52 protein-coding genes and 3 pseudogenes (2 of these 55 only partly in view) are annotated in these 56,405 nt (G+C 70.6%); 24 read left to right on the top strand and 31 right to left on the bottom strand.

From position 1 onward, the window contains the following. On the top strand, positions 1-708 hold the 3' portion of the coding sequence (locus FNV62_RS49400; protein WP_144316251.1) for a phosphotransferase. The gene continues 291 nt to the left of window position 1, outside the view; only the last 708 of its 999 coding nucleotides appear in the window; its start codon lies off the left edge, out of view; the stop codon is at positions 706-708. A gap of 13 nt (positions 709-721) precedes the next feature. On the opposite strand, the gene FNV62_RS49395 is transcribed toward FNV62_RS49400, so the two are convergent. Next, positions 722-1,822, bottom strand: a complete 1,101-nt coding sequence (locus FNV62_RS49395) for a winged helix DNA-binding domain-containing protein (protein WP_143629911.1) — start codon at positions 1,820-1,822, stop codon at positions 722-724. A gap of 160 nt (positions 1,823-1,982) precedes the next feature. Further along, a complete protein-coding gene (locus FNV62_RS49390) occupies positions 1,983-2,576 on the bottom strand; it encodes a DinB family protein (RefSeq protein ID WP_097289488.1) in 594 nt (197 codons plus the stop codon). A gap of 122 nt (positions 2,577-2,698) precedes the next feature. Here FNV62_RS49390 and FNV62_RS49385 point away from each other — a divergent pair, with 122 nt between their 5' ends. Together FNV62_RS49385 and FNV62_RS49380 are read left to right on the top strand one after the other, a co-directional pair. Beyond that, on the top strand, positions 2,699-3,730 hold the full coding sequence (locus FNV62_RS49385) for a helix-turn-helix transcriptional regulator (RefSeq protein ID WP_097289487.1): 1,032 nt from the start codon (positions 2,699-2,701) through the stop codon (positions 3,728-3,730). Between the two features lie 362 nt (positions 3,731-4,092). Beyond that, entirely contained in the window at positions 4,093-5,955 is a 1,863-nt protein-coding gene (locus FNV62_RS49380; RefSeq protein WP_143604526.1) for an ABC transporter ATP-binding protein, read from the top strand. A gap of 338 nt (positions 5,956-6,293) precedes the next feature. Here the strand turns inward: FNV62_RS49380 and FNV62_RS49375 are convergent, their stop codons facing one another. From FNV62_RS49375 to FNV62_RS49360, 4 genes are all read right to left on the bottom strand, one after another. Beyond that, positions 6,294-7,049, bottom strand: a complete 756-nt coding sequence (locus FNV62_RS49375; RefSeq protein WP_143604525.1) for an anti-sigma factor family protein — start codon at positions 7,047-7,049, stop codon at positions 6,294-6,296. After that, complete coding sequence (locus FNV62_RS49370; RefSeq protein ID WP_143604524.1) at positions 7,039-7,626, bottom strand: RNA polymerase sigma factor; 588 nt, start codon at positions 7,624-7,626, stop codon at positions 7,039-7,041. The genes FNV62_RS49375 and FNV62_RS49370 overlap by 11 nt, the downstream gene beginning before the upstream one ends. 256 nt (positions 7,627-7,882) lie before the next feature. Beyond that, positions 7,883-8,314: a hypothetical protein gene (locus FNV62_RS49365; protein WP_225900671.1), complete on the bottom strand. Its 432-nt coding sequence runs from the start codon at positions 8,312-8,314 to the stop codon at positions 7,883-7,885. Positions 8,315-8,399: 85 nt separating this feature from the next. After that, positions 8,400-9,047, bottom strand: a complete 648-nt coding sequence (locus tag FNV62_RS49360; RefSeq protein ID WP_225900670.1) for a hypothetical protein — start codon at positions 9,045-9,047, stop codon at positions 8,400-8,402. Between the two features lie 237 nt (positions 9,048-9,284). Between FNV62_RS49360 and FNV62_RS49355 the strand changes: the two genes are divergently transcribed. Beyond that, the gene (locus FNV62_RS49355) at positions 9,285-10,082 is read left to right on the top strand and encodes an SAM-dependent methyltransferase (protein WP_143604523.1); all 798 of its coding nucleotides are present in this window, start codon (positions 9,285-9,287) and stop codon (positions 10,080-10,082) included. Positions 10,083-10,313: 231 nt separating this feature from the next. Here FNV62_RS49355 and FNV62_RS49350 read toward each other — a convergent pair whose 3' ends face one another. Next, the gene (locus tag FNV62_RS49350) at positions 10,314-11,045 is read right to left on the bottom strand and encodes a TioE family transcriptional regulator (protein WP_143629908.1); all 732 of its coding nucleotides are present in this window, start codon (positions 11,043-11,045) and stop codon (positions 10,314-10,316) included. A 58-nt stretch (positions 11,046-11,103) separates the two neighbouring features. Here FNV62_RS49350 and FNV62_RS49345 point away from each other — a divergent pair, with 58 nt between their 5' ends. Continuing rightward, complete coding sequence (locus tag FNV62_RS49345; RefSeq protein WP_143604521.1) at positions 11,104-12,318, top strand: erythromycin esterase family protein; 1,215 nt, start codon at positions 11,104-11,106, stop codon at positions 12,316-12,318. Here the strand turns inward: FNV62_RS49345 and FNV62_RS49340 are convergent. Together FNV62_RS49340 and FNV62_RS56405 are read right to left on the bottom strand one after the other, a co-directional pair. After that, entirely contained in the window at positions 12,231-13,040 is an 810-nt protein-coding gene (locus FNV62_RS49340) for an MFS transporter (RefSeq protein WP_240362463.1), read from the bottom strand. The genes FNV62_RS49345 and FNV62_RS49340 overlap by 88 nt on opposite strands. Positions 13,041-13,173: 133 nt before the next feature. Next, positions 13,174-13,416 (bottom strand): annotated as a pseudogene (locus tag FNV62_RS56405) (MFS transporter); the annotation flags it as partial. 760 nt (positions 13,417-14,176) lie between these two features. Between FNV62_RS56405 and snpA the strand changes: the two are divergent. Beyond that, complete coding sequence (gene snpA / locus FNV62_RS49335; RefSeq protein WP_143604520.1) at positions 14,177-14,863, top strand: snapalysin; 687 nt, start codon at positions 14,177-14,179, stop codon at positions 14,861-14,863. 397 nt (positions 14,864-15,260) lie between these two features. Then, a complete protein-coding gene (locus FNV62_RS49330) occupies positions 15,261-16,112 on the top strand; it encodes a methyltransferase domain-containing protein (RefSeq protein ID WP_181360968.1) in 852 nt (283 codons plus the stop codon). Between the two features lie 293 nt (positions 16,113-16,405). Here FNV62_RS49330 and FNV62_RS49325 read toward each other — a convergent pair whose 3' ends face one another. Beyond that, positions 16,406-19,780 (bottom strand): pyruvate carboxylase, encoded by a 3,375-nt coding sequence (locus tag FNV62_RS49325; RefSeq protein ID WP_060897094.1) that lies wholly within the window; start codon positions 19,778-19,780, stop codon positions 16,406-16,408. Between the two features lie 378 nt (positions 19,781-20,158). On the opposite strand from FNV62_RS49325, the gene FNV62_RS49320 reads away from it, so the two are divergent. From FNV62_RS49320 to FNV62_RS49305, 4 genes are all read left to right on the top strand, one after another. Beyond that, complete coding sequence (locus FNV62_RS49320) at positions 20,159-20,632, top strand: hypothetical protein (RefSeq protein ID WP_225900669.1); 474 nt, start codon at positions 20,159-20,161, stop codon at positions 20,630-20,632. A 175-nt stretch (positions 20,633-20,807) separates the two neighbouring features. After that, entirely contained in the window at positions 20,808-21,542 is a 735-nt protein-coding gene (locus FNV62_RS49315; RefSeq protein ID WP_179858430.1) for a carbonic anhydrase, read from the top strand. 83 nt (positions 21,543-21,625) lie between these two features. Then, on the top strand, positions 21,626-22,198 hold the full coding sequence (locus FNV62_RS49310) for a hypothetical protein (protein WP_097288184.1): 573 nt from the start codon (positions 21,626-21,628) through the stop codon (positions 22,196-22,198). Between the two features lie 191 nt (positions 22,199-22,389). Then, entirely contained in the window at positions 22,390-24,687 is a 2,298-nt protein-coding gene (locus FNV62_RS49305) for an FUSC family protein (RefSeq protein ID WP_144316250.1), read from the top strand. A gap of 19 nt (positions 24,688-24,706) precedes the next feature. Here the strand turns inward: FNV62_RS49305 and FNV62_RS49300 are convergent, their stop codons facing one another. Further along, entirely contained in the window at positions 24,707-25,246 is a 540-nt protein-coding gene (locus tag FNV62_RS49300; protein ID WP_060897904.1) for a hypothetical protein, read from the bottom strand. Between the two features lie 215 nt (positions 25,247-25,461). Next, positions 25,462-26,022 carry a MauE/DoxX family redox-associated membrane protein gene (locus tag FNV62_RS49295; RefSeq protein WP_164404976.1) on the bottom strand — a complete coding sequence of 187 codons (561 nt, stop codon included), beginning with the start codon at positions 26,020-26,022 and terminating at the stop codon, positions 25,462-25,464. Positions 26,023-26,239: 217 nt separating this feature from the next. On the opposite strand from FNV62_RS49295, the gene FNV62_RS54875 reads away from it, so the two are divergent. The 6 genes and pseudogenes from FNV62_RS54875 (at position 26,240) to FNV62_RS49275 (ending at position 32,212) form a co-directional block, all read left to right on the top strand. Beyond that, positions 26,240-26,407, top strand: a complete 168-nt coding sequence (locus FNV62_RS54875; RefSeq protein WP_165853921.1) for a hypothetical protein — start codon at positions 26,240-26,242, stop codon at positions 26,405-26,407. A gap of 51 nt (positions 26,408-26,458) precedes the next feature. Beyond that, positions 26,459-26,629: a hypothetical protein gene (locus tag FNV62_RS54870; protein ID WP_169080969.1), complete on the top strand. Its 171-nt coding sequence runs from the start codon at positions 26,459-26,461 to the stop codon at positions 26,627-26,629. Further along, the gene (locus tag FNV62_RS49290; protein WP_143604516.1) at positions 26,629-28,515 is read left to right on the top strand and encodes an ABC transporter ATP-binding protein; all 1,887 of its coding nucleotides are present in this window, start codon (positions 26,629-26,631) and stop codon (positions 28,513-28,515) included. The genes FNV62_RS54870 and FNV62_RS49290 overlap by 1 nt, the downstream gene beginning before the upstream one ends. A gap of 25 nt (positions 28,516-28,540) precedes the next feature. Then, entirely contained in the window at positions 28,541-28,996 is a 456-nt protein-coding gene (locus FNV62_RS49285) for a S26 family signal peptidase (protein ID WP_205522341.1), read from the top strand. A gap of 265 nt (positions 28,997-29,261) precedes the next feature. Next, a pseudogene (locus FNV62_RS49280) lies at positions 29,262-30,676 on the top strand (glycoside hydrolase family 16 protein). A gap of 15 nt (positions 30,677-30,691) precedes the next feature. Beyond that, on the top strand, positions 30,692-32,212 hold the full coding sequence (locus FNV62_RS49275) for a glycoside hydrolase family 64 protein (protein ID WP_144316249.1): 1,521 nt from the start codon (positions 30,692-30,694) through the stop codon (positions 32,210-32,212). Positions 32,213-32,322: 110 nt separating this feature from the next. Here the strand turns inward: FNV62_RS49275 and FNV62_RS49270 are convergent, their stop codons facing one another. Next, positions 32,323-32,826 carry a MarR family winged helix-turn-helix transcriptional regulator gene (locus tag FNV62_RS49270; protein WP_143604513.1) on the bottom strand — a complete coding sequence of 168 codons (504 nt, stop codon included), beginning with the start codon at positions 32,824-32,826 and terminating at the stop codon, positions 32,323-32,325. A gap of 128 nt (positions 32,827-32,954) precedes the next feature. Here FNV62_RS49270 and FNV62_RS49265 point away from each other — a divergent pair, with 128 nt between their 5' ends. Further along, entirely contained in the window at positions 32,955-34,763 is a 1,809-nt protein-coding gene (locus tag FNV62_RS49265; protein ID WP_144316248.1) for an FAD-dependent oxidoreductase, read from the top strand. 153 nt (positions 34,764-34,916) lie between these two features. Here the strand turns inward: FNV62_RS49265 and FNV62_RS49260 are convergent, their stop codons facing one another. Beyond that, the gene (locus FNV62_RS49260) at positions 34,917-35,261 is read right to left on the bottom strand and encodes a MerR family transcriptional regulator (protein WP_054235794.1); all 345 of its coding nucleotides are present in this window, start codon (positions 35,259-35,261) and stop codon (positions 34,917-34,919) included. Between the two features lie 542 nt (positions 35,262-35,803). Here FNV62_RS49260 and FNV62_RS49255 point away from each other — a divergent pair. Beyond that, positions 35,804-36,178: a hypothetical protein gene (locus FNV62_RS49255; RefSeq protein ID WP_054235795.1), complete on the top strand. Its 375-nt coding sequence runs from the start codon at positions 35,804-35,806 to the stop codon at positions 36,176-36,178. A gap of 125 nt (positions 36,179-36,303) precedes the next feature. Here the strand turns inward: FNV62_RS49255 and FNV62_RS49250 are convergent, their stop codons facing one another. From FNV62_RS49250 to FNV62_RS49230, 5 genes are all read right to left on the bottom strand, one after another. Then, positions 36,304-36,633, bottom strand: a complete 330-nt coding sequence (locus FNV62_RS49250; RefSeq protein WP_143604511.1) for an SCO5918 family protein — start codon at positions 36,631-36,633, stop codon at positions 36,304-36,306. Between the two features lie 66 nt (positions 36,634-36,699). Further along, positions 36,700-37,020, bottom strand: a complete 321-nt coding sequence (locus FNV62_RS49245) for a hypothetical protein (RefSeq protein ID WP_097288175.1) — start codon at positions 37,018-37,020, stop codon at positions 36,700-36,702. Positions 37,021-37,066: 46 nt separating this feature from the next. Further along, positions 37,067-38,611, bottom strand: coding sequence for a DEAD/DEAH box helicase (locus FNV62_RS49240; RefSeq protein ID WP_144316247.1), 1,545 nt, complete (start codon positions 38,609-38,611; stop codon positions 37,067-37,069). 441 nt (positions 38,612-39,052) lie between these two features. After that, positions 39,053-39,256 (bottom strand): cold-shock protein, encoded by a 204-nt coding sequence (locus tag FNV62_RS49235; protein ID WP_030872951.1) that lies wholly within the window; start codon positions 39,254-39,256, stop codon positions 39,053-39,055. Between the two features lie 293 nt (positions 39,257-39,549). Next, entirely contained in the window at positions 39,550-40,986 is a 1,437-nt protein-coding gene (locus tag FNV62_RS49230) for an MFS transporter (protein WP_225900668.1), read from the bottom strand. A 97-nt stretch (positions 40,987-41,083) separates the two neighbouring features. On the opposite strand from FNV62_RS49230, the gene FNV62_RS49225 reads away from it, so the two are divergent. Next, entirely contained in the window at positions 41,084-41,704 is a 621-nt protein-coding gene (locus tag FNV62_RS49225) for a helix-turn-helix domain-containing protein (protein WP_143604509.1), read from the top strand. A gap of 46 nt (positions 41,705-41,750) precedes the next feature. Here FNV62_RS49225 and FNV62_RS49220 read toward each other — a convergent pair whose 3' ends face one another. Next, entirely contained in the window at positions 41,751-42,590 is an 840-nt protein-coding gene (locus tag FNV62_RS49220) for an oxidoreductase (RefSeq protein ID WP_144316245.1), read from the bottom strand. A 227-nt stretch (positions 42,591-42,817) separates the two neighbouring features. Between FNV62_RS49220 and FNV62_RS49215 the strand changes: the two genes are divergently transcribed. From FNV62_RS49215 to FNV62_RS49205, 3 genes are all read left to right on the top strand, one after another. Then, a complete protein-coding gene (locus tag FNV62_RS49215; RefSeq protein ID WP_144316244.1) occupies positions 42,818-43,426 on the top strand; it encodes a TetR family transcriptional regulator in 609 nt (202 codons plus the stop codon). Positions 43,427-43,600: 174 nt separating this feature from the next. Beyond that, positions 43,601-43,894 carry an Ada metal-binding domain-containing protein gene (locus FNV62_RS49210; protein ID WP_097288169.1) on the top strand — a complete coding sequence of 98 codons (294 nt, stop codon included), beginning with the start codon at positions 43,601-43,603 and terminating at the stop codon, positions 43,892-43,894. Next, the gene (locus FNV62_RS49205) at positions 43,891-44,430 is read left to right on the top strand and encodes a hypothetical protein (protein ID WP_143604507.1); all 540 of its coding nucleotides are present in this window, start codon (positions 43,891-43,893) and stop codon (positions 44,428-44,430) included. The genes FNV62_RS49210 and FNV62_RS49205 overlap by 4 nt, the downstream gene beginning before the upstream one ends. A 31-nt stretch (positions 44,431-44,461) precedes the next feature. Here the strand turns inward: FNV62_RS49205 and FNV62_RS49200 are convergent, their stop codons facing one another. Further along, positions 44,462-45,388, bottom strand: a complete 927-nt coding sequence (locus tag FNV62_RS49200) for a GlxA family transcriptional regulator (RefSeq protein ID WP_143610584.1) — start codon at positions 45,386-45,388, stop codon at positions 44,462-44,464. Further along, entirely contained in the window at positions 45,385-45,936 is a 552-nt protein-coding gene (locus FNV62_RS49195; RefSeq protein ID WP_097288167.1) for a cysteine hydrolase family protein, read from the bottom strand. Before FNV62_RS49195 ends, FNV62_RS49200 begins: the two co-directional genes overlap by 4 nt. Before the next feature lie 160 nt (positions 45,937-46,096). On the opposite strand from FNV62_RS49195, the pseudogene FNV62_RS56400 reads away from it, so the two are divergent. Then, positions 46,097-46,300 (top strand): annotated as a pseudogene (locus FNV62_RS56400) (DinB family protein); the annotation flags it as partial. 31 nt (positions 46,301-46,331) lie between these two features. Here the strand turns inward: FNV62_RS56400 and pflA are convergent. From pflA to FNV62_RS49150, 9 genes are all read right to left on the bottom strand, one after another. After that, positions 46,332-47,069: a pyruvate formate-lyase-activating protein gene (pflA, locus tag FNV62_RS49190; protein WP_381993365.1), complete on the bottom strand. Its 738-nt coding sequence runs from the start codon at positions 47,067-47,069 to the stop codon at positions 46,332-46,334. After that, positions 47,066-49,324 carry a formate C-acetyltransferase gene (gene pflB, locus FNV62_RS49185; protein ID WP_143629871.1) on the bottom strand — a complete coding sequence of 753 codons (2,259 nt, stop codon included), beginning with the start codon at positions 49,322-49,324 and terminating at the stop codon, positions 47,066-47,068. Before pflB ends, pflA begins: the two co-directional genes overlap by 4 nt. 145 nt (positions 49,325-49,469) lie before the next feature. Then, positions 49,470-50,393: a carbamate kinase gene (locus tag FNV62_RS49180; RefSeq protein WP_143610583.1), complete on the bottom strand. Its 924-nt coding sequence runs from the start codon at positions 50,391-50,393 to the stop codon at positions 49,470-49,472. 3 nt (positions 50,394-50,396) lie between these two features. Continuing rightward, positions 50,397-51,398, bottom strand: coding sequence for an ornithine carbamoyltransferase (gene argF, locus FNV62_RS49175; protein WP_060897884.1), 1,002 nt, complete (start codon positions 51,396-51,398; stop codon positions 50,397-50,399). An 81-nt stretch (positions 51,399-51,479) separates the two neighbouring features. After that, on the bottom strand, positions 51,480-52,694 hold the full coding sequence (locus FNV62_RS49170) for an arginine deiminase (protein ID WP_143629869.1): 1,215 nt from the start codon (positions 52,692-52,694) through the stop codon (positions 51,480-51,482). Positions 52,695-52,745: 51 nt separating this feature from the next. Continuing rightward, positions 52,746-54,155 carry an APC family permease gene (locus FNV62_RS49165; protein WP_240361545.1) on the bottom strand — a complete coding sequence of 470 codons (1,410 nt, stop codon included), beginning with the start codon at positions 54,153-54,155 and terminating at the stop codon, positions 52,746-52,748. 286 nt (positions 54,156-54,441) lie between these two features. After that, entirely contained in the window at positions 54,442-54,882 is a 441-nt protein-coding gene (locus tag FNV62_RS49160) for a pyridoxamine 5'-phosphate oxidase family protein (protein WP_054231998.1), read from the bottom strand. A 181-nt stretch (positions 54,883-55,063) separates the two neighbouring features. Continuing rightward, the gene (locus FNV62_RS49155) at positions 55,064-55,750 is read right to left on the bottom strand and encodes a helix-turn-helix domain-containing protein (RefSeq protein WP_097288162.1); all 687 of its coding nucleotides are present in this window, start codon (positions 55,748-55,750) and stop codon (positions 55,064-55,066) included. Between the two features lie 36 nt (positions 55,751-55,786). Then, positions 55,787-56,405, bottom strand: the 3' portion of a protein-coding gene (locus FNV62_RS49150) for a zinc-dependent alcohol dehydrogenase family protein (RefSeq protein ID WP_097288161.1). It continues 452 nt past the right edge of the window; the window shows 619 of its 1,071 coding nt (coding positions 453-1,071); its start codon lies beyond the right edge, outside the window — the gene reads right to left on this strand; its stop codon occupies positions 55,787-55,789.

The raw sequence follows: 56,405 nt of genomic DNA, 5'->3' as shown, positions 1-56,405 counted from the left end.
TCGGGCGGGTCCTACGTCAAGCTGTACGACTGGATCGACGGCGCCGAGGCGGACGCGTCCGATCCGGGCATCCTGGACTGGTTCGGCCGGACCATGGCACTTCTCCACACGGCGGGCCAGGGCGCGAGCGAGACGCCGGATTCCTGGTACGAGCGGTCCCCTCAGGACGTCGAGTGGAAGGCCCTGCACAAGCAGGTCCGTCAGGCCGGCCTGCCCTGGGCGGAGGCGCTGGGGCGGTTCATCGACACCTCCGCGGCAGAGTTGGCGCACTGGGTGACGCCGGCCGACCCCGGCGATCTGGTGACATCCCATCTCGACCTGCAGCCCCAGAACGTTCTGGTCGGCCGGGACGGGCCGGTCCTCCTCGACTGGGACAACGCCGGGGTCACCTCGGCGGAACGCGAGTTCGCGCGCGCCGTGTACGTATGGTCGGGCGGCAATCATGTGGACATCGACTCCGCCCGGCGGCTGGCGCGGGCCTATCGGGGTGCCGGAGGCCGTGCCGCCATCACGGGTCCTCAGTCGTTCTCGATGCTTTTCGCGACGGCCCTGAACTTCGTCTACGTACAGGCCGAGTGCGCCATCGACCGGACCGTGACCGCCGCGCAGCGCGAGTTCGCGAGCCGGCAGGTCGTCGACTCCTTGCGCGGCATGCCGGAGCTGGAGGTCGTGTCCCGGCTGGCCGCCGCGCTCGATACCGTGCGGTAACCGGGCGTGCCCCTCAGCCGGGAGCCGCCGCAACCCGTACGCGACGGCTCTCGCTGTCGGAGAGGAACGACGCCAGTTCCCGCCCCTGTTCGGCGACGGCGGTGCGCTCGGCCGACGAGAAGCGGCGCAGTGGCGTGATGTTCACGGTGCCTGCCTCGACGTTCCAGGTCGCGGCGACCCGGCCGTCGACGAGGACTACGCGGGCGCCCGCGACCGACAGCCCGCGGTGGGCGTCGTCGACGATCCGGCCGCGGTCGTGGTAGCCGAGGAGCGCGTTGTCGAACGCCGGCAGGAACCGGACCGGGGCGGGCGTGTCGGGGTCGGGGCGCGGCATTCCGGGGAGGTCCAGCAGTTCCCGGCCTCGCTCGTCGCGGAAGGTGACCAGCTCCTCGCGTATCGCGGACACCGCGGCCGGCAGTCCGGCGAGGCCGCACCAGGCGCGCAGGTCGGCCGAGGCGGCGGGGCCGAACGCGGCCAGATAGCGCCGTACCAGCGCCTGGCCCACGGGATCGGAGCGGTCCTCGGTCGGCGGATCGACCTCCCGGCCCAGCCAGGACGAGAGCGGCACGTTGCGCACCCCCGCCTTCGTGCGCCACAGCCCGCGCGGCGGCAGCTGCGCCATCGGGACGAGGGCGGCGATCAGCATCTCCCCCAGCGCCCGCGGTCCCGGTGCCGGCCAGCGCTCGGCGAGCGCCCGCGCGAGCTCGGTCATCGAGCGGGGCTCGTCGTCGGCCATCAGCGCCCGGCCCGCCGCCGCGAGCTCGTCCAGGTCGATCCCGTCCAGCTCGCGGCGGTAGGTGCCGAGCACCCGTTGGCGCAGCATGGCGTCGTGGCGGGACCGCCAGGCCAGGGCGTCGTCGGCGGTGACGAGGTGGACGGTGCGGCGCATGAGATGGGTCCGCACCACACTCCGCCCGGTCAGCAGGTCCGAGAGACCCGCCGGGTCGAACGCCCGCAGCCGGGACCAGAGTCCGACGTACGGTTCCTGCGGTTCCTGTGCCTGGAGACCGCACAGGTGCGCGACGGCGTCGAGGACCGGTAGGTCGGCGTGATCGAGCAGCAGTTGTCGGGCGAGTGTCGCCCGGTTGAGGGCCCGGGTGGCGAGAACGGTCATCGCGTCACGCCGATGCCGGTCCGCCCCGGTTCACACATCTTCACGGTCTCGCCGTTCCCTTCGGTTCCGTACAGGTCTTGATCGATTCCGTGCGGGTCACGCGGTCGGGACCGGGCGGCGGCCGGTGGGCAGCCGCCGCCCGGTCGAGGTCCGTCACCGGTCAGGTCGACGTCTGCCCGTCGAGCGTCTCGCGCAGGATGTCCGCGTGCCCGGCGTGCTGGGCGGTCTCGGCGATAACGTGCATCAGCACCCGGCGCACGCTGCGCACCGATCCAGGCTCGTGCCAGGGCGCCTCCGGCAGCGGGTGCGTCGTGGACAGGTCGGGCAGGGAGGCGATGACCTTCTCGCTCCGGGCGGCGACCTGCTCGTAGCGCTCGACGATCCCGGTCAGCGTCTCGCCGGGGAGCATCCGGAAGTCGTTCTGGTGGTCGATCGCCCACTGCGGGAACTCGCGTGCGGTGCCGGCCGTGAGGTCGGCCCAGGTGACACCGTCGGGCAGGTCGTAGCGCATCGCCGACGGGCCGTCGACCGCGAAGCGCATCCATCCCTCCTCGATGGACGCGACGTGCTTGATCAGCCCGCCCAGGCACAGCGCGCTGACCGTCGGGTGCTCGCCGGCCTGTTCGTCGCTGAGCCCGCGCGTCGTGTTGGTCAGGGCGGCCCGCGCGGTCGCGAGCTGGGCGAGCAGGTCGGCCCGCTCGTCGTCGAGCGCGGGGGGCGTGGAGGGCGTGGAGGGCGTGGTGGTGGCGGTCACGGTGATCGGGGCCTTCTCTTCGTTGCTGTCGGCTGGCTGTTCGTTGCTGTTGTCCGGCACGGAAGAACAGTCGCAGGAGAAGCGGTCAGGTTGTGTCCGCTTCTCGGGGCACCATGGAAGTCATGCAGAAGACCTCAGCGCGGCTGCTCTCGCTGCTCTCGCTGCTCCAGGCGCGCCGGGACTGGCCGGGGGCGCTGCTGGCCGACCGCTTGGACGTCAGCCCGCGCACCGTGCGACGCGACGTCGACCGCCTGCGCGAGCTCGGCTATCCCATCGTGGCCACCAAGGGCCCGGACGGCGGGTACCGACTCGACGCAGGCACACAACTGCCCCCGTTGCTGTTCGACGACGACCAGGCCGTGGCCCTCGCCGTCGCGCTCCAGATCGCCACCACCACCGGTGCCGGTATCGAGGAGGCCGCGGCGCGCGCGCTGAACACCGTCCGCCAGGTCATGCCCGCGCGACTGCGCCGCCGTGTCGAAACCCTCCAGGTCACCGCCGTCGAGCAGCCCGTGGCCCGGCCGCACCCACAGGTCGACAGCAGCGTGCTCATGACGCTCGGCGACGCCGTCCACGCCCGCGAAGTCCTGCGCTTCGACTACACCTCCGCGTCCCCAGCGGGCACCGGCGACCGCGACCCCGCCGGGGCTCCGCCGCGCCGGGTGCAGCCCCACCACCTCGTCACCTGGGGCGGACGCTGGTACCTCGTCGCCTGGGACCTCGACCGCGAGGACTGGCGCACCTTCCGTGCCGACCGGATCAGACCGCGCACCCCCACGGGCCCCCGATTCACTCCGCGAGAACTGCCCGGCGGGAACGTGGCCGCCTTCGTGACCAGCAGGTTCCAGGGCTCGGACGGCTCCGGCGGCTCAGACGGCTCAGACGGCTGGCCCTGCCGAGGCGAGGTGATCCTCGACCTCCCCGCCGCCGTCGTCCTGCGCCACACCCGCGAGGGAATCGTCGAGGAACTCGGCCCGGACCGCTGCCGCCTCGTCCTCGGCTCGTGGTCGTGGCCCGGCCTGGCGGCCACCCTCGGCAGGTTCGACGCCGACATCGAGGTCGTCGGGCCGACCGAACTCAAGGACGCCTTCGCGCACTTGGCCCGCCGCTACGCCGACGCCGCGACCGACGTACTGACGCGGAAAACCCAATAGGGCAAAACCAACTATTTACGTCAAAACGCCATCTCAACGACACCCGGGACCGTATCTGATATAAGGCACACCCCAGTGGGAGGAATGCCATGGCCATCTTCAGTGATCTCTTTCCTGCCAGACACGGTGACCACGACCACGACCACGACCACGGGAGGAGCGACCACTCGGGTCACGACGAGCACTCGATGAACAGGCACGAAGGCCGTCACTCCGACTTCGAGGACCACCGGTCCGGTCACGACTAGTGAAAGCCGGAGCGGACCGGCGTCCGGAGGACCGACCGGAGCCGGTCCGCTCCGTCGTCCGAGCCACGGTCGACGAACGGATGACGGACGACAGACGGATGACGGACGCATGCGATGAAGCGTGTCCCGAGCCATGTTCTGAAGCGGCTGCTGTTGGTGGGCGAGGAGTCCGCGCCCCTGGTGACGGCCGCGCCGCCGGTGCCACCGCGCGAGGTGTTCCGCCGTTTCTGGCCCTACACCCGTGGCCGACGGCACTGGCTCGTGCCGCTCGTGCTGTTCAGTCTCGCCGGTCCCCTGGTCGACGCCGCCGAACTGTTGCTGTTCAAGGTCGTGGTCGACGACGTGCTCGTCCCGCGGGACCTACGACCGTTCCTCTGGATCGCACCGACCTACCTGGGGCTGGTCGTCGCCTCCGGCGTCCTGGGGTTCGCCGACGACATGACGGCCACGTGGGTCGGCGAACGCTTCCTGCTGACGCTGCGCGCCGACGTGTTCCGGCATGTCCAGCAGCTCTCGCTCGGGTTCTTCGAGCGGCGGCGGCTCGGGGACGTACTGTCGCGCGTCACGGGTGACGTCGACGCCGTCGAGACGTTCCTGCTCTCCGGAGTGGCGGACGGCATCTATCACGTGATCCGGCTGGGCGTCTTCCTCGGGCTGCTGTTCTACCTGCGCTGGGACCTGACGCTCCTCTCACTCGTCATCGTGCCGCTGTTCTGGCGCGCCGCCCGGCACTTCTCCCGGCTGGTCAGGGAGGCGTCCCGAGAGCGCAGGCGCCGCAGTGGCTCCCTGAGCGCCGTCGCCGAGGAGTCGCTGGGGAACGTGGCCCTGGTCCAGGCGTACAACCGGCAGGGCTGGGAGGAGCGCCGCTTCGAGCGCGAGAACGTCGGCAGGTTCCAGGCCTCGATGACCACGGCACGCATCCGTGCCGTCTACCGGCCGGTGGTCGAGCTCATCGAGGTGTCCGGTGGTCTCGCCGTCATGGGCCTGGGCACCTGGAAGCTGGCGCAGGGCCAGCTCACGCTGGGCGGGCTGTTGGTCTTCCTGGCCCTGATCGGCAAGCTCTACAGCCCGATCCGCGACCTGTCCCGCCTCGGGAACACCTTCTACGCCGCCTCGGCCTCCGCGGAACGGATCATCGAGTTGCTGGACCAGCGTCCCCAGGTCGTCGAATCCGCCGACGCCCGCCGGATCGGCCGGGCCCGCGGTGAGGTCGAGTTCGAGAGCGTGTCCTTCCGCTACCCCGGTACGCCGGCCCTGGCGCTGTCCGAGGTGTCGTTCCACGTCTCCCCCGGCGAGACCCTGGCGCTGGTGGGCGCGAGCGGCGCCGGCAAGTCCACCGCCGCCAAACTGCTGTTGCGGTTCTACGACCCCGACCGGGGCGCGGTCCGGCTCGACGGGACCGACCTGCCGGAACTGGCCCTGTCCGACGTGCGGGAGAGCCTCGCGGTGGTCCTGCAGGAGACGCTGGTCTTCCACGGCACGGTGCGGGAGAACATCGCCTACGGCCGGCCCGGCGCGACGGACGCGGAGATCGTCGCGGCGGCCCGCGCGGCCGACGCCCACGACTTCATCCGGCTGCTGCCCGACGGCTACGACACCATGGTCGGCCAGCGCGGCCGGACACTGTCCGGCGGACAGCGCCAGCGCCTCGCGATCGCCCGCGCGATGATCAGGGACGCGCCCGTGCTGCTGCTGGACGAACCGACCACCGGCCTGGACGCCCGATCGGGCCTGCGCGTCATGGACCCGCTGCGCCGCCTGATGGCCGGGCGGACCACCGTCGTCATCTCGCACAACCTCCTCACCGTCCGCGACGCCACGCGGATCGTCGTACTCGACCACGGGCGGGTCCTGGAAACCGGGACCCACGACGACCTGCTCGCGCGCGGCGGTGCGTACGCCGGTCTCCACCGGTTGCACGCCGTGCCCAGCCCCGTCCGGGCGGGCGGCCCGCTGCCGGGGGCGGTGCCGTCGTGACCGGGACGCGCACCCCGGTACGGGGGGCCCGCTGACGGCCGCCGCCAACGAGGTGGACGAGATGGGACACTGCACGCCGAGGAGGGCCACGTCGCCGGCCGCCGCTCGCCGCCGCAGGAAGCCGACCGGCGGTGCGCCCACCCCCGGCCGCGGACACCGCTGGTGATCTCCGTCGGCCGTACCCTCAGCGGTCCCGCGGGGGTCGAAAGGCACGTCGCCGCTCGCCACCTCGTACAACGTGATACCGATGCCCCAGACGGCCGCGTCGCTCGGCGCGATCCTCCCGGCGTACGGCCCTCGTAGGCCCTCCTCCGGAAACCCGGGAGCCGGGGACGTCGCTACGTTTCCCCGCCCGACGTGAGGTCGGTGGTGGCGAGCACGGTGCCGTCGGGCGACGTCAAGCGGGCGCCGGACACGGACGCGGGGTCGACGGGGGTCGGGCCGCCCCAGAACCCGCGGCCCTGGTGCAGAGTGAAGGTGCCCGTCCGGACCGTGCCGCCGTCGCGCCGCTCCAGCAGGCAGGAGACCATGCCGCTGTACGAGGCATGCGTGCCGGTGAGGTCGACCGTCATGTAGATCCAGCCCGGGGAGCCGGTGTGGGCGTACACCTCACCGGCCGACTGCCTGGGGGCCGCGACCGAGGTCAGATCGCCATGCAGCAGGTCGGCCGCGCCGCCCGCGGACCGGGGGGCACCGGCCACCACGTTCTCGATCGCCGTTCCGGCCACCCAGCCACCGAAGCCGACGGCGAGGACGAGTGCGGCCACCGCGGAGGCGAACCGGAGCCGAAGCCGGCCACCGAAGCCCCTGCGCCAGGCGCCCGCAACGCGGGCGCGCGCCCGGCCGTCCCGGGCCGGCGTCCCCTGGGTCAGCGCCTGCGCCACCCGGGTCTCGAAGCCGACCGGCGGCTCGCAGCCCGGCAGCAGTCCGATCAGCCCGTCGCCGACGAGGGTCAGCTGCTCGACGTACTCGCGGCAGTCCGCGCATCGGTCGAGGTGGGCGACCGCTGCGGCCCGCTCGCGGCCCGGCAGTATGCCGAGGGCGAGTTCGGCACCGATCTCCCGCAGCTTCTCGCAGGTCATGTCATTGGACATGGTCGCCTCGCTTCGGGGACGCGAGCGTGGTGCGCAGCTTCGCCATCGCGGTCCTGATGCGCGTCTTCGCGGTGCCCAGGGGGATGTTCTCCCAGTCGGCAACCTGCTGGGCCGTCATGCCGTAGATGCTCGCCATCACCAGCGCGCGACCCTGTTCGCGGGGCAGCTCCGCCATCGCCACCCGCAGCCGGGAGGACGCCTCGTCGGCCAGGACATGCTGTTCGGGGGTGTCACTGACGACTCCCAGGATCACGTCGAGGTCCTCGGGCGCCACCGGTTCCGGCCGCCGCGCGCGGACGGCGTCGATGGCGAGGTTGTGTGCGATGGTCGTCAGCCAGGTCTTCACCGAGCCGCGCCGCGAGTCGTAGATCTGGGCATGTCGCCAGGCACGTTCGAAGGTCTGCTGGGCGATGTCCTCGGCGAGTTGTGTGTCCCCGGTGACGGCGACGGCGACACCGAAGACCGTGTGCTGGAACCTCCGTACGAAGGTGACGGCCAGCTCCGGGTCGCCGGTGGCCAGCCCGGACAGCAGAGCCTCGTCCGGGAGACGGCCCACGGGGAACCGGAATCTCGACATACCCATATATACGGTCCGCCCTCGCCAGGAGATTGCCCGGCTGTCACGGAACCCCACCCTCCGATTCTCCCGCGCTTCCGCCCGCGCGGCACGGGCAGCGGCCCGACGTGCCGCTTTCCGGGCGTGTGGCGTTCCGAGCGTGTGCCGTTCCGAGCGTGTGCCGTTCCGGGGTGGCCGAGACGGTCACCGATGGGCACCGGGGCGAGGCACAGGTCGCGCTCCGCTCAGGGTGACGACGTGGGACCCCGTGGCCTGTTCAGTGGCCGGACGGCGGCTCGAAGCACCCGGTCTCCGGGTACGGGCCGTTGGTCGTCACCTCGTAGTTGGACTTCTGGACGAACGCCGTGACGCAGGCGTCGGTGTGGACGCGAAGGCCGACCAACGCTCCCTCGGGCGTGACCTCGCGACCGTCCGTGAAGCGCGAGTTCATGGCCCGGACCATCAGCGTCCCGCCGTGCGACTTCCCGTTCGACCCGGTCCGCCCTTCCTCGTAACCGAGGTGGAGCAGTGCCGCGCGCACCGTCGCGGGGTCCCACTTCTTCTGCTCCCACAGCCGCTTCAGGACCGGCCTGATGCGATCGGCTTCCCTCGCCACGTCCGTCGCACTGGCGGGCGACATGGCTCCCGGGCGGCGGTAGCCGTTGTTCTCGTTGTAGTGGGGAGCGCCGTCGCCGGCCCCCGGCTCCACGTACGGAGAGGCTCCCGATGCCGCCGCAGCGGTGCTCCGAGAGGTGCCCGTAGGAGCTCCGGCCGTCGAGTCCGAGGCGTGTTGCTCACCGCAGCCACCCAGACACAGGACGGCGGCAAGGGCCAGACCCGTCATCGTCGGGCTGCCGGGTCGGCCGGATATCGAAAGAGACATGGCATGACTCTGCCATGCCGGAGATGGCCATGTCCGCCGCGTACTCGACGCGGGCGCGGCGGTCCGCCTCGGTGATTTCGGGGTGCACAGGGGGCGTCCGGGGTGCGCGCCAGAGTTGGACCAGATGGCGCTCCCCGTGGTCCCCGATACCGGGTTCGGGGTCGTCGGTGTGACAGTACAGGCGCATCCGCACCCAGTCGGTGCCGTCCGGCGAGGGCGGGAGGTGGAGGGGAGGTTCCTCCTCCGGCCATGCGTCGAGGATGTCGCCCTGTTCGAGGGTCGCGAGGCAGAGAGTGGGGAGGTCGGCCCACAGGCTGATCTCCTCGGCGGGCTCCCACTCGGCGCCGGTTTCGGGTGCCGGCGGGGCGTTGTGCACCTGGACGGTCAGCTGGAGGGGGCCGGTGTCGGTGGTGGTGAGGACGACGGCGCCGGCGTCGGTGGCCGGACCGCAGCGCCAGCCGAAGGGCATCTCCCGCGGGTACTCGTAGTCGTCGGTGAAGCCGATCAGGTAGCCGTTCTCGCCGAGGTCGACCGTGAACGAGGACGCATGGACCAACATGAGGATGTCGCTCCCTTCACTGACACAGACTTCTACCGGACGGGCGGGCCGAGTCGACCGCCAGCCGTGCGCCACCGGGCCCGACGCCCTCGGTCTAGGTGGCCTCCTGTGCGCACCGACCGTGACGGTACCGCTCGCGCCGGTAACAGCGGTCATGGGCACGGCAGTTGATATGCGAAGCTGTCGTCAGCCGCTCGCGGGCAAGGTGGCCGGGGCAGTCGTCGAGAGGAGCGCAGCGTGAGTCAGGACGGCTTCCGCACCGGGGAGATAGACACGAGCAGGCCACACCCTGCGCGGATCTACGACTACCTGCTGGGCGGCAAGGACAACTACGAGGTCGACCAACAGGCCGCCGACCAACTCGCCTCCGCGGCACCCGAGGTGCGGATCGGCGTGAAGGCCAACCGCGCCTTCCTGCAACGCGCGGTCCGTTACGTCGTCAGCAGCGGCGTCCGTCAGATCCTCGACGTCGGCACCGGGCTGCCCACCGCCCCGAACGTGCACGAGACCGCCCACGAGGTGGCCCCGGACGTGCGCGTCGCGTACGTCGACAACGATCCGATCGTGAAGGCACACGCCGACGCGCTGCTCAGCCGCTCCGGTGCGACCAGCATCGTGCTCGCCGACCTGCGTGATCCACGGGCCGTCATCGACCACCCCGACGTCCGCCGAGTCATCGACTTCGACCAGCCGGTCGCCCTGCTCCTCGTCGCCATCCTCCACTTCATCACCGACGCGGAGAAGCCCGATCAGGCCGTCGCCGCCCTTCGCGACGCGCTGCCGGCCGGCAGCTTCCTCGTGCTCTCGCACGCCACGGGCGACTTCGCCGACCGCAGCGAGGCGCAGGCTGTCTACAACAACGCCACCGCCACGTTGAACCTGCGGACCCGCGCCGAGGTGGAGCGGTTCTTCGACGGCTTCGAACTGGTCGAGCCCGGACTGGCCCAGGTCCCGTTCTGGCGCCCGGACGCCACGCCGCCGGCACGGTCCGGCGAGATCGGCTTCTACGGGGGCGTGGCTCGCAAGCTCGGCTGAACCGGCCTCTCCGGCCGAGGAGGCGGCCAGGCGCCCGTCCGGGCAGGACAACGCCGGGGCGCCCACTGGAGGCCGGCTGACGACCAACTGGTCCTGCTGGATGGCGAGTTGGATGCCGACCTGGGCGCGCATGGCTGAGGTGAGGATCGGTGTCGGGCGCCGGCGCGGATCGCGGAGGTGATCCACCGCCGGTTCGGGGTGGACTGAGCGCCGACCGGGGTGGATCGAATCTCATCCACGCTCGCGGAGGTACGCCTCCAGCTCGGCGGCCCCGGCCAGCATCGCGCGCCCGCGGGCGGACAGCCGACCGTGCCAGTCGCGCAGGGTGGCCTCCAGCGGCTTCGGACCGCCGGCCGCCCGCACCTGGGCGATCAGCGGGGCGATCTGCTCCAACAGGTAGCCGCCCCGCCTGAGTTGATGTGCCAGCCGGGCGTCCCGCATGTCGGCCTCGTCGTAGACGCGGTAGCCGGTCCGCGGGTCCCGGCGCGGGTGTACCAGCCCGGCGCGCTCCCACTTGCGCAGCGTCGCGGGTCGGATGCCGAGCTCTCCTGCCAGCGGCCCGATGAACCTGCCGGCGGGCCCGGACACCGCGTTGGGCTCGGACGCCGCAGCGGGCTCCAGGCCGCGGAGGGCGCGCTCCACGGCCTGGAGGGTCCGCCGGTCGTCGAGGAGCTGGGCGTGGCTCTCGTCGACGAGGCTCAGCGCTTCGTCGACCGCGCCCTGGTTCACCGCCCGCATGATCGACGTCGCCGTCCGGTGGCCGTGGCCGGGCACCAGGGCGAGGAACGCGCGCAGGGCCCCCGCGTGCAGCGAGGTATAGGTGCGGTAGCCGTGGGGTGTGCGGCCGGCGGCCGGAAGGATGCCGGCCTCCTCGTAGTTCCTGACCGCCTGTGTGGACAGACGGTGCCCGCGCGCCAGATCAATCGGCCTGAGCCGCTCACCGTTTTGAAGGTTTCGCCCCATGAGACCGACGATATCGCGGAAAAGTTTCCACCGAAGGTTCAACGATACCGTTGAAGGCATGGCGACTGACATCAAGGACACCGCCCATGCCGTCGAGGCCGCCGCCGTGATGAGGCTGCTCCCGGCGCGGCCTCGGCTGCTCGCCCTGGGCGAGCCCACCCACGGCGAGGACACTCTGCTCGACCTGCGCAACGAGCTCTTCCGGCAGCTCGTCGAACAGGAGGGCTACCGGACGATCGCGATCGAGAGCGACTGCGTGATGGGCCTGGTCGTGGACGACTACGTCACTTCGGGCACAGGCACTCTCGAGGAGGTCATGGAGCACGGATTCAGCCACAACTGGGGCACCTTCGCGGCCAACCGCGAACTCGTGCGCTGGATGCGGGCCTACAACGACGGCCGGCCCGCGCCGGAACGGCTCCGCTTCGCCGGTTTCGACGGCCCGCTGGAGATCACCGGCGCCGCGAGCCCCCGGCAGGCCCTCACCGCACTCCACGGCTACCTCTCGGCCCGGGTGGACGCGGGCCTGCTCCCCTGCACCGAGGACACACTCGACCGCCTGCTCGGCACCGACGACCGATGGACCGACCCCGCCGCGATGATGGACCCGGCCCAGTCCGTGGGGCAGTCGGCCGAGGCCGGCCGGCTGCGGCTGCTCGCCGACGATCTGGTGGCGCTGCTCGACACGCAGACGCCACACCTGATGCGGGCGACCCCTAGGGACGACTGGGACCGGGCGCGCCTGTACGGGCGCACCGCCATCGGCCTGCTGCGCTACCACTACTGGATGGCCCACTCCTCACCGAGCCGTATGACCCGGCTGGTGGGCCTGCGGGACCAGATGATGGCCCACAACCTCCTAGCCCTCGCCGAACGGGGCCCGGCATTCATCCACGCCCACAACGGCCATCTCCAGCGGGCCAAGAGCACGACGCGGATGGGTGGGATGCCTCTGGAGTGGTGGAGCGCCGGTGCGCTGGTGAGCGCCCAACTCGGCGAGGAGTACGCCTTCGTGGCCACGGCCCTCGGCACGATCCGGCACCAGGGAGTGGACACCCCGCCGCCGGACACCGTCGAAGGACTCCTCTACGCGCTCCCGGAGGACCGCTGCGTCATCGACGCCCCGCGGCTGGCCACCGCCCTCGGCGACACGCCGCCCGCGCCCCGAGTGTCCCCCTGGTTCGGCTACTCCCCGCTGGATCCGGCCCACTTGGCGGACAGCGACGGGCTCGTCTTCGTCAAGGACGTCCCACAGATCCGTTCCGGCTCGTAGGTCCGCGGAAGGTCGCGCTCGCGGCGCATGGGGCTCATGGCGAGGATGAGCCGGCAGGGCGCGACGAGGCCCGTCATGATCCACATGGCGGGCCGGTACCCGACCACGTCGCCCAGCACGCCGCCGAGCAAGGATCCGACGGGGATGGCGCTGTGATTGATCATCATGGTCGTCGCCACGACCCGGCCGAGCAGGTGCGGTGGGCAGTAGGTCTGCCGGAAGCTGCCGACCACGATGTTGGCCACGGAGATGCCGATTCCGACGAAGAAGCCGCCTGTCGCGAACAGCAGTAGCTCCGGCCCCGCCGTGGTCAGCGGCATCAGCAGCGCGAACGGCGCGGTGGCGGCCTGCAGGAGAAGCAGCCCGCGTGCGGTGCCGAACCGCCGACTGAACCCGTTGGCCAGCAGCGCGCCCGCGATGCCGCCGGCACTGCCGCTGGTCAGCAACAGCCCGACCGTGGCCGGATTCAGTCCGACGGTGCGAACCAGGAACACGACCTGCACCGCTTGGTAGCCCATCAGCGCCATGTTGATCGCGGCACCCCAGGTGACCATGGGCCGCAGAGACGGGTCCCGGCCCACGAAACGAAGCCCTTCGACGATCCGCCGTCGGAGAGGGGCGCGTTCCGCGCCGGGAGTATGGTCCGGCTCGACCACCCTCATCCGCTGCAGGCAGACCGCGGAGATCAGGAACGTCACGGCGTCGGCGAGGAGCCCGGCCACCGCGCCGAACGCCTGGGCGAGCAGTCCTGCCGCCCCGGCCCGGCGATCTGGTGTCGAGCCACGCCGCCGCCGGAACGCTCAACAGCGCAGCGCCGGCCACCAGATCGCACGCGATCATCAGTGGGCGTTTGCGCATCCGGTCCACCCAGGCGCCCACGGGCAGACCCACCAGGAGCCAGGGCAGCCACACCGCCGCGGCGAGCAGGCTCACGGTGGTGGAGTCGGCGTCCAACACCTCCACCGCGATCAGCGGCAGGGCCACGACGGTGACACTGTTGCCCAACCCACTCACGGATTCGCCTACCCAGAGCTGGCGAAAATCCCGTTGGGTGAGTACTCCCCAGCCCGTTCGGGGCCGGTCCTCCGTGTCATTCATCGGGTCCACCCGATGCATCATGCCGTGAGCTGCCGCACCGGCACCTTCCGGACGGTTTTCTCCTGTGCGCGGGAGACGTGCTGGAGACCCGGGTGAGACTCCCCACGCGGATCGGCGCCTGCCGGCGGAAGGGGCCGGAGTGCAGTCGGCACTCCACGACCGGGTACGCACCTCGTTCGCGTGGCTGACGACAGCCCGGCCCGCCTAGTCCCGAAGCCACCGGGTGCGGCGGACACGCTGCTGGAGGCGGGCGAGGATCCCCCACCGACCTCTCCCCCACGCTGCGGGCCGAGGGTGACTCCCTGGGGGGCGCCCCGGGGCCGGTGGGGGCGCGAAAGAAACGAAAGCTCATGTTCTATGACGTCGGTCACAGCGCCCCACCAACCAACCGCCCCGCTTAGTAGACGCGACTTGGCGGACATCTAAGGATTTGTCCGTCTTGGCCCGGATGCGGATCCTGCCGCGCGTCCCGGGATTCCGCCCGGCGGGCCCGCACGCCCGTTGCCCTGTGATGCAAGGCTTCTGACGCCGCGACAGCTTCCTCTCCTGCCGCCATGTGCGGACCGGAGACCCGTGCACTGCCCCTGGCGAGGTCCCCGGACCTACGAGGCGACGTAGTGGCTGGACCCTTTGCGCTCCCTGTCGAGCCGTTCTAAGAATGGCGACCCACAGGACGTCGCCGCAGTTCGGAACCGGTGCTCACGCAGCGTCGACCGCACACCGTGCCCTCGGCGTCACCGAGTGAGTAGGAGCCCCCCACATGAAGTCGTCCCGAACGTCCGCGAGACTCCTCGCCCTCGCTCTCGGCCTGGGTCTGGCCTCCAGCGCGCTGGGCGCGGCGGTGCCGGCGAGCGCCAAGACGGCCGCCGCCCCGTCCGCTGCCGCCGGTACCTCCGTGGCACGGTACGCCGGGTCGGGTGAGGAGGCCGCGAACAACAAGGCGTTCTTCGAGGCCGTGCTCAAGTCCGTCGCCGAGAAGCGCGCCGCCCAGCCGTACGCGCAGGCGGTGACTGTCTACTACAACGCCTCCCAGGCACCGAGCTTCCGTTCGCAGATATCGAGCGCGGCCTCGATCTGGAACAGCTCCGAGTCCAACGTCAAGCTCCAGGAGGCGTCGAGCGGTGCCGACTTCTCCTACTACGAGGGCAACGACCCGCGCGGGTCCTACGCCTCCACCGACGGCCACGGAAGCGGCTACGTCTTCCTCGACTACACCCAGAGCCAGCAGTACGACTCGGTCCGCGTCGCCACCCACGAGACCGGGCACGTGCTTGGCCTGCCGGACGACTACAACGGGGCGTGCAGTGAGCTGATGTCGGGCGGCAGCGCCGGCCCGTCCTGCACCAACCGCTACCCGAACGTCACCGAGCGCTCGCGTGTCGACCAGCTGTGGGCCAACGGACTCGCGCAGACCCCGCGCACGGTGACCGGGCCGCCGACCACCTGAGCGCCGCACCGCCGGTACGGACCGTGGCACCGAGCCACGGTCCGAGGGTGTCCGCTCCCATCCGCTCGGTCATCACACGATGATGAGGCCGGACAAGGCCTGTATTCCAGGGCACTCGTTGGTTGATGCGGCACTGGGTCGTGTCTCCCAACTTCGGTGGGGCATGAAGGGCTTCGCCGATGCTCGTAGACTCATGACGTGGCATTCATGAGCACCCCGCACTGCTGCTTCCTGTGATCGGAAGGCATAGAGGGCGATGCCGGACGGCGTCGCCCTCCTTGGTGTGCCTGCTGCGTGAACTACGTTCGCGGCGCTGCCCGTTCCTTCCCTGAGCAGTGACTTTCTGCGTGCGCGTGCAGGCACGGATCCTTCCCCTCGCCCTTGCCAGGAGTGCCTCGTGCCCGTGTCGCTTCCCCCTGCCCTCGAACTGTCCCTCGACCTGCTGCGCTGCCCCACGTGCCGCACGCGCCGCCTTCACCCCGACCGCGGCGCACTGTGCTGCCCGGTGGGCCACACCTTCGACATCGCCCGCCACGGCTACGCCAGCCTGCTGACGGGCACCCGCGCCACCAGCGGCGACGACGCGACCATGGTCCAGGCCCGGGGCCGATTCCTCTCCACCGGCACCTATACGCCCATCCGCAAGGTCGGGGCCCGCCTGGCGGCCGACGCCGTGCCTGAGCGGGCCACGGTTGTGGACGTGGGCTGCGGCACGGGCTACTACCTGGCCGACGTACTCGACCAGCTGCCCGGCGCCCGTGGTCTGGGTCTGGACACATCGGTGCGCGCGCTGCGCTCGGCGGCCCGTGCCCACGACCGAGCCGCCGCGGTGGCCTGGGACATCTTCCGTCCCTTCCCGCTGGCCGACGGGGTGGCCGATGTCGTGCTGGACGTGTTCGCCCCGCGCAACCCGGCCGAGTTCCACCGCGTGCTGCGCCCCACCGGCCGGTTGATCGTAGTCCGTCCCACCGGGCGGCACCTGGTCGAGCTGCGCGGCAGGTTGCCTGCGATGGTCACGATCGATCCGACCAAGGAACAGCGCCTGCACCGGGCGCTGGACCCCTTCTTCGAGGCCGCCGTCACCGAACAGGTGGAGTATCCCGTGACCCTGACGAGACTGGGTGCCCTGGACCTGGTGGCGATGACGCCGAGCGCACGCCACGTGAGCCATGCGGACCTGAACGATGACGGCTTCCCGCCCGATCAGGTCACCGTCTCCGTGCTGGCCACCGCCTACCGGCCTCGGTGACCACGAACCGCACCGAACGCGTTGCTCGCAGGCACGGCGTGCTCCTTCGAGCAGGTCCGCGCAGACGTCGCGGCCGTGGCATCCGGCGGAACAAGCACGCTGCCGACACACGCCTACGCAAGGCGGTCGACAGGGCAGACGTTGCCTGATGCGGCACTGGTGTCGGCACACGACCGGCCGCGACACCGCGGCACCCCGCGCACGCGACACCGTCGCACTCCACGCCGCGGCTCCGTAGCACCCCGCTCGCCGCCCGCCTGTCGAAGATCAGGCGGGCGGCCGCAGGTCGGGCCTCAGCCGACCTCGATGAGCAGGTCGCCGCCTTCCACCTGCTGGATCCGGTTGATGGCCAGCCTGGTCACCCGGCCGGCCTTCGGAGCGGTGATGGAGGCTTCCATCTTCATCGCCTCGATGGTGGCCACGGTCGCGCCGGCCTCCACCTCGTCGCCCTCGGCGACCGCGAGCGTCACCACACCGGCGAACGGCGCCGCCACGTGTCCGGGGTTGGCCCTGTCGGCCTTCTCGGTCACCGGTACATCGGAAGCCGCCGCGTTGTCACGGACCTGGATCGGCCGCAGTTGGCCGTTCAGGGAGGACATCACGGTGCGCATACCGCGTTCGTCCGCCTCGCCGATGGCCTGGAGCTCGATGAGGAGCCGCACGCCGGGCTCGAGGTCGACGGAGTACTCCTTGGCGGGGCGCAGCCCGTAGAAGAAGTCCTTGCTGTCCAGCACGCTGGTGTCACCGTAGGCTTGGCGGCGGGTGTCGAAGTCGCGCGTCGGCCCGGGGAACAGCAGCCGGTTGAGGGTCGAACGCCGGGACTTCTCCAGGCCCGTACGGTCCTCGGCGCTCAGCTCCGGTACGGGCTTGGCCTCCGCACGGCCTTGAAGCGCCTTGGTGCGGAACGGCTCCGGCCAGCCGCCGGGCGGGGTGCCCAGTTCGCCGCGCAGGAAGCCGATGACGGAGTCGGGGATGTCGAACCTGTCCGGTGTCGCCTCGAAGTCCTCCGGCGCCACCCCGGCACCCACCAGGTGCAGGGCGAGGTCACCGACGACCTTGGAGGAGGGGGTGACCTTGACCAGGTGGCCCAGGATGCGGTCCGCCGCCTCGTACATCGCCTCGATGTCCTCGAAGCGGTCGCCGAGGCCGAGGGCGACCGCCTGGGTGCGCAGGTTGGACAGCTGGCCGCCGGGGATCTCGTGGTGGTAGACGCGGCCGGTCGGCGAGGCCAGGCCCGCCTCGAAGGGCGCGTAGATCCTGCGGACGCTCTCCCAGTACGGCTCCAGGTCACCGACGGCCCCCAGGTCCAGACCGGTGGGCCGGTCGGAGTGGTCCGTGGCGGCGACGATCGCCGACAGCGACGGCTGGGAGGTGGTGCCCGCCATGGAGGCGACCGCGCCGTCCACCGCGTCGGCGCCGGCCTGGATCGCGGCGAGGTAGGTGGCGAGCTGACCGCCCGCCGTGTCGTGGGTGTGCAGGTGCACCGGCAGGTCGAACTCGCGGCGCAGCGCCGACACGAGCGTGGCCGCGGCGGGTGCCCGCAGCAGACCGGCCATGTCCTTGACGGCCAGGACGTGCGCGCCGGCATCCACGATCTGCTCCGCGAGGCGGAGGTAGTAGTCCAGGGTGTACAGCCGCTCCGACGGGTCGGACAGGTCGGAGGTGTAGCACAGGGCGACCTCGGCGATCGCCGTCCCGGTCTCCCGCACGGCGTCGATGGCCGGACGCATCTGGCCGACGTCGTTGAGCGCGTCGAAGATACGGAAGATGTCGATGCCGGTGGCCGCGGCCTCCTGGACGAAGGCGTCGGTCACCTCGGTCGGGTAGGGCGTGTAGCCGACGGTGTTGCGGCCGCGCAGCAGCATCTGGAGGCAGATGTTGGGCACGGCCTCGCGCAGGGCCGCCAGACGTTCCCAGGGGTCCTCGGCGAGGAAGCGCAGGGCGACGTCGTAGGTGGCGCCGCCCCAGCATTCCAGGGACAGCAGCTCGGGCAGGGTCCGGGCCACGGCCGGGGCGACGGCGAGGAGGTCCTTGGTGCGCACCCGGGTGGCGAGCAGGGACTGGTGGGCGTCGCGGAAGGTGGTGTCGGTGACGCCGATGGTCGGTGACTCGCGCAACTGCCGGGCGAAGCCTTCCGGGCCGAGTTCGACGAGGCGCTGCCGGGAACCCGCGGGCGGCTCACCGGCGGGCAGCGGGGGCAGCTTGGTGACCGGATCGATCAGCTCGGGGCGTTCGCCGTGCGGCTTGTTCACCGTGACATCGGCGAGGTAGGTGAGCAGCTTGGTGCCGCGGTCGGCGGAGTGGCGGGCGGTGAGCAGGTGCGGCCGCTGTTCGATGAACGACGTCGTGACCCGCCCGGCCTGGAAGTCGGGGTCGTCCAGCACGGCTTGGAGGAACGGGATGTTCGTGGCGACGCCCCGGATGCGGAACTCGGCCACGGCACGCCGGGCGCGGCCGATCGCGGACTTGAAGTCCCGGCCCCGGCAGGTGAGTTTGACCAGCATCGAGTCGAAGTGCGCGCTGATCTCCGTACCCGCGTGGGTGGTACCGCCGTCCAGGCGGATACCCGAGCCGCCCGGCGAACGGTAGGCGCTGATCCGGCCGGTGTCGGGGCGGAAGCCGTTCGCCGGATCCTCGGTGGTGATACGGCACTGGAGCGCGGCGCCGCGCAGGGTGACCGTCTCCTGGGAGAGCCCGAGGTCCGCCAGCGACTCGCCCGAGGCGATGCGCAGCTGGGCCTGGACCAGGTCGACGTCGGTGACCTCCTCGGTGACCGTGTGTTCCACCTGGATGCGCGGGTTCATCTCGATGAAGACGTGGTTGCCGTCGCGGTCGAGGAGGAACTCCACGGTGCCGGCGTTGCGGTAGCCGATCTCGCGGGCGAACCGCACCGCGTCGGCGCAGATCCGGTCCCGCAGGGCCGGATCGAGGTTCGGCGCGGGCGCCAGCTCGATCACCTTCTGGTGGCGGCGCTGCAGCGAGCAGTCACGCTCGAACAGGTGGATGACGTTGCCCTGTCCGTCGGCGAGGATCTGCACCTCGATGTGGCGCGGATCGACGACGGCCTTCTCCAGGAAGACGGTGGGGTCGCCGAACGCCGACGTCGCCTCGCGGGAGGCCGCCTCGATGGACTCACGCAGTGTGGCCGGGTCCTCGACCCGCCGCATCCCGCGCCCTCCGCCGCCCGCGACCGCCTTGACGAACACGGGAAAGCCGACGTCCTCGGCGGCGCGGACCAGTTCGTCGACGTCGGTGGAGGGCGCCGAGGAGCCGAGGACCGGCACGCCGGCCGCCCGGGCTGCCGCCACGGCGCGGGCCTTGTTTCCCGTCAGCTCGAGCGTGGCGGCGTCCGGACCGACGAACGTGATGCCCGCCTCCTCGCAGGCGCGCGCCAGTTCCGGGTTCTCGGACAGGAACCCGTAGCCCGGGTAGACGGCGTCCGCACCCGCCTTGCGTGCGGCACGGACGACCTCCTCCACGGAGAGATAGGCCCGTACCGGGTGCCCCGGCTCGCCGATCTCGTAGGCCTCGTCGGCCTTCAGCCTGTGCAGCGAGTTGCGGTCCTCGTGAGGGAAGACGGCCACGGTTCGCGCGCCCAGTTCATAGCCAGCGCGGAACGCGCGAATCGCAATCTCGCCGCGGTTGGCGACCAGCACCTTGCGGAACATCCTGGATCCCTTCGGCCTGCCGGTGACGAGGACCATGCTGTCGGTGACGCCCCCGTTATGCCATGTGAACCGGGCCACTCCCGTCCATGCCCCTCTCGGAACACCGCGAATTCGGGGTGGGCCGTCCAGGGCGGACGTACGTCGTCGCCCGCACGGGTGGTTCCCGCCACCATCATGGTGCCCCGCGTGCCCGGACGGATGCCTGGCTGCCTCCGTGCGACGGCGTCTCGGGCGGCGTCCTGGTGCGCCGCCGTCAAGAAGCAACCGTCGGCCGCGGGTGGCAGATTGTCGCCGTTGACCCGTATGTACGGCACATGACAGCGTCGGCCCTGCCCGGGCGGCAGGCCTCGGGCGCATCCGCAGAGGGGACCGATCAGCATGGGCGGCAGACGGGCCATGTACACGGTGGCGGCGGCCACAACAGCCGCACTTCTTCTCGGAGTCTCGGGCACGGCGGCCTCGGCCGCCGCCGGGCCTTCCCCGGCCGCGACACCCCTGGCGGCCGTGCACGCCTTCGGCCAGAGCGACTTCTCCCCGGAGGAGGAGGCCCACCTGCGGGAGGTGGCCGCCTCCATCTGGAACGCCGACCTGGCCGCCGGCTGGAACATGAACCCGGATGTCGCCGACGTCCTCTCCCAGGCGACCGGCGAAATCCTCCGGTGCTCCGAAGCCTTCGCGCTGGTACCCCGGCCGCCCGGCTTCCTCCCCGGCATCGGCTACCTGCTCAGCTACTGGAAGAACCTCAAGGACTACTTCCTCGTCGTGAAGGACAACCGGACCTATCGGGCCTGCGTGGTGACCGCGGCAGCGAACTACCGGTCGGCGATCGAGATGGCGTCGATGGGCATCTGACCGGCCGGCTGTGACACTCCGCCACACACCGTTCCAGGTCTCCGGGTCGTGGGCCATCGGTGGCGGAGTGGCCCGCGCCCGCGTGTGCCTCCCGTCCTGTTTCCTCACCGCACTGGACAATCGCCCCTGGTCAAGACGTACGCAGACGTCTCGGTGGACTGAGAGGTCAGGGCTGATGGACAGAGCGGGACATCCCGATCGCAGAGTTCTTCTCGTCGGCGGCCTCGCGGCCGCCACGGTCACGCTTGCGGGGTGTTCGCCGACGAGCGCCGCCTCGTCGGCGACCAGCGCTCCGCCGGAACCGCCGCCGACCACGCCCGCCGCGGCGTTCACCAGACTCATGGAAGGCAACAAGCGCTGGGTGAGCGGCGATCTTCGACATCCCGACCGCGATCCGGACCGGCGCCAGTTCGTGGCCGCGAAGCAGGAACCCTTCGGGGCGATCCTCTCCTGCATCGACTCCCGGGTGCCGCCCGAACTCCTCTTCGACACCGGGCTGGGTGACCTGTACGTGATGCGTACGGGCGGGGAGGCCATCGGTCCGGTGGTCACGGGTTCCGTCGAGTACGGGCCCATGACGAGCGGCACTCCGCTCATCGTGGTGCTCGGGCATCAACGCTGCGGCGCCATCGAGGCGGCGTACAACTCCATCCGTGACGGCAAACCGCTGCCCGGCAATCTGGAGGCGATCGCCAAGGCCCTGCGTCCGGCGTACGAGCAGGCGGTCCGTGCGGGCGGTGCCGACCCGGTGGATGCCATGGCCCGCGCGCAGGTCACGCTGACCGCCGCCGACCTGCGCTCCAATCAGGACCTGGCCCCCCTCGTGAAGAAGGGTGCCCTCGCCGTGGTCGGCGCCTACTACTCGCTCGACACCGGCAAGGTGGAGGTCCTGGCCGGAGCGCCCGCCTGACCGGTCCGAGCCGCTGGCGGAGGGCACGGCCCGCATGACAGGGTCAGCCTGATCGGACACAGGCGGGCGACAAGGGTGAGTTCATGGATGCACAGACGTGGGACGCGCTGGTGGAGTCGATGAAGAGCGCGTACTCCGCGGGGCTCGCCGAGGGCGCCGTGCCACGGCCGGTCATCATGCCGCTGGTGCGCGGCGAGTTGGTCGGCCTGATCTGGGTGCGGCCGACCGAGCCCGGCAAGGACGCGCTCACCGGCATCGCCGAGCTCGCGAACATCGCCGCGGCGGCCGGCGCCGACGAGGTCGTTCTCGCCTGGGAGACCCACGACGTCGCCACCGCCTGCCAGTTGCCGATCACCGGCCCCGTGCCGTGTCTGAACATGGTGCACGCCACGAAGGACGGCCATGTGCTGCACCAGTTCCCCTACACCGAACAGCCCCCGTCCCACTCCCCCGAGGGTCGGGGCTCGGCCGAGCCCGCATGGCAGCCCGCCGTCGAGCCACAGCCGGGCGGCGAGTTGGTCCTTCCCGTCCAGGCCGCGGTCGACTACTCCTTCATCCCGCTCGAACTGGACCATCCCTCCCCGTTCGGTGTCACCGTCGTCCTCATGGAAGAGGACGGCTACAACGTCCGCCTGAACGAGGCGTTCGCCGGCTGACCGCGACCTCGGCAGGACGGTGACTTCCGCAGGACGGTGAGCTCCGCACCCATCGCGTGGGCGGTCTGTACGCCGCGGGCACGCCACGCCTGGGTGGATCATGAGCAGAGATCGTGTTCGGATGACGTCGCTCCGGAAGAGACGTCACACTCGGTGGGGCGTAGACCTGTCGACAGGAGGTGGCCGGGCTCGTGCGGACATCCAGTCGAATCCGTCCCGGGTCGGTCGCGTCGTGGCTGCGCGACCGTGATCCCGAGCTGGCGGCGACCCGGCGTGCCGGGCGGACGGCGCTCGTCATGCCCGCGCTGTTCGCCCTGTGCAGCCAGGTCATCGGGTCACCGACGATGGCGACCTTCGCCGCGTTCGGTGCGTTCTCGATGCTGCTGCTCGTGGATTTCACCGGTCCGATGGTGCAGCGGCTACGCGCCCACCTCGGCCTCGCGGTGGGCTGGGCCGTCCTGATCTGTCTGGGTACGGTCGTGGCCGACAGGACCTGGCTCGCGGTCACCGCCATGGTCGTCATCGGTTTCCTGGTGCTGTTCTCCGGCGTGGTCAGCTCCGTCCTCGCGGGCGCCTCGACCGCACTGCTGCTGGCCTTCATCCTCCCGGTGACCTCGCCCGTCCCGTTCGCGGAGCTTCCCGCCCGGCTCGCGGGAGCGGGCCTCGCGGCAGCCGCCGCCATGCTCGCGGTCACCCTGCTGTGGCCCCGTCCCAGCGAGGACCCCCTCAGCGCACCCGCCGCCCGTGTCTGCTGTGCGGCCGCCGAGCAACTGCGCACCGACGCGTCCCGCCTGGCCGGCGGCCCTTCCGCGCCGAGCACCGGTCAGTGCCGTGCCAGAGCCGACGAGGCCGACGCCGCGGCGGCCGAGCTGCGCACCGTCTTCGACGCCACCCCGTACCGCCCCACCGGCCTGTCCACCAGCTCGCGCGCCCTCGTCCGTCTGGTCGACGAACTGACCTGGCTCAGCAGCATCCTCGCCGACAGCGCGCCCCCGCTCGACGGTCGACCGGCCTGCGACATCGACGCCCGGTCCGTACGCCGGGCCGCCGCGGCCGTGCTCGACGAGGTGGCCGCGCTGCTCGACGCCCCGCGCGGCTCACCGGACGAGCTGCACGCGGCCACGGAGAGTCTGCGCAAGGCCATGGCCGACATGGAGCGCAACGCCACCACCCGGCTCCCCGTGCGCGGGGGCGGCGCCGGCACACCCTCGCAGGTGCACCCCGTCATCGGAGCGCTGGACCTTTCGTTCCGCGCGCAGGAGCTGGGTTTCGCGACGCTGCAGATCGCGGACAACGTGGCCCTGGCCGCGGCCGCCGAACGCCGCAGCTGGTTCGAACGTCTGCTGGGCCGCGAGCCCGACGCCGTGACCCGACCGCTGGCGGCGGCGCGCGAGCGAGCCGCCGCCCACCTTCAGCCGGGGTCCGTCTGGCTGCACAACAGCCTGCGGGGCGCACTCGGCCTGGGCATCGCGGTCGGCCTCGCCAACGTGACCAGCGTCCAGCACTCTTTCTGGGTGCTCCTGGGAACCCTGTCCGTGCTGCGCTCGAACGCCCTCAACACCGGGCAAAACGCGGTCCGCGCCCTGGGCGGCACCCTCGCGGGTTCGATCATCGGCACCGGGCTGCTGCAACTGATCGGCCACCACGGCACGGCGCTCTGGTTCCTGCTGCCCCTCGCCGTGCTCCTTGCCGGTATCGCCCCCGCCGCCATCTCCTTCGCCGCCGGCCAGGCGTCCTTCACCATCACCCTCGTCATCCTGTTCAACATCGGCCAGGACCCCGACTGGCACATCGTGCTGCTGCGGATCCAGGACATCGCCATCGGCTGCGCGGTGAGCGTGCTGGTGGGCCTGTTCTTCTGGCCGCGCGGCGCCACGGCGGCCGTCGACCGGGCGCTCGCCGAGGCGTACACGGACAGCGCCCGGTATCTGGCGGGCGCGGTGCAGTACGCCGTCGGCCACTGCGGCACCGCCCCCGCGCCCACGTCTGCCGAGGCCGCGCTGCGGGAGGGCGTCGAAGCGGCCGCGGCCGCGCGCAGGCTCGACGACGCGTTCCGCAGCTATCTGGCCGAACGCGGCGCCAAACCGGTTCCGCTGGCCGACATGACCACCCTGGTGACTGGCATCGTGGGACTGCGCCTCGCGGCGGACGCGGTCCTGGGGCTGTGGCGGCGCGCCTGCGAACCGGACAGCGAGCCGAACCGGGCGGAAGCGGGCCTCGTCCTGCTGAGCGCCGCCGGCCAGATCTCCGGCTGGTACCAGGATCTGGCGGCCGGTCTCGGGCACAACGCCTCCGTCCGGGATCCGCTGCCGCGCAACCCCGCGGCCGAGGCACAGCTGGTCGAATCCCTCCGCCGCGACCTCAGCGACGAGCACGGGCAGGCCACGGACACGGCCGTCCGCATCATCTGGACCGCCGACCACCTCGACGCCGCCCGCCGGCTCCAGCCGAGTCTGGTCGCCGCGGCGAGGCCCGACGGTCCTTCCTGACCCGGGGCGGTGCCCGGGATCAGACCGTGGCCTTCGAGGGCGCCGGCAGGCGGCCGGGGTCGAAGGCGGTGGCACTGAGGGTGCCGTCGACGGTGATCAGGCCGAAGACCGGGTACCCGGTGATGTCGAAGGCCTCGCCGAGCGGCCCGTCGCCCGGCTCGACCACGACGTGGGCGACCTCGGACAGCGCCGCCACCTGCTCGCGGGCCTCCTCGTCGGTGCCGTGCACGACGGCGAGGACGCTGCGACCGGTCGCGCGGGCCGTGGTGCGCGCCTGCTCCACGAAGAGCGGCAGCCGCTCCTTGCAGGCCCGGCAGTCGGGCGAGAAGAAGCCCAGCATGGTCTCGCCGAGGCCCTCGCGGGTGATCCGCTCACCGGCGGTGGTGACGGCGGAGAAGCCGGGCACGGCGGAGCCGGCCGGGATGATCAGACCGTCCGCGACCCGGTCGGCCTTCTCGTCGGCCTGGGCCCGGAGTTTGCGTATGACGCCGAAGGTGAGCAGCAGGTTCAGCAGACAGAGCACGGCGATGAGGACGACGGCGGTGACCAGAAAGGGCATGGGTGACTCCGGAGTCTCGTGTCATCGTGGGGCGGGGTGTCCGCCCATCGGATCGCGGGATGCGACGGCGCGACGCCGCACGGGTGTGCCGCGCGCCGTGGTGCTGCGGCGGCTGCGACGGGTACGTCGCGGTGGCCGCCACGGTGGTGCGTGAACATCAACCACCCGGGAAATCGGGAGGGTTGTCGCCTACCGGGTTCGCCGACCCGGGTCGCCTACGGGGCTGATCCGCGGACGCGTCCCGAGGTGCGTGGGGCGCCGTCGTCGAACAGCGTGCCCAGCTCGTCCGTGAAGATCACCAGCAGGGCGCCGACCAGCGCGCCGAACGCCGCGATCAGCACGCCCGCCGCCTGGGTCGGCGCCGGCGTCCCCGCGAGGGCGGCGGCCAGGCCGAACGCGGCCAGGGCGAGCAGCACGGTGTTCCGCACCACGTGGCGGCGGCCGATCGGCGCGGTGGAAGCGCCGAAGCAGGCGCAGGACGCCTTGGTTCCGCTGCGGAGCGTACGGACGACTCCGGTGGTGAACGCGGCGAGCAGCAGCAGGGTCAGGACGAAGCCGGGCGCGCCGCCGGGCCCCAGGGCGAGCAGCACCACCGCGGCGCACTCCCCCACGACCACGGCCACCGCCACGAGGCGGCTCAGGCGGGCCGGAACGCCCATGGAACGGGCGGATTCCTCGAAGCCGCGGAAGGCCGCGGCGCCTCGTAGTTTTCCGGTCGCGGATGCCGCGAACACGATGCCGACGAGGAGTCTGACGGCAAGCAGGGCATAGGCCACGAGCAGCTCTCACCTCCCGGGACGACTGGACCAGAGGCAATGTAGCTCCAAGTCGACATGAGCAACAGTGGTCACTTTCGCCCAGATCCCCCCAGGCGAAACTGGAAGCAATCCGTCAACTTCCGCACTCTTGCGCTCAATTGGCATCGCAACATAACTTCTGCTCCGGCCGGACCTCACCCCTGGTCCGGCCTTCACCCTACGAGGGAGGTCCGTGATGACCCGTGTGATCGGCACGATGGGCGACAAGTTGCTGGGCATGCTGCTGAAGGAGGACCGGGCCGGCGCCTGTGTCCCGGAGCACGGCACTTTCTGCAAGTGCACGAACCACGTCCGGTACGTCTTCAGCTGCAACGGCCCCTGTGTGAAGTCCGGCACCTGCTGACCCAGCCCCATCCCATCCCGACACATCACGTCGCACGACCAGGAGGTAGTCATGAGGCGAATGATCGGCACGATGGGCGACCGGCTGCTGCGGCTCGTACTCGACGAGCAGCGCGCGGGGGCATGCGTCCCCGAGGTGGGTCAGCTCTGTTACTGCAGGGGCGGACACCAGTACCGATTCGCCTGTAACGGCGTGTGCACCAAGCGCAGCAACACCTGCTGATGACGCACTCCGACCCACCTGCCGGTTCCCCGGAGGCCGCTTCGCCTCCGGGGAACCGGCTGCGGGCCCGCGCCGCGTGGGCGGCGGTCGCCCTCCAGTTCCGCGCCACACCCGTTGGCGCCTCCCTGCTGTTCGGGGTGACCGTGGGAGTCGGCGTGACGCCGGCCGCCGCCGCCTGGCTCGCCAAGCTGCTCTTCGACGAACTCGGCCGCGGTGCGCACGCCGACGCGCGGCACGCCGTCAGCCTCGGCATCGCCACGGCCGCGCTGGGCGCCCTCTCCGCCGTCCTTCTTCAACTGGCCGCATATCTCGACGAGTTGGTGCGCAGACGGCTCGTCGTCGAAGTCGAAAGGACCCTGTTCGCCAAGGTCGACGAGTTCCGGGGACTGCGGCGGTTCGAGGATCCCGCGTTCCACGACCGGCTGCGGCTCGCCCAGCAGGCCTCGGAGGACGCGCCGCACAACGTCACCATGTTCACCCAGGAGGCCGTGCGTTCGGTGGCCGCGCTCAGCGGCTTCACGGGCGCCCTGCTCGCCGTCTGGCCCCCGATGGTGGGCCTTTTGTTCCTGGTCGGCGCCGCCGCACTGCTGGCCCGGCTGTCGCTGGCCCGCCGACAGGTGGTGGTCTGGGAGCTGACCTCCGCCCGGCTGCGCCGCCACCTCTTCTACCGCTCGCTGCTGACCGACCCTCGCGCCGCCAAGGAGATCCGGCTGTTCGGCCTCGGTGGCTTCCTGCACGGCCGACTGATCCGCGCGCTGAACGACGCCACCGAGGCCGAACTCGCGGTGGCCCGGCGTGGCGCCCTCGTGCAGTCGGCTTTCGCCGCGCTCAACGCCCTGGTCGCCGGGCTCGGTACGGTCGTGGTGGTCGCGGGCGCGGCCCACGGCAGATTCACGATCGGTGATGTGACGCTGTTCATCGCCGCCGCCGCGGGAGTGCAGGGGGCGTTCACCGGGATCGTGCTCCAGGCCGGATCGGCCGCGGAGGGCGTGCGGCTCTTCGGCCACTATCTCGACCTGCTCGACACCCCCGACGACCTGCCCCGGGGTGAGGCCCCCGCACCGGCCCTCACCGGACGGATCGAACTGCGCGACGTCTGGTTCCGCTACGACACCTCCGGCCCCTGGGTGCTGCGCGGGGTGAACCTGACCGTCCCGGCGGGGACCGCGATGGGCCTGGTGGGCCGCAACGGTGCCGGCAAGAGCACCCTCATCAAGCTGCTCTGCCGGTTCTACGACCCCGAACGCGGCGCGATCCTCTGGGACGGCACCGACATCCGGACCATGGACGTGGCCGAGCTGCGCCGCCGGATCGGCGTCACGTTCCAGGACTACATGACGTACGACCTCTCGGCGGCCGAGAACATCGGCATCGGCGATCTGCCGTATCGCGAGGACCTGGAGCGCATCCGCGACAGCGCGCGGCTCGCCGGCATCGACGCGACCCTGCGCGGCCTCCCCGACGGGTACGAGACCCAGCTCAGCCGGGTGCACCTCGACGAGGAGGACGGCACCCCCGGGGTCACCCTTTCCGGCGGCCAGTGGCAACGGGTCGCGCTGGCCCGCTCGTTGATGCGCGGCGACGCCGATCTGCTGATCCTGGACGAGCCCAGCTCGGGCCTGGACCCGGAGGCCGAGCACGAGGTGCACCGCACCCTCGGTCGCCACCGCCTGGGGCGGACCGCGCTGTTGGTCTCACACCGACTCGGCGCGCTGCGCGAGGCCGACGCGATCGCCGTGCTGGTGGACGGCCGGATCGCCGAACTCGGCTCCCACGACGAGCTGATGGCCCTGGGCGGCGGGCACTACGCCCGGCTGTTCGGCCTGCAGGCGGCGGGCTACGCCGAGCGCGGCGACCGGGGCAGAACCACGGAGGCGGCCACATGAGCCGCCCGGAACGGAAGGCGGCCACATGACGGGGACGGGGCGCACGACGGTGGCGATGGCAGCGGGCGCGGGCATGCTGCTCCTGTCCGTACGCGTACTGCGTTCACGCCTCGCCCTCATCAGGGTCACCGGGTCGAGCATGACCCCGGCCTTCGCGGACGGCGACCGGCTGCTGGTCCGCCGCACCACGCGCGTGCGACGCGGCGACGCGGTGGTCTTCCGCAACCCCGTCCCGTTCGGCGACGGCGACGACGCCCTGACCTGGCTGGTCAAGCGGGTCTCCGCCCTGCCCGGCGACGCCGTGCCGCCCGACGTACGCGAGATCGTCGGGGCCCCGGACGGCGGACTGGTGCCGGCCGGTTCCCTGATCGTCCGGGGCGACGCCGCCCGCACCCAGGACTCCCGCCACTTCGGTTACGTCCCCCAGGCGTCCCTGCTGGGCGTGGTACTCACCCGCCCGACTCCCTTCGGCCGCTCCTGAACCCACTGCTCGCGGCGGCGTCCGCTCGGCACGTCCGCGGACTGCCGCGCTTCTCGTGTGCCCCTTGCATACGCCCTCAGCACACCCCCCTTCTTTCACGACGTGAACTCACCTACGTCGGAAGGACTTTGCTGACTTCACCTCTTGACGCTCGGAGTGACGGGGAGCACATTGTCCGCGCAGCTGTCGTGAGAGCGCTCTCAAAAAGCGTCGGAGCGCTCTCACCACCACCCGCGCTCCCCACTCCGTACCCGAAGAGGCACCCATGAGCGAACCCTCCGGCACGCCCGTCAGACGCGGCTCCCTACGGCGCGTCCTCATCGCCGTGTTCAGCGCCCTCGGCCTCGCGACCGCCGCCGCGGCGGCCGCGACCCTCCCCGCGAACGCGTCCGCCCCCACGCCCCCGTCCGGCTGGTCCCAGGTCTTCCTCGACGACTTCGACGGAGCCGCCGGCTCCGGCGTCAACAGCTCGAACTGGCAGTACACGACGGGCACGAGCTACCCCGGCGGGCCCGCCGGCTTCGGCACCGGTGAGGTCGAGACGATGACCTCCAGCACCGACAACGTCTCGCTCGACGGCGCCGGAAACCTGCGGATCACCCCACGGCGCGACGCCGCGGGCAACTGGACGTCGGGCCGCATCGAGACGAACCGCTCCGACTTCCAGCCGCCCGCCGGCGGCAAGCTCCGCGTCGAGGCCCGGCTCCAGATGCCGAACGTGACCGGCGCAGCCGCCAAGGGCTACTGGCCCGCCTTCTGGATGCTGGGTGCCCCGTACCGCGGCAACTGGTGGAACTGGCCCGGCGTCGGTGAGCTGGACATCATGGAGAACGTCCAGGGCATCAACAACGAGTGGCCACCATGCACTGTGGCACCAGCCCGGGCGGCCCCTGCAACGAGAAGTCCGGCATCGGCGGCCAGAAGGTCTGTGAGGGCGCGACCTGCCAGGGCGGCTTCCACACCTACGCCGTGGAGTGGGACAAGTCGACCAGCCCCGAGGAGATGCGTTTCTACCTCGACGGCGTCAACTTCCACACGGTCAGGCAGAATCAGGTCGACGCGACGACCTGGGCCGACGCCACCAACCACGGCTACTTCGTCATCCTGAACGTCGCGATGGGCGGCGAGTTCCCGGCGGCCTTCGGCGGCGGCCCCGACGGCGGCACGGACCCCGGCCATCCGCTCGTGGTCGACTACGTCCAGGTGCTCCAGTCGGCCGGCGGTGGCGGCACGACCCCGCCGCCCACGACCCCGCCGCCGTCCGGCAACCGTGACGCGTACAGCGCGATCCAGGCCGAGTCGTACGACGGCCAGGCGGGCGTCGGTACGGAGACCACCACCGACACGGGCGGCGGCCAGGACATCGACACGCTCGCGAACGGCGACTACGCGCTCTACAAGGGTGTCGACTTCGGCACCACGGCCGCCAGACAGTTCTACGGCCGGGTCGCGAGCGGCGCGGCGGGCGGTGTCAGCGGACTGGTCGAAGTGCGCCTCGACAGCCGCACCAGCACGCCGATAGGCAGCTTCGCGGTGGCCAACACCGGTGGCTGGCAGACGTGGAGGACGGTCCCCGCGAACATCAACTCCGTCACCGGAACCCACGACGTCTATCTGACCTTCACCAGCGGCCAGCCCGCGGACTTCGTGAACGTCAACTGGTTCGACTTCGGGCACTGACGGGGGAGCTGACGGATGATCACATATCTCCCGGCCAGGTCCAAGAGGTCACGCCCCGGGGTCAGGCGCCTCGTGACGGCCGTCCTGACCGCCCTCCTCACGGTGCTGGCACTGGGCCTGGCCGGGGCGGTGCCCGCGAAGGCCGCCGCCGACTACACCCAGGGCGTCACCTCGACCGGTTCCGGTTCGGTCCAGATCTGGTTCAAGCCGACCACCCCCGCGTCCCTGGTCGACGTGCACTACCTGTCGGCCGGCGCCGGCCAGCAGAACTTCCGGATGACGAACAACGCGGGCACCTGGCAGCGGAACGTCAGCGGCCTACCGGGCGGCTTCACCCTGGAGTACTGGTTCACGTACGAGAAGAGCGGTCCGCTCTACGACACCCCGCACTTCACCTACTCCGTCGGCAGCGGCGGCGGGGGCGGAGGCGAGGGCGGCAGCTTCCCGATCACCTTCCAGAACAACACCCGTGGCACGTACACCAACGCACGGATCCACGTCACCGTGCTCGGCCAGGTGACGCCCGGTCAGTGGTCGTACATGAAGGCCGACGGAACCATGACCCACATCAACCACCTGGACGCGAACGCGCCCGGACACCTGACCAAGAACGGCGTGAACTATCCCAACATGTCGTTCACGCTCGCCCAGGCGGGCGGTTCGGTGCCTTCGCCGACGTCGATCCGCGGCGGGCGGATCTACGTCTCCCTCGGCTCCCCGCTGTACATCCCGGTAGCCCCGGACGACCAGGGCTGGGGCGGCCCCGACCTGCGCAATCCGAACGACCCCAACACCGACGTCTACTACGACTGGTACGAGTACACGTACGTCTTCGGGCAGGTGGCCTTCGGCGGCAACACCACCCAGGTCGACCAGTTCGGCTTCCCGATGACCTCACGTCTGACGCAGACGTCGAGCGGCTACGACACCACACGGGGCATCACACTGACCCGCGCCCAGGTGATGTCCCAGTACGCCGCCTCGGTGGGCGCGGCCTTCAAGCCGCTGCAGAACACCTACCGGATCATCGCGCCGCGCTCCTCCGACCTCTTCCTCGCGGGAGGCTCCCAGTCGAACCACCTCCAGTCGACCATCGACCAGACCTGGTCCTACTACTCCACGCACCCCTTCAGGCTGACCCGGCTCGGTGAGACCTTCACCGGCGGTGTCTCCGGGACCACGCTCACCTTCACCAAGAACGGCGCCGGTCCCTATGCGCTCCAGAAGCCGTCCTCCCCGGACGTCGTGGCCTGCGCGGGCGCGCTGGCCTCGGGCAGCGACCCGGAGAAACAGCTCGGCGCGGAGTTCTGCGCCGCGTTCAACCGGGGCGTGGCCCTCGACACCTCTGCCTGGTACACCCCGTCCGCCTACTACACCGGGGGCGTCAAGAACGACTACGCCGCCTTCCTCCACACCGTCGGCCTCGACCGGCGCGCCTACGCCTTCCCCTACGACGACATCGACGACCAGTCGTCCGTGCAGATCCTGGGCAACGCGAACCCGCCGACCGGGCTGACGCTCGGCATCGGCTGGTGATCCCCACGCTGTGAAGAGGGGGCGGCCTCGGAGGTCCGGCGTCGGAGAGCCAGGCGTCGTCGTTCGAACCCGCCCCCTCCCCCGACACGAGCGGGTTCTCCGAGACCCGGTCAGCGGGCTGTGGTGCGCAGGTCGATACCGCGGCGGTGGGCGTCGGAGGCCACGACCTGGGACGCCAACTGGGACAGCCGCTGCCGGTCGGCGTCCGGGAGCGGCGCGACGGACAGCTCGATCCGCTCCGCGAACTGCGCCGCGAGCTGTTCGATGAGCTGTCGGCCGGCGTCGGTGATGGAGACCTGGAACGCGCGGCGGTCGTTCGCGCTGACAGTGCGCGTGACCAGGCCGCGACGCTGTGCGCGGTCGACCAGGCCGCTGATCGAGGACTTGTCCAGGCCGAGCAGCCGACCGAGCTGGTTCATCGTCGGCTCCCGGTCCCGCAGCACCCCGAGCAGTCGCGCCTGGATGATCGACAAGTCGTGCTGCCCGGCGATCTCGTCCAAGGCGTTGTGCACCAGAAACGACAGCTGGGCGAGGGCGTCCACGTCCACCGGCCCGGGTTCCCCACCTGTGCGTGGCGGTGCGACCGAGGGCGGTGTGTCGTTGGGAGAAGTCATACTCCGGATTCTACTTGCAAAGGTACGTGGCGCGAACTACTTTAGTTCGTGCCACGTACCAACCTTGATGCGTCGCCTTCGAGCGTGCTGAACCGCTCGGACACCTACCGCCGACGGAGAGCTGAGCCATGACTCACACCCCGGACACTGACGTGATCATCTGCGGAACGGGAGCGGCCGGGTTAACCCTCGCCATCGACCTCGCCCGCCGGAATGTCGGATTCCTGCTGATCGACAAGGCGGCGCATCCGTTCATCGGCTCCCGCGGCAAGGGCATTCAGCCCCGAAGCCAAGAGGTGTTCGAGGACCTCGGCGTGATCGACCGGATCGTCGCCTCCGGGGGTGAGTACCCTGTCCAGCGTTTCCACACCGCCGAGGGGCCGGTCGACAAGGCCGTCGTCGAGATGTCGGATCCGACGCCGGACGAGCCGTACCGGATCCCGCTGCTCGTCCCGCAGTTCCTCACCGAACGCCGGCTGCGGGAACGGCTGACCGAGCTCGGCCACGCCCCGCACTACAGCCACGAACTCGTCGGCTTCGACCAGGACGCCGACGGTGTGACCGCTCGGATCGCGACCCCTGACGGCGAGCGGACCGTGCGGGCCTCGTACCTGATAGGCGCCGACGGCGGATCGAGCTTCGTCCGCAAGGCCCTCGGCATCGGCTTCCCCGGCAAGACCCTCGGCGTCCGGGCGATCGTCGCGGACGTACTGGTCGATGGCGTCTCGTCGGACGCCTGGCACCGTTGGGGCGAGGACACAGCGGCGCAGGTGTCGATGTGCCCGCTCTACGGCACCGACATGTTCCAGCTCCAGGCCCCGATCCCGTTCGATGTCGACATCGACCTTTCGGCCGAGGGGCTGACCTCGTTCCTCCACGAACGCAGCGGCCGGACCGACGTCGTGATCCGTTCGGTGTCGTGGGCGTCCGCGTTCGAGATGAACGCCCGGCTGGCCGACACCTACCGGCGCGAGCGGGTGTTCCTGACCGGGGACGCGGCACACTGCCATCCGCCGACCGGCGGACAGGGTCTCAACACGAGCCTCCAGGACGCCTACAACCTCGGCTGGAAACTCGCCGCCGTACTCGACGGCGCCCCGGAATCGTTGCTGTCGACCTACGAGAAGGAGCGTCGGCCGATCGCCGAGGCAGTCCTCGGCCTCTCCGAGCGGCTGCTCGAAGCGGCCAAGAACCGAGACACCCACCGGGGCCGCGAGGTGAGCCAGCTCGATCTCGGCTACCTGGACTCGCCCTTGTCGATGACCAGTCCGGACCGCGCCCACGGCGTCCGGGCCGGCGACCGCGCGCCCGACGCGCCCGTGACCGGCGCGGGCGGCCTCCCCACGCGCCTGTTCGCCCTGTTCCAGGGTCCCCACTGGACCCTGCTCGGCCACGACGTCGACGATGCCCCGGCACCGGCGCCGCGCACTGGCCTGCGCATCCACGTCATCGGCGGCGGGGGCGACATCCTCGACACCGGCGGCCATGTCCACAGCGCATACGGACTGTCGTCCGGGCAGTGGGTCCTCGTCCGTCCGGACGGATACGTCGCGGCTGTGGTCGGCACGGACGACCTCGGTTCACTCGCCACCTACCTCGATGCCGTCGGCATCCGCCCCGTGCCAATGGCGCAGCCGCACCACACGGGAACGAGCGCCGGCATGCCCGCACCGAGCCCTTCGGCCGCCCCCCGCACCCGGCGTGAGCACCGTCGGGTCCGTAGCGCCGCCGAGCAGCGACTCGCCAGCGCCCAACGCGAGCTCCATCAGCTTTCGCGCCAGGTCCAGCGCGACCTGCGCAGTGTCCGCCGGCAAGGGGAGACCACCGCGATCGTCGCCCGCTCGAACTTCGCCGAGCTCGCGGTCCAGAGCATCACCCGGTTGGCGGCCAACCTCCGTACCGACCCCAGCGACCGAAGCGGCCGGGGCGACCAGTAGCTCCTCGGTCGCCCCGGCCCCGACGAGGCGAATGCCCCATACGGGTGATCCTCCACACGGCGCGTCAACTCCGTGCGCTGCGGCCCACCACGGAGCACGACCGTGATCCCGTCGAGGAGCTCACGGTGGGGTGCGTGGTGGGGCCGTACGCGCTCAGCCCGAACTGGAAGTGTCGGACACCTCGTTCGCGGCACGACGGTACTCGGCGTTGATGCGCTGCGCTTCCTCGAGTTGGTCCTCGAGGATGACGATGCGGCAAGCGGCCTCGACCGGGGTTCCCCTGTCGACGAGCTCGCGGGCGCGGGCGGCGATCCGGAGTTGGTAGCGGGAGTACCTCCGGTGCCCACCCTCCGAGCGCAACGGAGTGATCAGGCGGGCTTCCCCGATGGCCCGGAGGAAGCCGGGAGTCGTGCCGAGCATCTCGGCGGCCCGGCCCATCGTGTACGCGGGGTAGTCGTCGTCGTCCAGGCGACCACTCAGTGGAGTATCTGCTGTCATTTCACCTCGTTGTGCAACGCGTCGAGGGGCCCCGATGCCGTACGGCACCAGGGCCCCGAAGGAAATTGAACACCATCTGTCGGCACTACCGCTCTGCCGACCTGTTGTTTCCGCTACCTGGCCCCTGTGAGGGGGCCGGAATGCGGGGTTCGCGGATGCTTGACCGGGGACCACCTTCCATTCCGGGGTCTTGCGGCACCCGACCTCGTGCAAGTCGGCCGGGCGATCCCGATGGCGTCGGCTCCTTCCGTACCTCCGCTGGATCAACTCACTTGCCAGGCGAAGCGGCCGGCGGTCTCGTCACCGTCCTACGGACAGCTCGGCTTCGAGACTCCTCAGCCACCCCGACCTGCGAACTTCTGCACTACGAGAGAAACACTAATCACGCAACAGCCCAATGTCTACTCTGTCAAACATAGATTTTAGGTTGCTCGGGGCATCGATATTCTCTGTCGAGCGGGCCATATGGCCAGGTGGCAGCGGGGTCGCGGCGGTCGACCGACTCCAGCGCCCGGATCGCGCACCGAATAGAATCGGCTTTCATGTCGAACCCTGACGAGCTGCTCGTGGATCTCTGCGCCCTGGTGGAGTCCGAGCAGAGCAATCAGATGTCATTGACCGTGGTGGTCGGCGGTGCCGTCATCACCGGGCGGCTGGCTCCCGAAGGCGTATGGAGGGAGCGCGTGTCGGAGGTCCTGAAGGACTCGGACCGCCTGGGCCCCTTCTCCGACGTCTTCTCCGCCGACCGGACGGTGGGCCGGCCCGAACCCGGCGGGGCCCCCACACATCTGCACTTCCACCTCGCCCGGATCCTGCAGGGCAGCGTCGGAATCCCCGAGACGGGCGGTATGTATCGCGTCGCGATCAAGGACGTGAGCGCCTGGACCGTGGGCGACTTCAGCTACTCCGACCAGTGAGGCACCGTACCCGGACCGCTCCGGTCGGCCGGGAGCCGTCGGCCGGACGGTGACACACGATGGGGCCCTGCCGACGCGCGTCGGCAGGGCCCCATCGCTGTCCTGGTGTCAGCTTCCGTCGGTTCTCACAGTCCCAGCGGCGCCGGGCTGCCGAGCAGCGCCGACGCGTTCTGCAACGGCGTGAGGGCCCGCACGGCGGTCGCGGTCTCACGGGTGACCTCATGGGTGCCTCGGCAGGTGAACCCGAGTCGCGTCATGGCCCGGGTGACTTCCCCGCTGGTGAAGTCGCGGGGGTCCTGCCGGGTGATGACCACGCCCACTTGCTTGGCGGGGTAGTGGCGGCGGCCGATGACCACGGACTCCCCCGTGATGGGCTCCGGCTTGACGCCCTTCATGGAGGCAAGTACCCCGCTCTTGGTGAGGTCGAAGGGGAACCGGGCGATGACGCAGCGCATGATGCCTCGCAGGGAAGGGAGAAGGGAGAAGGGAGGAGCGGGGCTGATGCCGAACGGTGAGCCGGATCAGAGGGAGACGGTGAGGGCGAGGGCACCCGGGCCGCGGCTGTGCGGTCCGCCGGCGCCGAGGACGTCCCGTACACGGATACGGTCCGTATAGGCGGGGCTGTCACGGACCACGGCGAGTTGGGCCCGCGTGACCGAGCCGGTGCAGTGTTCGTCCTGGTCGCAAAGGAGCAGGTACTCGACACGGGCACTGGCCATGAGGAACAGGGCCACCTCGACGGTGATGTCGTCACCGACCCGCGGTCCGGATGTGTCCAGGGCGTCGAACACGGTCGTGGGAACGGAACCGACCAGGCGTTGCTGCGTCTGAACCAGCGTCAAAGGGGTCCTCCTGGATGGGCGGATGGGGTTTCCGATCACGAAGGTTCTAGGCCGCCGCTGTGACCGCGGACGACCGCCGCGGCGTACGGCGTGCCGCCTCGCCGGTGGATCGGCCCTCGCCAGTGGATCGGCCCTGGCCGGTACGTCCGCGTCGGCCCCGGGACGGGGAGGAGGAGCCGCGCCGAGGACGTTCCACGACCGGCGCGGTGATGGTGACCGCGATGCCCGAGGGGGCCTGGGCGCCGGTGATGCGGCTCAACTCGGCTTCGCCCGAGCGCACTTGGGTGGTCTGAGGGGTGATGCCGGCGGCAGTCATCAGTCGGCTCATGTCGCGTCGCTGCTGAGGCGTCACCAGGGTGACGACGCTGCCGGACTCGCCGGCGCGGGCCGTGCGGCCGCCCCGGTGCAGATAGTCCTTGGGGTCGCTGGGCGGGTCCACGTTCACGACCAGGTCGAGGTTGTCGACGTGGATCCCGCGCGCCGCGACATTGGTCGCCACCAGCACCGTCACATGCCCGGTCTTGAACTGGGCCAGGGTCCGTGTGCGCTGCGGCTGGGACTTGCCTCCGTGCAGGGCCGCGGCACGGACGCCGCTGTTCAGCAGGTGTTCGGTCAGCCGGTCCACCGCGTGCTTGGTGTCCAGGAACATGATCACCCGGCCCTCGCGTGCCGCGATCTCGGTGGTCGTCCGCTGCTTGTCCGCGCCGTGCACGTGGAGTACGTGGTGCTCCATGGTGGTGACCGCGCCCGCGGACGGGTCGACGGAGTGCACCACCGGGTCGGTCAGGTAGCGGCGGACCAGGAGGTCGACGTTGCGGTCCAAGGTGGCCGAGAACAGCATCCGCTGCCCCTCGGGGCGCACCTGGTCGAGCAGCGCGGTGACCTGGGGCATGAAGCCCATGTCGGCCATCTGGTCGGCCTCGTCGAGGACGGTGATGGCGACCTGGTCCAGACTGCATTCGCCGCGGTCGATGAGGTCCTTGAGCCGGCCCGGCGTCGCCACGACGACCTCGGCCCCGCCGCGCAGCGCGCTGGCCTGCCTGCCGATCGGCATCCCACCGACCACCGTGGCCAGACGCAGCCGCACGGAACGGGCGTACGGGATGAGAGCGTCGGTGACCTGTTGGGCCAGCTCTCGGGTGGGTACGAGGACCAGGGCCAGCGGCAGCCGCGGCTCGGCGCGCCGACCGGCCGTACGGGCCAGCAGGGCGAGGCCGAAGGCGAGGGTCTTGCCGGAGCCGGTGCGGCCACGGCCGAGTACGTCACGGCCCGCCACGGAGTTCGGCAGGGTCGCCGCCTGGATCGGGAAAGGTACGGTCACGCCTGCGTGGCCGAGCTCGGCCAGCAGCGGCGTCGGCAGGGCGAGATCGGCGAACGCCTCGACGGGGGGCAGCGCGGGGGTGATCGTCGTCGGCAGCGCGAACTCACCTTGCGGCGCGGTCTGTTGACGTCCGTAACCCTTCGCGCGGCTGGGCGCACCGGAGCGGCCGGAGGGTGCGGATCCGAAGCGGCCGCCGCCCCTTTGGGCACCAGAATTTCCGGCGCGGGTTCGGGTGCGGGCGAAACGATCATTTGTACGCGTGCGGTTCATGCGGAACCTTCCTTGATGTGGCACGTATCAAGGAATTCCCGCAGCGAATGAACAGCGCAGAGAATCGCAAGAACGAGCCGAAAATAATGCGGAGCCGAATCGGTCGGTCGGATCGGATCAGTCAGATCGGTCGGATCAACCGGATCAACCGGATCGGCAGGGAATGCTCTCGGAATACGTCGGCGAAGAGAGCGGCGCGATCTCGACAGTGAGATCGGGCATTCCGTGAGTGAGGCCTTGGCGGATTTACATCCGGAGCGTTGGGGTGGAGCATCCCCGGGGAACCGGTGGAGCCGTCCCCAGGGGCGGGGCCGCGGCGCCCCTGAACCATGCCGTGGGTGACATCACCACAGCCCTGACGGAGCGGCTGTGCCCCGGAAAGCGGCGAGCTGGGGCCCGCACCCCAAGGTGCGGGCCCCAGCTGCGAAGTACGTGTCAGCGTCAGGCGGGAACGATGTTCTCAGCCGTCGGGCCCTTCTGACCCTGCGCGATGTCGAAGGTGACCTTCTGGCCCTCCGACAGCTCACGGAAGCCCTGGGCGGCGATGTTCGAGTAGTGGGCGAAGACGTCCGCGCCGCCGCCGTCCTGCTCGATGAAGCCGAAGCCCTTTTCCGCGTTGAACCACTTCACGGTACCGGCAGCCATGTCAAATCTCCTTCGGGACGGTGTTCGGAGTCGCGCACTGTGCGCACTCCGCGTCGCCGCGATGATTATCCCGCCGGAAAATACGCCGGAGCCGAAAAAGAGCGCCACCAGCAGATGAAGCCGGTGAGGGCACTTGCAAGATTTCGGGAACCACAACTGCAACTGAGATCTACAGTAGCACGTTGCGATCGATCGTGTGCGATGAATAACTGCTCCGCCTGCCGATACAGGAAACCTCGCTGCACCTTCCGCCATTTTCTCACTTCACGAGCACAGATATTGGCTCAATCGGATCACCTCGATTGCGGGGAGGTGGAGCGACTCGTGTCCTTCTTCGGCCGTGCCGCGTGGGCCACGAGGAGAAGGAACAGTCCGCAGGTGGCGACCAGGATCCAACCCGGGCGGGACGCGTGTGCGAGTCCCGTCGGGGCGGTGCCCGCTACCAGGCCGCCGGCGATGGCTATGCCGAGCGCGGAGCCGAGCTGGCGTGCGGTGGACGTGATCGCTCCGGCCACGCCGGCACGGGTGGCAGGCAGTCCGCTCACCGCGGTGTTGGTGATCGGCGCGTTGGCGAAGCCGAACCCGACACCGATCAGCAAGTAGGCCGACAAGAGCAGGAACACGCTCGTGTGCTGGTCGAGCCCGACCATGCAGAGTCCGCCCACCGTGATGAAACCGCCGGCCAGGACAAGCGGCAACCGCGGTCCGTTACGACCGACCAGGCGGCCGGACAGCGGTGCGCAGACGGTCGCTCCGACAGCCATGGGCAAGGTCGCCACCCCGGCGGCCAGTGGTGTCCATCCTCGGGCATGTTGCAGGTAGAGGGTGTTGAGCAGGAGCGTCACGTTCAGGGCGACGAAGACCGCCACCGCGCCCAGCACGGCACTGCTGAAGACCGGATGCCGGTAGAGCCGTATATCCATCAGCGGTTGGCTCCGGCGGGATTCGACCGACACGAATCCGGCTGCCGCCACGACAGCGATCGTGTACGCGACCAGCGCCGGAAGCGACGCCCAACCGATGCGCGGTCCTTCGATGAGGACGCCGACCGAGACGCCGATGACCACGGTCAGCAGGGCCTGCCCCGGGAGGTCGAGCCGCTGTGCCCGCGGTGCCCGGGACTCCGGCACGAACAGCGCGCTGAGCACGAGGGCGGCCACGATGACCGGCGCGTTGATCCAGAACACGGACCTCCAGCCGAAGCCCGCGATGAGGGCCCCGCCCGTCACAGGGCCGGCGGCCATGCTCAGCCCGAAGACCGACGCCCAGACACCGATCGCCTGTGCCCGCTCCCTCGGGTCGGGCATCGCGTTGACCACGATCGCGAGAGCCACGGGACTGAGCATCGAGGCGCCGATCCCCTGAACGGCGCGGGCCGCGATCAGCACGCCCACCGAAGGAGCGATCGCACAGACCAGCGAGGCCGCACCGAACACGACCAGGCCGACCTGGAACACCCGTCGGCGTCCGAACCGGTCCGCCAGCGCGCCGGAGGAGATCAGGAGACTGGCCAGGACGAGCGTGTACGCGTCCGCGGTCCATTCGAGGCTGCGGGTCCCGATGCCCAGACCGTGCCCGATCGCCGGCAGTCCGACATTGACGATGGTGGTGTCCAGGCCCACCAGGAACATGCTCAGACAGCAGACGGCCAGCACCGTCCAGCGTCTGCGTACGCTCAGAACGGGCTGGATGGGGTCAAGTGGCTGAATGGGATGGGTGGTCGCGGTCACCTGGTACCTCTCACGTCCGGAAGGGGCTGCCCGGCAAGGCTCAGGCCGGACCGCACCCGCCGCCCACCAAATTTGCGAAGGCTGCAAACTGGACCCCATGGACGCGGAGCTGGAACAGATCATCGACGGCATCGGCCCCCGGCTGCGCACGCTGCGCCGGGACCGCGGGCTCACGCTGGAGGCGCTCGCGGCGACGACCGGAATGTCGGTGAGCACGCTGTCGCGTCTCGAGTCGGGCAAGCGGCGCCCGACTCTCGAGTTGCTCATCCCGCTCGCGCGTACGCACCGCGTCGCACTCGACCAGTTGGTGGCCGCGCCGGCCACCGGTGATCCTCGGGTGCATCTCAAGCCCTTGCGCAAGGGGCACGGCAGCGTCCTTGTGCCTCTGACGCAGTACCCGGGTCGGGTGCAGGTGTTCAAGCAGGTACTGGCTCCGCGCGAGCCGGTGTTGGTGACCCATGACGGTTACGAGTGGCTCTACGTCCTCGCGGGCGAACTGCGCCTCATCCTCGGAGAGCAGGACTGCACACTCCACCCGGGCGAAGTGGCCGAGTTCGACACGAGAGAACCGCACTGGTTCGGTCCGGCGAACACCAGCGCCGTCGAGATCCTGCACCTGTTCGGACCGCGAGGCGATCAAGCCGTGGTCCGCGCGAAACCCTCCGCATCCGATTCCGACCGGGCGACCGAGACCACCCCGCCGTCAACAACGTCATGAGTCACGGCACCCGGTCCGTTGGGCGTACTCCGATCCGTCGTCGCCGTCATTCGCCCGCGGGGAAGTCCGCCGAGCGGCTGATGTCGGCCCACCGCTCGGCTTCGGCGGCACGGGTACGGGAGGCGTTGGCGGCCATCTCGACGGCTCCGGCGCCGAGCAGCAGGCGCAGCGGCGGTTCGTCGAGCCCCACGAGGTCGGTGATGATCCTGGCTGCCCGGGCCGGGTCTCCGGGCCAGGTGGCGGCGGTCTGTTCGCGGTAGCGGTTCATCGCGCCAACGGTCTCTTCGTAGGCGGGACTTACGGGCAGGGCGGTCATGGAGGAGCCGCCCCAGTCGGTGCGGAAGCCACCGGGCTCGATGATGGTGACCTTGACACCGAGGGGCCCGACCTCGGCGTTGAGGACTTCGGAGAAGCCTTCGACCGCGAACTTCGCGGTCTGGTAGGCGCTCAGGCCCGGTGATCCGCCCACGCGTCCGCCGATGGAGGAGAACTGGAGGAAGTGGCCGGATCCCTGGCGGCGGAGTACGGGCAGGGCAGCCTTGGTGACATTGACGACGCCGAACAGGTTCGTCTCGATCTGGGCCCGGAAGTCCTCCTCCGGTATGTCCTCGATGGCGGCGCTGTTGGCGTATCCGGCGTTGTTCACGACGACGTCGAGCCTGCCGAAGGCGTCCAGGGCCAGTTGCACAGCGGCGCGGGCTGCTGCCGGGTCGGTGACGTCGAGAGAGACGGCGCGGACCCGGTCGCCGTAGCGCTCGACGAGGTCCTTGAGCTGTTCGGGGCGGCGAGCCGTGGCCACGACACGGTCGCCGTTGTCGAGGACGTGGCGGGCGAGTGCCCTGCCGAAGCCGCGGGAGCTGCCGGTGATGAGCCAGGTCTTGGTCATGAGGTGTCTTCGCTTCCGGGAGGGAGCCGGCTGAGAGGTGGGTGGTGCGCGGGGGCCGCGGTGCGCATGCGTCCCGGTCGAGGACCGGGAGGCCGGGTACCACAGGGCTGGTGTCCGCGTGACTGGTACCCGCGGGACTGGCCCCTTACTAACTAAACAGTCATTTATATAGTGCGGCCGGCCGTGCGGCGTGTCAAATAAACAGTTAGTTGCACTACTCTGGGGTCATGCCCCAGCACCAGCCCCCGGCCCGCCCCCGGGACTCCGAGGCCTCCAAGGCCCGCCTGCTCCAAGCCGCGACGGACGAGTTCGCGGCCCGCGGCATCGCCGGTGCCCGAGTGGATCGCATAGGCGCCGCGGCAGAGGTGAACAAGGCCCTCATCTACACGTATTTCGGCAACAAGGAGCAGTTGTTCGACGCTGTCATGGATGCGCATGTCGCCCGCGTCCTCGACGAGGTCCCCTTCACGCCCGAGGACCTGCCGGGCTACGCGGGCCGCCTGTTCGACTTCCTCCTCGCCAACCCGCGCCAGCTCCGGCTGGCCACCTGGCACCGCCTCGAACGCTCGGGCACCGACCACGAGCCGCAAGGGCTGGGAACCTCCATGCGGCAGAAGACCGCCGCGATCACCCAGGCGCAGACCGACGGCCTGCTGACCAGTACCTTCACCCCTGAAGACCTGCTCGTCTTCACCCTCGCCCTCGCCAACGCATGGATGCCCACCAGCCCCATGGCCAACGACCAGACGGCCGAGCAGACCCGACAGCACCGCGCCGCGGTCGTCGAGGCCGTCCGCCGCCTCGTCGCGGGAACCCCGACAACCCAGGCTTCTTAGGAAACGCGCAGGCCGAAGGATCCGCCGTCGGCGTGGACAGCGGTCGCCGTCAGCGCCACGGCACCGCCGTCTCCACAACGTGACGTCCGAATCCCGCCGGGCAAGGCGATCCACCAGCGGCAAGGTTGGGGGGCAACACCACCTGTGACCACGGACAGGAAGGGATCCGGATCGATGACGCCCGCCGCCGCGCTCCGCCCGTACACACTGCTCGGCCCGGACGGGCAGCTCTGCCGGAGCGGCACGCCGGGCACGCTCGGCGGACACCGGCGCGGGCGCCTCTACGGGCGTCTCGACTGCCCTTCCGCCCTCCGGGCCATCGCCCGCGGCCACTACGTCCAGCACCGCGTGTTCTTTCCGGACGAGGCCACCGCGATCGCGGCCGGGTACCGGCCCTGCGCGGTCTGCCTGCCCGACGAGTACGCCCGCTGGAGAACGCCCCGGGAGAGCAGCGGCGCCCCGTCATGAGCATCCGCGCCGAGCGGGAACGGTCCCGCTCACCCCTGATCGGCGCCGCCGAGCTGGCCGAGTTCGGCGACCTGTCCGCGACCACACCGCACACGGAGGCCGAACTCGCGGCTCTCATCGGCCTGTTGACCGTTGCGAAGTCACGGATCGAGATCGTGGCCATCGGCCACAGCCGCGATGCGGATTCCCTGGCGGCTGCCGAAGCCTTCGCCGCCGCGTGGGAGGCGCGGGGCAAAAAGGTCCTCGCGTCGGTGGACTGGCCGGAGGCCGCCGCATCCTGGCTGCGCCCCGCCAGAAGGCTGACGGTCGAGGCACCCGACGCCTGGGTCATGGCCGCGGCCCCGCTCGGCTTCGCCCAACTCGCCCGCCGTCTGCGCCACTCCACCGACTGGGACCCGGCGCGCACCTTCGCCTTCGCCTCTCTGCGGGACTCCCGCCTCCCCGCGCTCACAGGCCCTGACACCCTGCACGGCCTGCGCGGGGCGACCGCCGACGGCGCTGTCTGGCACGTCCGCCACCGCTGGGTCATGTCCTAGGTCGTGACCGGCCATGCCAAGCCGGAACGGCTCACCCCGTCGCCTCGGAAGGCGCTCGGGAACGCAGTCGGCGGAGCATCCGAACGTCCTGGAAGCCCACCTCGCGGGCCGCGGCTTCCACCGTTGTGCCGTGGCCGATCAGGTGCTCCGCGCGTTCCACTCTCAGGGTCTGCTGATAGCGCAGCGGCGTCAGGCCGCCTGTGGCGCGGTGAAACATCCGGGTCAGCGTGCGTTCGCTGACGCCGACGCTGGCGGCCACGTACGCCAGAGGCAGTGGTTCGGCGAATCGCGCGTCGATGAGGTCCTGAGCGCGGTGGACGGCGTCGTCGAGGTGGGACCGGTGCCTGAGCATGGCGCTGGCCTGCGGCTCGTGGCCGTTGCGGCGGGCGTAGACGACCATGTCCCGCGCCACCTGGGCGGCGAGTGCGGGACCGTGTCGGACGGCCAGCAGGTGCAGCGCCAGGTCGATGCCGCTGGCGATGCCGGCCGATGTCACCACCCGGTCGTCGGTGGTGAACAGCACGTCCCGCACCACGATCGCCCGGGGGTGGCGGGCCGCCAGCTCGTCCTGGAGGTGGTGGTGCGTGGTGCACCTGCGCCCGTCCAGCAGCCCGGCACGGCCGAGGGCCTCGGCCCCGGCACACACACTGGCGACAGCGCCCCCGGCGGTGTGGTGGGCGCGCAGCCGCTCCAGCACGGACCGGCTCAGCTCGGGGCCGCCGCGCAGCGTGGACGCCCTCCACCCCGGCACCACCACCAGGTCGTCGGCGTTCAGCTCCGGCCACTGGGTGTGGGCGGCCAGCGGCAGGCCCTGGGCGCTGCACACCTCTTCCTGGTCGGCGACGTAGCTCAGCCGGTAGGGCTGTCCGAAGTCCCCCGCCATGCTGAAGACCTGGGCCGGTCCGGCGAGGTCGAGCAGGTGGACGCCGGGTACGAGGACGAAGACGACATGGCTCACGCCTCGGATGCTCCCAGCTCCGCCTCCCGTTCGGCCACCGTGGAGATCCGGGCGAACCGGTCGCGCAGCACGGCCTCCGTGCGCTCGATGATCGCGTCGGCGCTCAGGTCGCCGATCGGATTGGTGGTGGTGGCGTCGGTGACGAAGACCATCCGGTATCCGAGGTCGCTGCCCACCCGGGTGGTGGTTTCCACGCACTGCTCGGTACGGATGCCGCAGACCGTCAGCTCGCGCACGCCCGCCTCGGTGAGCAGTTGTTGCAGAGCGGTGGTGGTGAAGGCGTTGTGGGAGGTCTTGTGCAGGACCGGCTCACCGGACTGCGGCTGCTCCAGTTCGTCCAGCAGGCGGACGTGCCCCTGGGCCGGGTCGAAGACGCCGCCGCTGCCGGGCTCGGTGTGGAGGACCCAGACGACCAGGTCGCCGTTGGCGCGGGCGAGTCGCACCAGACGGTTGACCGGTTCCGCGATCTTCGGATTGGCGATCTCCTCCCACAGCGGGCGGGCTCGGAAGGATTCCTGGACATCGATCACGATCAGGGCTCGGTTCATGCCTCCCATTCTGACCTGGCCGGATACCGGATCCGCAGGCCTGATCCAGGCCGGCACCGGAACGATCCGGTCAGCGGTGTGAGGACTTGGTGCGAGGCGTCGGTGCGTGGGATCGGTAGGTGGGTTCGGTACGTGGGATCGCGGAAAATGAGACGCGGGGGTGCCGGGCTGCTGGTCGATCCGGCGGCGTACGGACGGGCCCGGACCGCGCGCGACCCTGCTGGCAGGCACCGGAGACTGGGGACGCGACGCCGCGCCCTACCCGCATTCGTGGCCGCCGCCCTTCACCACCATCGCCTGGCGCCTGAGCCACCTGAGCGAAACGCTGCCCCTGCGCGCCGACCACACGGCCGGCAGCCACACGCGCGGTTCCGGAGCACAGGCGGCCCTGCCTCTCAGTACGCGGCGAGCCCGCACTCCCTGAACTGCTCTCGCACGCGCTCGGTCAGCCCCGGTTCGGGAACCGGGGTGTCGCGCAGCGGGAAGGGGATCCCCAGGGCCTCGTACTTCGAGGCGCCCAGCTTGTGGAAGGGCAGGACGTCCACCCGGTCGACGTTGCCGAGGCCCGCGACGAAGCGGGCGAGGCCGGCGACGGCCTCCGGGGCGTCCGTCCAGCCGGGGACGAGGACGTAGCGGATCCAGGTGGGGATGCCGAGGCGGTCAAGGCGGGTGGCGAAGTTGAGCGTGGGCGCCAGTTCTCCGCCGGTCAGTTGCCGGTACGCAGGGACGTCGAAGGACTTGATGTCCAGGAGCACGAGGTCGGTGTCGGCGAGGAGTTCGTCGGTGGCCCGGGCTCCGAGGAAGCCGGAGGTGTCGAGGGCGGTGTGCAGGCCGGCCTCCTTGCAGCGACGCAGGATTTCGCCTGTGAACACGGGCTGGAGCAGGGGTTCACCGCCCGTGACCGTCACCCCTCCGCCGGCCGTGGTGACGAAGGTCCGGTATTTCTCGATCTCGGCCATCACCGCCTCGACCGTGGCCTCCTTCCCGTCCCTCATGTGCCAGGTGTCGGGGTTGGCGCAGTAGAGGCAGCGGAGCGGGCAGCCGCTGACGAAAAGGACGAACCGGGTCCCGGGGCCGTCCACGCCGGTGGACAGGTCCCAGGAGTGGATCCGACCGGTCGCCACGGCCCTCACAGCGATCCGTGGAAGGTGCGGCCGATCACGTCGAGCTGCTGCTCACGGGTCAGACGGACGAAGTTGACGGCGTAGCCGGAGACACGGATGGTCAACTCCGGGTACTTCGCGGGGTGTTCCATCGCGTCTTCCAGCGTGGTCCGGTCCAGGACGTTGACGTTCATGTGGAAGCCGCCGGATGCCGTGTACGCGTCGAGAATGCCGACCAGGTTCCCGACCCGCTCACCGGGCGCGTGCCCCAGCCCCTCCGGGGTGATCGTCGTCGTCAGGGAAATGCCGTCGCGCGCCTGCTCGTAGGGCAGTTTGGCGACCGACAGCGCGGAGGCCGCCACACCGTGCCGGTCACGCCCGTTCATGGGGTTGGCCCCGGGTGCGAAGGGCTGTCCGGCGCGCCGGCCGTCGGGGGTGTTGCCGGTGTGCTTGCCGTAGACGACGTTCGAGGTGATCGTCAGTACGGACTGGGTGTGCTCGGCGTCCCGGTAGGTCGGGTGCCTGCGCACCTTCGCCATGAAGGACTCGACCAGGCCGACCGCGAGGGTGTCGACACGGTCGTCGTTGTTCCCGTACGCCGGCCAGTCGCCCTCGGTCTCGAAGTCGACGGCCAGGCCGGTGTCGTCCCTGATCACCTTCACGCGAGCGTGCTTGACGGCGGACAGACTGTCTGCGGCGACCGACAGACCCGCGATGCCACAGGCCATGAAGCGGTGCACCGGATGGTCGTGCAGTGCCATCTCGATGCGCTCGTAGGCGTACTTGTCGTGCATGTAGTGGATGACGTCGAGCGTGTTGACGTAGGTCGCGGCGAGCCAGTCCAGCATGCGGTCGTACGCCGTCGACAACTCCTCGTACTCCAGGTACTCCCCGGTCAGCGCGGGCGCCTCGGGGGCGATCTGCTCACCGGTCAGCTCGTCCCGGCCACCGTTGATCGCGTACAGCAGGGCCTTGGCGAGGTTGACCCGTGCCCCGAAGAACTGCATCTGCCGGCCGACCGCCATCGCCGACACACAGCAGGCGATCGCGGTGTCGTCCCCGGTGCGCGGGCGCGTCAGCTCGTCGGACTCGTACTGGACGGCGCTGGTGTCGATGGAGACCTTGGCGCAGAACTCCTTGAAGCCCGTGGGCAGCCGCGGCGACCAGAGCACGGTCAGGTTGGGCTCGGGGGCCGGGCCGAGGTTGTACAGGGTCTGCAGGAAGCGGAAGGAGGTGCGGGTGACCAGCGGCCGACCGTCCGTGCCGAGGCCGCCGAGGGACTCCGTCACCCAGGTCGGGTCGCCGGAGAACAGGGCGTCGTACTCGGGGGTGCGCAGGAACCGTACGATCCGCAGCTTGATCACGAAGTCGTCGACCAGCTCCTGGGCGCGGGTCTCGTCGAGGATTCCCTCCGCCAGGTCCCGTTGCAGGTACACGTCCAGGAAGGTGGAGGTGCGGCCGAGCGACATCGCGGCGCCGTTCTGCTCCTTCACGGCGGCGAGATAGCCGAGGTAGAGCCACTGCACGGCCTCGTGCGCTGTGGTGGCGGGGCGGGAGACGTCGCAGCCGTACGTGGCCGCCATCCGCGTCAGTTCGTCCAACGCCCTGATCTGCTCGGCGAGTTCCTCACGATCACGGATGACGTGCTCGGTCGAGGGCTCGGCGTCCTGCAGGGCCCGTTCGGCGCGCTTGGTCGCGGTCAGCCATGCGGTGCCGTACAGCGCCACGCGCCGGTAGTCGCCGATGATCCGGCCGCGGCCGTAGGCGTCGGGCAGTCCGGTGATGATCCCGGCCTTGCGGGCGGCGCGCATCTCGGGGGTGTAGGCGTCGAAGACACCGTCGTTGTGCGTCTTGCGGTAGGTGCCGAAGACGCGGGTGACGAAGGGGTCGGGGGCGTAGCCGTACGCCTTCAGGCTGTTCTCGACCATCCGCAGGCCGCCGTTCGGCATGATCGCGCGCTTCAGCGGGGCGTCGGTCTGCAGGCCGACGATCAGCTCCCGCTCGCGGTCGATGTACCCGGGCGCGTGCGAGGTGATCGTCGAGGGGGTCGCCGGGTCGACATCGAGGATCCCCCGGCGCCGTTCCTCCGGGAAGAGGGCGCTGACCTTGTCCCACACGGTGCGAGTGCGGTCCGTCGGGCCGGTCAGGAAGGCCCCGTCGCCCTCGTACGGCGTGTAGTTGGCCTGGATGAAGTCGCGTACGTCGACGCACTCGCGCCATCGCGTCCCGGCGAAGCCGCGCCATGCCTCGGGGGCGCGCGTTCCGGCTGTCACTGTGGCTGTCATCGCCGGTTCTCTCCCTTGCTCCGCACTGGAATGTCTCCCTTTCGATACTCGTGCGACGTGGTGGCCGACGGGAGGGCCGGGCAGGGCCCGTGCCCCGGCTGTCCGGCCTTCGCCGAGGGCCGTTCGGCCCTCTGGCCATGGGCGTTCACGAGACGGTCAGATCCGGCCTGACGAGGGTGCCCGACCTGCCGTGGACGATCTCGTACGCGGCGTCCAGGGATCCGATCGCGGCCAGTCCCCCGGTGTGTTCGACGAACCGGGCGGCGGCCTCGGCCTTGGGACCCATCGAGCCGTCGGGGAAGCCGCCGCGGCGCAGTTCGGCGGGGGTCGCGCCGAGGACGGGCCGCTGGTCGGGGGTGCCGTAGCCGGCGTAGACGCAGGGCACGTCGGTGAGGATGAGGAGGAAGTCGGCCTTCAGGTCCTCGGCGAGCAGCGCCGCGGTGAGGTCCTTGTCGATGACGGCCTCGGCACCGGTGAGTGCGCCGGTGTCCTGGTCGGCGGTGACAGGGACGCCTCCGCCGCCGGCGCAGATGACGAGCGTGCCGCTGTTCAGCAGCTCGTGGACGGTGTCGGTCTCCAGGATGCGTTCGGGTGCCGGGGAGGGGACGACGCGGCGCCAACCGGTGGTGTCGGCGGCGATGTGCCAGCCGCGCGTTCGGGCGAGCGTGGAGGCGACCTCGTAGGGGTACACCTGGCCGACGAACTTGGTGGGGTGGTCGAAGGCCGGGTCATCGGCGCGGACAAGGGTGTGGGTGACCAGCGCGGCGATCCGCCGTCCGGGCAGGGCGTCGTGCAGGGTGCGTGCCAGCAGGGAGCCGATCATGCCCTGGGTCTGGGCGCCGAGCAGATCCAGCGGGTAGGGGGCGCTCAGGGCGGGGTCGGCGGCGCTCTCGACGGCGAGCAGCCCTATCTGGGGGCCGTTGCCGTGGGTGATGACGATCTCGTGTTCTTGGGCGAGGGCGGCGATCGCCGTGGTCACCCGGTCGATGTTCGCTTCCTGGACGGCCGCGTCGGGGCGTTCACCGCGGTGCAGCAGGGCGTTGCCACCGAGGGCGATGACGATGCGCATGGCTCAGTCCTCCAGGGTGGCGACTAGTACGGCCTTGATGGTGTGCAGCCGGTTCTCCGCCTGGTCGAAGACGACGGAGGCGGCCGAGGAGAAGATCTCGTCGGTGACCTCGAGGCCGTCGAGGCCGTAGGTGTCGAGCAGTTCGCGGCCCAGGCGGGTGCTGTGGTCGTGGAGGGCGGGCAGGCAGTGCATGAACCTGACGTCCGGGTTGCCGGTGAGGGCGAGCGTCTTGGCATTGACCTGGTAGGGCGCCAGCAGTTCGATGCGCTCGCGCCAGGTGTCGGCCGGTTCGCCCATGGAGACCCAGACGTCGGTGTGCAGGAAGTCCGCGCCGCGTACAGCGGTCTCGACGTCCTCGGTGAGGGTGATCCGGGCCCCACTGCCCTCGCCGAGCGCGCGGCACGACCCGACCAACTCCGGCTCGGGCCACAGCGCCTTGGGCGCGGCGATCCGTACGTCCATGCCGAGCAGAGCGCCCATCGACAGCAGCGAGTTGCCCATGTTGTTGCGGGCGTCGCCGAGATAGCAGTAGCTGATTTCCTGCAGTGGTTTGGGGCTGTGCTCGTGCATGGTGAGGACGTCGCACAGGCTCTGGGTGGGGTGTGCGGTGTCGGTCAGGCCGTTGTAGACGGGGACACCGGAGCGGGCCGCGAGTTCGGTGACGATCGACTGGGCGGAGCCGCGGTACTCGATGGCGTCGAACATCCGTCCGAGGACGCGGGCGGTGTCGGCGATGGACTCCTTGCTGCCGACGTGGGTGTCGCCGGGGCCGAGGTAGGTGGTGGCGGCGCCCTGGTCGGCGGCGGCGACCTCGAAGGCGCAGCGGGTGCGGGTGGAGGTCTTCTCGAAGATCAGCGCGAGATGCTTGCCGGTCAGCCGGGGCTGTTCGGTGCCGGAGCGCTTGGCCGCCTTGAGCTCGGCGGCCAGGTCGAGAAGGTGGTGGATCTCGGCGGCGGTGAAGTCGAGTTCGCTCAGGTAGGAGCGGCCTCGCAGGTCTGTGGTCATGAGGTTCCTCGCTGATGAGGCTGATGCGGGCAGGGGCCGGGGTGTCGTCGGGGCGTACGGCCGTGTCGGTGACGGCGACGCTCAGTCGGCCGGGTCGCGTTCGATCGGGCAGCTCATGCAGCGCGGGCCGCCCCGGCCGCGGCCGAGTTCGGCGCCGGCGATGGTGACGATCTCGATGCCCTGCTTGCGGAGGTAGGTGTTGGTGGTGACGTTGCGCTCGTAGCCGACGACGACTCCGGGCGCGAGCGCGAGGAAGTTGCTGCCGTCGTCCCACTGTTCGCGCTCGGCGCCCGCCATGTCCTGCGGCGCGGAGAGCATCCGCACCTTGTCGAGGTCGAGGGCCTCGGCGAGCGCGGTCGCCAGGTCGGAGTTGGGGGTGACGTCGAAGCCGGTCGCGTGGGCGTCACTGGGCCGCAGGGTCCACGAGCGCAGGGCGTCGGCGAGGCCCGGGTAGATGGCGAAGGCGTCGCGGTCGAGCATGGTCAGCACGGTGTCGAGGTGCATGTACGCACGGGTGGCGGGGAGTTGGACGGCGATCAGCCGGGTGACCGTGCCGTCGGCGAAGAGCCGCCCGGCCAGGTTCTCCACGGCCTGGGCGGTGGTCCGCTCCCCCATGCCGACCATGACGGCGCCGTTGCCGAGGACGTGCACGTCGCCGCCTTCGAGCGTCCCCACGGGGCCGTCGAGGATCGGCTCGGGCGCGACGGAGGCGAACATCGGATGGAACCGGTAGATGGCCTCGGCGTGCAGGCTCTCGCGCCGCCGGGCGTGCTTGGCCATCGGGTTGACCGACAACCGGTCGTACATCCAGCAGGAGTTGTCGCGCGGGAAGAGGTGGTTGGGCAGTGGGGCGAGCGCGAAGGCGTCGGTGTCGAGCGCGTTCCAGACCAGGCTGTGCGGGGTGGCGAGCGGCAGGTCGCTCTTGAGCATGCCGCCGATCAGGTAGCCGGCGAGGGTCTCGCCGTCCAGCTCGGCGCAGCGCGCGCGCACCGGATCCAGCAAGGCGGGGCCGACACTCGCGCGGGTGACGACCCGGTCCAGGAGCCAGTCACGGGCCTCCGGGACGTCGAGGGTCTGGGCCAGCAGGTCGGCGAAGTAGTGCACACGGGCTCCGTGGTCGCGCAGGACCTGGGCGAAGGCGTCGTGCTCCTCGCGGGCCCGCTTGGCCCAGAGGATGTCGTCGAAGAGCAGGGAGTCGACGTTGCGCGGGGTCAGCCGGGAGAGTTCGAGGCCGGGGCGGTGCAGGATCACCTGGCGGAGGCGGCCGACCTCGGAGTCGACGTGGAAGGTGTTCATGGCGTGGCTGCTCCTGTGGTCGTACGAATGCCGGGCGGTGGAGTGGTGCGGTCAGTCCTGGTGGTTGAGGGGGCTCTTCCGGAAGCCGCCGGTTCGGCTCGTGGGCAGGCCTCGGGAGAGTCGCTTGGCCGTCAGGACGGTCTCCGCGGCCCGCACCTCTCCGGGCGCGGCCGCGAGCCGCACGCCGCCGGTCTCGCCGTACTCCCCGCGGTCGCGCTTCAGCCACACGTACACCGGTAGTCCGAGCAGCAGGACGAACAGTCCGTAGTAGACGGTCTGGTAGCCGCTGCCCTGGATCGACCAGTACGAGAAGGCCATCGCCAGCGCGGAGACGGTGGCGTCCCGGGCCAGCCGCCGGGGGCTGAGGTGCTCGCGGCCTCGGACCAGCAGCCAGTACAGCTGGGCGGCGGCGGAGAAGAGGTACGGGATCACGGCGGTGAGCACGCTCAGCAGCACGATCTTCGTGAAGACGTCGTCGAAGCGGGTGTAGCTGAACACGGTGATCAGCGAGGCGAGGACGGTGGAGGCGACGATGCCGAACACCGGGACGCCGTTCTCGCCGCGCAGCTTCGCGAAGGCCCCGGGGAAGAGTCCGTCGCGGGCGGCGGCGTACGGCATCTCTGCGCAGAGCATGGTCCAGCCGTTGAGAGCGCCGATCCCGGAGATGATGGCAGCCACCGCGACCGTGTCACCGGCCCAGGTGCCGCCGAAGATGTTGTTGGCGGCGTCGGTGAACGGCGCGGTGGAGGAACCGAGTTCGCCGTGCGGGACGGTGCCGAAGACGGCGAGCGTGCCCAGGATGTAGATGACCGCGCAGGCAAGGGTGCCGTACACGGTGGCGCGCGGCACGTTGCGGCCGGGCTCACGGACCCGGCCGGCGACCACGGAGGCGGCCTCCAGGCCGAGGTAGCTGAACAGGGCGATGGCCGCGGCGGCCGAGATCGCGCCCATCGCCGACTGGCCGCCGGCGTTGAAGGAACCGAAGTTGTGCGCGTCCACGAACAGCAGCCCGACCGTGGCCATGAAGACCAGCGGGATGAACTTCAGCACGGTGGTGATCACTTGGAAGGCACCGATGTTCCGTACGCCGGTGAGGTTGATCGCGGCCGGGATCCACAGCCCGACCAGCGCGATGAGCACCGACATCGCCGTGCGGTGGCCGGTGTTGACGAACACCTCGACGTATCCGACCCACGCCACCACGATGGCGGCGTTCCCGGCCCACGCGGTGATCCAGTACGACCAGGCGTTGAGGAAGCCGGCGAACTCTCCGAAGGCCTCACGGGCGTAGACGTACGGCCCGCCGCTCGCCGGGACGCGCTTCGACAGCGCCCCGAAGGTGACCGCGAGGGCGAGCGCGCCGAGCGTGACGACGCCGAACGCCACGAGCGAGATCGGCCCGTACGGTGCGAGGGCCGAGGGGAGCGCGAAGACCCCGGTGCCGATGATGCTGCCGATCACGAGCGCGGTCGCCGAGGGGAGGCCCAGTGCCGCCTTGGGGGTTGGTTTCTCGCCGCTGCTTGGGGTGCTGGACATGGCTGTGCTCCTTGCGCGGGTCGCTGGGGACAGGCTGCGGAAAAGTCGATCCGGGAACGATCCTGCTGGGCTGCCGTGATCGTGGTCAGTGGCCACTCGTCCCCCACGGGGGCCATTGGTCCCGGGCGCGTCGCCCCCGAACGGCCCAGTGCGCCGTCTCCCCGGTCGACGGGGAGACGGCGCACTGGGCCGTTGCGAGTGGCGGAGCCGGTCAGGAGGAGAGGTCGACGCCGTAGACCGTGCGCCCTGCGACGAGTTGACGGCCGGTCACCAATTCGGGCTCGATGCGGATGAAGACCTCCTTGGGCGAGGCCACCCATGAGCGCGGGCCGATCCTGGTCAGCCGGCCGTGCTCCACGGGATCGGTCACCACCGTCGCGCGGCCGGTGACCACGACACTCCAGCCGGAGTGCGCCGTCGCATCCACCTCGTCCGCTTCGAAGGCGATCACCACGCCGTCGATCGCGGCGGCCAGTTCCGAGTCGGCGGAAGTACGCATCAGTACCGCGGAGTCGATGTCCAGGCAGAAGTTGACCGGCAGGACGGCGGGCAGGGCGTGGCGCGTGTGGACTACGCGGCCGATCGGTGCCCGCTCCAGCAGACGCAGGCACTCCTCGCGGTCGAGTTCACGGAAGCCGTCGTTGGGATTCATCACCGGGTTCGACTTTCACGGGGTGGACGGGCTCAGCCGTCACGGGGTACAGCGGTACGTGTTTCATCCTGTGAGGAGCGAGGGACAGGGGCGAGGGCCGTTCGGTCCAGGTCGGCCTGAGAGCGGCCACCCTTCGGTGCCCCGACCGACCCATGAAGTCATCGCACCCCGACCCATGACGTCACCGCACCGCGATTCGGCGCCCGGTGATGTCGGTGGACTCGATGCGCACCCACACGTCACGCTCACCGCCCGCCCATGGACGGCTGTAGGCCAGCTCCGTCAGCCGACGTACGGCGTCGGGGTCCGTCACGGCCCGGCCGAAGCCGCGGATGAGCACGCTCCAGCCCTGGCTGAGCGCCTCGTCGATGTGGTCGACCTCGAAGGCGACATGTGCCCCGACGGCTGCGGCGGGCACGGCGTCGGGTGTCGTCCGGAACACGACCGAATCATCGATCACGGTGTAGTTCAGGGGGACGACGATCGGCCCGTCGGGGGTGTCCATCGCGATCCTGCCGACACCGTGCCCGGAGAGTCGGCTGCGGCACTCCTCGGCGCTGAGTTCGACCAGCTCCGGGCGGAGGGCGGCTCGGCCCACGCCGGGTGGCAGATCGGCGTCGCCTCCGCGCAGGGCCGTCACGCTCGTGCTCAACGCGTCCGCGAGCCGGATGAGGACGGCCGTCCCGGGCATCGCGGTGGACTGTTCCTCCAGGTACTGGACGTAGCCAGGGGCCGTGCCCGCCCGGAAGGCCGTCTCCTCCCGGCTCAGTCCCAGTTCCTCACGTCGCTGAGCGATGCGACGTCCGATGTCGCCCTGTGCGCTGTCCGCGGTGGCGGACGCGGCGTTCGACGGTGTGTGTTCACACATGGCCGTTCACTTCCTCCTGTCGAGGCGTCCTGCCTGTCAAGGCGTCCTGATCGTCAGGGCGTCGTGCTGCGGACCGCCCAGGACGACCTTGAGCGCACCGGTGTCCGCGGCCCGCGCGAAGACCTCGTACGCCTCCTCCATCGCGTCCATCGGGAAGGTGTGGGTGACCAGGGACGACGTGGGGAGTTGTCCGGCGGCCATCATGCGCAGCAGGGTGGGAGTGGAGTACGTGTCGACCAGGCCGGTGGTGATCGTCACGTTCTTGATCCACAGGTCTTCGAGGTGGAGTGTCGCGGGCTTGCCGTGCACCCCGACGTTGGCCACGTGCCCGCCGGGCCGCACCATGCGCGTACACGCCTCGAAGCTCGCCGGCACCCCCACCGCCTCGATGACCACGTCGGCCCCGAGTCCCTCGGTGAGGTCGGCGACCAGCTGCTCCGCCTCGTCCCCGGCCGAGGCGACGGCGTCGGCGCCAAGGCGTTTGGCGGCGTCCAGCCGGGCCGGGGCCAGATCCACGGCGATGATCCTCTCCGGGGTGTAGAATCGTGCCGTGGCGATCGCGGCGAGCCCGATCGGCCCCGCCCCGACCACGACCACGGTGTCCGCGGGCCGTACCCGCCCGTTCAGCACGCCCACCTCGTAGGCGGTGGGGAAG

It is taken from the genome of Streptomyces sp. RLB3-17 (genome assembly GCF_007113425.2).
Taxonomy (GTDB): Bacteria; Actinomycetota; Actinomycetes; order Streptomycetales; family Streptomycetaceae; genus Streptomyces; species Streptomyces mirabilis_D.
The sequence above is the reverse complement of the archived record's forward strand: the minus strand, read 5'-3'. Positions and strand labels throughout refer to the sequence as shown.

Bases quoted from the DNA above. Each gene is read 5' to 3' on its own strand.
- FNV62_RS49395 (WP_143629911.1), bottom strand. From the start codon at position 1,822: ATGACCGTTCTCGCCACCCGGGCCCTCAACCGGGCGACACTCGCCCGA.
- FNV62_RS49385 (WP_097289487.1), top strand. From the start codon at position 2,699: ATGCAGAAGACCTCAGCGCGGCTGCTCTCGCTGCTCTCGCTGCTCCAG.
- FNV62_RS49380 (WP_143604526.1), top strand. From the start codon at position 4,093: ATGAAGCGTGTCCCGAGCCATGTTCTGAAGCGGCTGCTGTTGGTGGGC.
- FNV62_RS49375 (WP_143604525.1), bottom strand. From the start codon at position 7,049: ATGTCCAATGACATGACCTGCGAGAAGCTGCGGGAGATCGGTGCCGAA.
- FNV62_RS49370 (WP_143604524.1), bottom strand. From the start codon at position 7,626: ATGTCGAGATTCCGGTTCCCCGTGGGCCGTCTCCCGGACGAGGCTCTG.
- FNV62_RS49360 (WP_225900670.1), bottom strand. From the start codon at position 9,047: ATGTTGGTCCATGCGTCCTCGTTCACGGTCGACCTCGGCGAGAACGGC.
- FNV62_RS49350 (WP_143629908.1), bottom strand. From the start codon at position 11,045: ATGGGGCGAAACCTTCAAAACGGTGAGCGGCTCAGGCCGATTGATCTG.
- FNV62_RS49345 (WP_143604521.1), top strand. From the start codon at position 11,104: ATGGCGACTGACATCAAGGACACCGCCCATGCCGTCGAGGCCGCCGCC.
- snpA (WP_143604520.1), top strand. From the start codon at position 14,177: ATGAAGTCGTCCCGAACGTCCGCGAGACTCCTCGCCCTCGCTCTCGGC.
- FNV62_RS49325 (WP_060897094.1), bottom strand. From the start codon at position 19,780: ATGTTCCGCAAGGTGCTGGTCGCCAACCGCGGCGAGATTGCGATTCGC.
- FNV62_RS49320 (WP_225900669.1), top strand. From the start codon at position 20,159: ATGGGCGGCAGACGGGCCATGTACACGGTGGCGGCGGCCACAACAGCC.
- FNV62_RS49315 (WP_179858430.1), top strand. From the start codon at position 20,808: ATGGACAGAGCGGGACATCCCGATCGCAGAGTTCTTCTCGTCGGCGGC.
- FNV62_RS49310 (WP_097288184.1), top strand. From the start codon at position 21,626: ATGGATGCACAGACGTGGGACGCGCTGGTGGAGTCGATGAAGAGCGCG.
- FNV62_RS49300 (WP_060897904.1), bottom strand. From the start codon at position 25,246: ATGCCCTTTCTGGTCACCGCCGTCGTCCTCATCGCCGTGCTCTGTCTG.
- FNV62_RS54875 (WP_165853921.1), top strand. From the start codon at position 26,240: ATGACCCGTGTGATCGGCACGATGGGCGACAAGTTGCTGGGCATGCTG.
- FNV62_RS54870 (WP_169080969.1), top strand. From the start codon at position 26,459: ATGAGGCGAATGATCGGCACGATGGGCGACCGGCTGCTGCGGCTCGTA.
- FNV62_RS49290 (WP_143604516.1), top strand. From the start codon at position 26,629: ATGACGCACTCCGACCCACCTGCCGGTTCCCCGGAGGCCGCTTCGCCT.
- FNV62_RS49285 (WP_205522341.1), top strand. From the start codon at position 28,541: ATGACGGGGACGGGGCGCACGACGGTGGCGATGGCAGCGGGCGCGGGC.
- FNV62_RS49275 (WP_144316249.1), top strand. From the start codon at position 30,692: ATGATCACATATCTCCCGGCCAGGTCCAAGAGGTCACGCCCCGGGGTC.
- FNV62_RS49270 (WP_143604513.1), bottom strand. From the start codon at position 32,826: ATGACTTCTCCCAACGACACACCGCCCTCGGTCGCACCGCCACGCACA.
- FNV62_RS49265 (WP_144316248.1), top strand. From the start codon at position 32,955: ATGACTCACACCCCGGACACTGACGTGATCATCTGCGGAACGGGAGCG.
- FNV62_RS49260 (WP_054235794.1), bottom strand. From the start codon at position 35,261: ATGACAGCAGATACTCCACTGAGTGGTCGCCTGGACGACGACGACTAC.
- FNV62_RS49255 (WP_054235795.1), top strand. From the start codon at position 35,804: ATGTCGAACCCTGACGAGCTGCTCGTGGATCTCTGCGCCCTGGTGGAG.
- FNV62_RS49250 (WP_143604511.1), bottom strand. From the start codon at position 36,633: ATGCGCTGCGTCATCGCCCGGTTCCCCTTCGACCTCACCAAGAGCGGG.
- FNV62_RS49240 (WP_144316247.1), bottom strand. From the start codon at position 38,611: ATGAACCGCACGCGTACAAATGATCGTTTCGCCCGCACCCGAACCCGC.
- FNV62_RS49235 (WP_030872951.1), bottom strand. From the start codon at position 39,256: ATGGCTGCCGGTACCGTGAAGTGGTTCAACGCGGAAAAGGGCTTCGGC.
- FNV62_RS49225 (WP_143604509.1), top strand. From the start codon at position 41,084: ATGGACGCGGAGCTGGAACAGATCATCGACGGCATCGGCCCCCGGCTG.
- FNV62_RS49220 (WP_144316245.1), bottom strand. From the start codon at position 42,590: ATGACCAAGACCTGGCTCATCACCGGCAGCTCCCGCGGCTTCGGCAGG.
- FNV62_RS49215 (WP_144316244.1), top strand. From the start codon at position 42,818: ATGCCCCAGCACCAGCCCCCGGCCCGCCCCCGGGACTCCGAGGCCTCC.
- FNV62_RS49210 (WP_097288169.1), top strand. From the start codon at position 43,601: ATGACGCCCGCCGCCGCGCTCCGCCCGTACACACTGCTCGGCCCGGAC.
- FNV62_RS49205 (WP_143604507.1), top strand. From the start codon at position 43,891: ATGAGCATCCGCGCCGAGCGGGAACGGTCCCGCTCACCCCTGATCGGC.
- FNV62_RS49195 (WP_097288167.1), bottom strand. From the start codon at position 45,936: ATGAACCGAGCCCTGATCGTGATCGATGTCCAGGAATCCTTCCGAGCC.
- pflB (WP_143629871.1), bottom strand. From the start codon at position 49,324: ATGACAGCCACAGTGACAGCCGGAACGCGCGCCCCCGAGGCATGGCGC.
- FNV62_RS49180 (WP_143610583.1), bottom strand. From the start codon at position 50,393: ATGCGCATCGTCATCGCCCTCGGTGGCAACGCCCTGCTGCACCGCGGT.
- argF (WP_060897884.1), bottom strand. From the start codon at position 51,398: ATGACCACAGACCTGCGAGGCCGCTCCTACCTGAGCGAACTCGACTTC.
- FNV62_RS49170 (WP_143629869.1), bottom strand. From the start codon at position 52,694: ATGAACACCTTCCACGTCGACTCCGAGGTCGGCCGCCTCCGCCAGGTG.
- FNV62_RS49160 (WP_054231998.1), bottom strand. From the start codon at position 54,882: ATGAATCCCAACGACGGCTTCCGTGAACTCGACCGCGAGGAGTGCCTG.
- FNV62_RS49155 (WP_097288162.1), bottom strand. From the start codon at position 55,750: ATGTGTGAACACACACCGTCGAACGCCGCGTCCGCCACCGCGGACAGC.